This window comes from Acinetobacter sp. YH12249 (assembly GCF_013417475.1).
GTDB lineage: Bacteria > Pseudomonadota > Gammaproteobacteria > Pseudomonadales > Moraxellaceae > Acinetobacter.
In genome coordinates, this window is the sequence record NZ_VPDX01000003.1 from 1 (window position 1) to 57,671 (window position 57,671).

The 57,671-nt window shown below is 42.9% G+C and carries 46 protein-coding genes, 8 tRNA genes and 1 pseudogene (1 of these 55 running past the window's edge); 37 read left to right on the forward strand and 18 right to left on the reverse strand.

Going from position 1 to position 57,671, the window contains the following annotated elements:
* Positions 1–130 (forward strand): annotated as a pseudogene (locus FTV25_RS02280) (IS4 family transposase); the annotation flags it as partial.
* 68 nt (positions 131–198) lie between these two features.
* On the opposite strand, the gene FTV25_RS02285 reads toward FTV25_RS02280, so the two are convergent.
* The 3 genes from FTV25_RS02285 to FTV25_RS02295 are packed head-to-tail and all read right to left on the reverse strand — an operon-like array spanning position 199 to position 3,700.
* Positions 199–2,214, reverse strand: a complete 2,016-nt coding sequence (locus FTV25_RS02285) for a TRAP transporter permease (protein ID WP_180002154.1) — start codon at positions 2,212–2,214, stop codon at positions 199–201.
* Positions 2,211–2,696 carry a DUF1850 domain-containing protein gene (locus FTV25_RS02290; RefSeq protein ID WP_180002153.1) on the reverse strand — a complete coding sequence of 162 codons (486 nt, stop codon included), beginning with the start codon at positions 2,694–2,696 and terminating at the stop codon, positions 2,211–2,213. Before FTV25_RS02290 ends, FTV25_RS02285 begins: the two co-directional genes overlap by 4 nt.
* Positions 2,696–3,700 carry a TAXI family TRAP transporter solute-binding subunit gene (locus FTV25_RS02295; RefSeq protein WP_159124389.1) on the reverse strand — a complete coding sequence of 335 codons (1,005 nt, stop codon included), beginning with the start codon at positions 3,698–3,700 and terminating at the stop codon, positions 2,696–2,698. The genes FTV25_RS02290 and FTV25_RS02295 overlap by 1 nt, the downstream gene beginning before the upstream one ends.
* A 647-nt stretch (positions 3,701–4,347) precedes the next feature.
* Between FTV25_RS02295 and FTV25_RS02300 the strand changes: the two genes are divergently transcribed.
* The 6 genes from FTV25_RS02300 to FTV25_RS02325 all read left to right on the forward strand — a co-directional run bounded on the left by FTV25_RS02300 (position 4,348) and on the right by FTV25_RS02325 (position 12,242).
* The gene (locus FTV25_RS02300; protein WP_180002152.1) at positions 4,348–4,941 is read left to right on the forward strand and encodes a LysE family translocator; all 594 of its coding nucleotides are present in this window, start codon (positions 4,348–4,350) and stop codon (positions 4,939–4,941) included.
* Positions 4,942–5,063: 122 nt separating this feature from the next.
* Positions 5,064–5,633: a dCTP deaminase gene (gene dcd, locus FTV25_RS02305; RefSeq protein WP_004785008.1), complete on the forward strand. Its 570-nt coding sequence runs from the start codon at positions 5,064–5,066 to the stop codon at positions 5,631–5,633.
* Positions 5,634–5,867: 234 nt separating this feature from the next.
* Positions 5,868–7,877 carry a hypothetical protein gene (locus FTV25_RS02310; protein ID WP_180002151.1) on the forward strand — a complete coding sequence of 670 codons (2,010 nt, stop codon included), beginning with the start codon at positions 5,868–5,870 and terminating at the stop codon, positions 7,875–7,877.
* A 12-nt stretch (positions 7,878–7,889) separates the two neighbouring features.
* Positions 7,890–8,606, forward strand: coding sequence for a hypothetical protein (locus tag FTV25_RS02315; protein ID WP_159123364.1), 717 nt, complete (start codon positions 7,890–7,892; stop codon positions 8,604–8,606).
* 29 nt (positions 8,607–8,635) lie between these two features.
* On the forward strand, positions 8,636–10,810 hold the full coding sequence (locus FTV25_RS02320; protein ID WP_159123365.1) for a DUF6160 family protein: 2,175 nt from the start codon (positions 8,636–8,638) through the stop codon (positions 10,808–10,810).
* Between the two features lie 16 nt (positions 10,811–10,826).
* Positions 10,827–12,242: a hypothetical protein gene (locus FTV25_RS02325; protein WP_180002150.1), complete on the forward strand. Its 1,416-nt coding sequence runs from the start codon at positions 10,827–10,829 to the stop codon at positions 12,240–12,242.
* Between the two features lie 57 nt (positions 12,243–12,299).
* Here FTV25_RS02325 and FTV25_RS02330 read toward each other — a convergent pair whose 3' ends face one another.
* The 4 genes from FTV25_RS02330 to FTV25_RS02345 all read right to left on the reverse strand — a co-directional run bounded on the left by FTV25_RS02330 (position 12,300) and on the right by FTV25_RS02345 (position 19,065).
* Positions 12,300–14,018 carry a proline--tRNA ligase gene (locus tag FTV25_RS02330; protein WP_180002149.1) on the reverse strand — a complete coding sequence of 573 codons (1,719 nt, stop codon included), beginning with the start codon at positions 14,016–14,018 and terminating at the stop codon, positions 12,300–12,302.
* Between the two features lie 97 nt (positions 14,019–14,115).
* Positions 14,116–17,223 (reverse strand): efflux RND transporter permease subunit, encoded by a 3,108-nt coding sequence (locus FTV25_RS02335; protein ID WP_180002148.1) that lies wholly within the window; start codon positions 17,221–17,223, stop codon positions 14,116–14,118.
* Between the two features lie 18 nt (positions 17,224–17,241).
* Positions 17,242–18,369, reverse strand: coding sequence for an efflux RND transporter periplasmic adaptor subunit (locus FTV25_RS02340; RefSeq protein ID WP_180002147.1), 1,128 nt, complete (start codon positions 18,367–18,369; stop codon positions 17,242–17,244).
* A gap of 51 nt (positions 18,370–18,420) precedes the next feature.
* On the reverse strand, positions 18,421–19,065 hold the full coding sequence (locus FTV25_RS02345; protein ID WP_159123370.1) for a hypothetical protein: 645 nt from the start codon (positions 19,063–19,065) through the stop codon (positions 18,421–18,423).
* A gap of 283 nt (positions 19,066–19,348) precedes the next feature.
* Between FTV25_RS02345 and pilG the strand changes: the two genes are divergently transcribed.
* The 6 genes from pilG (at position 19,349) to FTV25_RS02375 (ending at position 27,928) form a co-directional block, all read left to right on the forward strand.
* Entirely contained in the window at positions 19,349–19,732 is a 384-nt protein-coding gene (gene pilG, locus FTV25_RS02350) for a twitching motility response regulator PilG (RefSeq protein ID WP_004784987.1), read from the forward strand.
* Positions 19,733–19,757: 25 nt separating this feature from the next.
* Entirely contained in the window at positions 19,758–20,126 is a 369-nt protein-coding gene (locus FTV25_RS02355; protein ID WP_004784985.1) for a response regulator, read from the forward strand.
* A 5-nt stretch (positions 20,127–20,131) separates the two neighbouring features.
* A complete protein-coding gene (locus tag FTV25_RS02360) occupies positions 20,132–20,668 on the forward strand; it encodes a chemotaxis protein CheW (protein WP_159123371.1) in 537 nt (178 codons plus the stop codon).
* Positions 20,669–20,714: 46 nt separating this feature from the next.
* Positions 20,715–22,784, forward strand: a complete 2,070-nt coding sequence (locus tag FTV25_RS02365) for a methyl-accepting chemotaxis protein (protein ID WP_159123372.1) — start codon at positions 20,715–20,717, stop codon at positions 22,782–22,784.
* Positions 22,785–22,951: 167 nt separating this feature from the next.
* Positions 22,952–27,469 carry an Hpt domain-containing protein gene (locus tag FTV25_RS02370; RefSeq protein ID WP_180002146.1) on the forward strand — a complete coding sequence of 1,506 codons (4,518 nt, stop codon included), beginning with the start codon at positions 22,952–22,954 and terminating at the stop codon, positions 27,467–27,469.
* The gene (locus tag FTV25_RS02375; protein WP_004784978.1) at positions 27,470–27,928 is read left to right on the forward strand and encodes a hypothetical protein; all 459 of its coding nucleotides are present in this window, start codon (positions 27,470–27,472) and stop codon (positions 27,926–27,928) included.
* 60 nt (positions 27,929–27,988) lie between these two features.
* Here the strand turns inward: FTV25_RS02375 and dapE are convergent, their stop codons facing one another.
* The 3 genes from dapE to FTV25_RS02390 all read right to left on the reverse strand — a co-directional run bounded on the left by dapE (position 27,989) and on the right by FTV25_RS02390 (position 30,389).
* Positions 27,989–29,125, reverse strand: coding sequence for a succinyl-diaminopimelate desuccinylase (gene dapE / locus FTV25_RS02380; protein WP_004784977.1), 1,137 nt, complete (start codon positions 29,123–29,125; stop codon positions 27,989–27,991).
* 123 nt (positions 29,126–29,248) lie between these two features.
* Positions 29,249–29,398, reverse strand: coding sequence for an entericidin A/B family lipoprotein (locus FTV25_RS02385; RefSeq protein ID WP_004784975.1), 150 nt, complete (start codon positions 29,396–29,398; stop codon positions 29,249–29,251).
* A gap of 115 nt (positions 29,399–29,513) precedes the next feature.
* A complete protein-coding gene (locus FTV25_RS02390; protein ID WP_004784973.1) occupies positions 29,514–30,389 on the reverse strand; it encodes a DUF1853 family protein in 876 nt (291 codons plus the stop codon).
* Positions 30,390–30,477: 88 nt separating this feature from the next.
* Between FTV25_RS02390 and FTV25_RS02395 the strand changes: the two genes are divergently transcribed.
* From FTV25_RS02395 to FTV25_RS02445, 11 genes are all read left to right on the forward strand, one after another.
* Positions 30,478–30,915, forward strand: a complete 438-nt coding sequence (locus FTV25_RS02395; RefSeq protein WP_125278257.1) for a YbaN family protein — start codon at positions 30,478–30,480, stop codon at positions 30,913–30,915.
* Positions 30,912–31,424: a cell wall-recycling L,D-carboxypeptidase ElsL gene (gene elsL / locus FTV25_RS02400; RefSeq protein ID WP_180002145.1), complete on the forward strand. Its 513-nt coding sequence runs from the start codon at positions 30,912–30,914 to the stop codon at positions 31,422–31,424. Before FTV25_RS02395 ends, elsL begins: the two co-directional genes overlap by 4 nt.
* Before the next feature lie 510 nt (positions 31,425–31,934).
* A tRNA-Val gene (locus tag FTV25_RS02405) sits at positions 31,935–32,010 on the forward strand.
* A 30-nt stretch (positions 32,011–32,040) separates the two neighbouring features.
* Positions 32,041–32,117 (forward strand) — tRNA-Asp (locus FTV25_RS02410).
* A gap of 49 nt (positions 32,118–32,166) precedes the next feature.
* Positions 32,167–32,243, forward strand: a tRNA-Asp gene (locus FTV25_RS02415).
* A gap of 21 nt (positions 32,244–32,264) precedes the next feature.
* A tRNA-Val gene (locus FTV25_RS02420) sits at positions 32,265–32,340 on the forward strand.
* Between the two features lie 13 nt (positions 32,341–32,353).
* Positions 32,354–32,430: transfer RNA gene (locus FTV25_RS02425), tRNA-Asp, on the forward strand.
* A gap of 30 nt (positions 32,431–32,460) precedes the next feature.
* Positions 32,461–32,536 (forward strand) — tRNA-Val (locus FTV25_RS02430).
* Positions 32,537–32,559: 23 nt separating this feature from the next.
* Positions 32,560–32,636 (forward strand) — tRNA-Asp (locus FTV25_RS02435).
* A 97-nt stretch (positions 32,637–32,733) separates the two neighbouring features.
* Positions 32,734–32,809 (forward strand) — tRNA-Val (locus FTV25_RS02440).
* Positions 32,810–32,879: 70 nt separating this feature from the next.
* The gene (locus FTV25_RS02445) at positions 32,880–33,341 is read left to right on the forward strand and encodes a DUF2750 domain-containing protein (protein ID WP_004784968.1); all 462 of its coding nucleotides are present in this window, start codon (positions 32,880–32,882) and stop codon (positions 33,339–33,341) included.
* A 17-nt stretch (positions 33,342–33,358) separates the two neighbouring features.
* Here FTV25_RS02445 and FTV25_RS02450 read toward each other — a convergent pair whose 3' ends face one another.
* From FTV25_RS02450 to yccS, 4 genes are all read right to left on the reverse strand, one after another.
* Positions 33,359–34,153 carry a YdcF family protein gene (locus FTV25_RS02450; RefSeq protein WP_180002162.1) on the reverse strand — a complete coding sequence of 265 codons (795 nt, stop codon included), beginning with the start codon at positions 34,151–34,153 and terminating at the stop codon, positions 33,359–33,361.
* A 97-nt stretch (positions 34,154–34,250) separates the two neighbouring features.
* Complete coding sequence (locus tag FTV25_RS02455; protein ID WP_180002144.1) at positions 34,251–36,836, reverse strand: sulfite reductase flavoprotein subunit alpha; 2,586 nt, start codon at positions 36,834–36,836, stop codon at positions 34,251–34,253.
* A gap of 184 nt (positions 36,837–37,020) precedes the next feature.
* The gene (locus FTV25_RS02460) at positions 37,021–37,581 is read right to left on the reverse strand and encodes a YcxB family protein (RefSeq protein WP_004784963.1); all 561 of its coding nucleotides are present in this window, start codon (positions 37,579–37,581) and stop codon (positions 37,021–37,023) included.
* Between the two features lie 85 nt (positions 37,582–37,666).
* Positions 37,667–39,841 carry a YccS family putative transporter gene (gene yccS, locus FTV25_RS02465; protein WP_180002143.1) on the reverse strand — a complete coding sequence of 725 codons (2,175 nt, stop codon included), beginning with the start codon at positions 39,839–39,841 and terminating at the stop codon, positions 37,667–37,669.
* A 145-nt stretch (positions 39,842–39,986) separates the two neighbouring features.
* Here yccS and FTV25_RS02470 point away from each other — a divergent pair, with 145 nt between their 5' ends.
* A complete protein-coding gene (locus FTV25_RS02470; protein ID WP_180002142.1) occupies positions 39,987–41,198 on the forward strand; it encodes a multidrug effflux MFS transporter in 1,212 nt (403 codons plus the stop codon).
* A gap of 79 nt (positions 41,199–41,277) precedes the next feature.
* Here FTV25_RS02470 and FTV25_RS02475 read toward each other — a convergent pair whose 3' ends face one another.
* On the reverse strand, positions 41,278–41,985 hold the full coding sequence (locus FTV25_RS02475) for a nitroreductase (protein ID WP_159123381.1): 708 nt from the start codon (positions 41,983–41,985) through the stop codon (positions 41,278–41,280).
* Between the two features lie 926 nt (positions 41,986–42,911).
* On the opposite strand from FTV25_RS02475, the gene gltS reads away from it, so the two are divergent.
* Positions 42,912–44,150, forward strand: a complete 1,239-nt coding sequence (gene gltS / locus FTV25_RS02480; protein ID WP_004784955.1) for a sodium/glutamate symporter — start codon at positions 42,912–42,914, stop codon at positions 44,148–44,150.
* Between the two features lie 42 nt (positions 44,151–44,192).
* The gene (locus FTV25_RS02485) at positions 44,193–45,668 is read left to right on the forward strand and encodes a sodium:alanine symporter family protein (RefSeq protein WP_180002141.1); all 1,476 of its coding nucleotides are present in this window, start codon (positions 44,193–44,195) and stop codon (positions 45,666–45,668) included.
* Positions 45,669–45,720: 52 nt separating this feature from the next.
* On the opposite strand, the gene chrA is transcribed toward FTV25_RS02485, so the two are convergent.
* On the reverse strand, positions 45,721–46,935 hold the full coding sequence (gene chrA / locus FTV25_RS02490) for a chromate efflux transporter (protein WP_180002140.1): 1,215 nt from the start codon (positions 46,933–46,935) through the stop codon (positions 45,721–45,723).
* Positions 46,936–47,056: 121 nt separating this feature from the next.
* On the opposite strand from chrA, the gene FTV25_RS02495 reads away from it, so the two are divergent.
* The 7 genes from FTV25_RS02495 (at position 47,057) to FTV25_RS02525 (ending at position 52,986) form a co-directional block, all read left to right on the forward strand.
* Positions 47,057–48,052 carry a patatin-like phospholipase family protein gene (locus FTV25_RS02495; RefSeq protein WP_180002139.1) on the forward strand — a complete coding sequence of 332 codons (996 nt, stop codon included), beginning with the start codon at positions 47,057–47,059 and terminating at the stop codon, positions 48,050–48,052.
* A 333-nt stretch (positions 48,053–48,385) separates the two neighbouring features.
* Entirely contained in the window at positions 48,386–48,562 is a 177-nt protein-coding gene (locus FTV25_RS02500; protein ID WP_162835329.1) for a hypothetical protein, read from the forward strand.
* A gap of 316 nt (positions 48,563–48,878) precedes the next feature.
* Positions 48,879–49,400 carry an acyl-CoA thioesterase gene (locus FTV25_RS02505; RefSeq protein WP_004784949.1) on the forward strand — a complete coding sequence of 174 codons (522 nt, stop codon included), beginning with the start codon at positions 48,879–48,881 and terminating at the stop codon, positions 49,398–49,400.
* 142 nt (positions 49,401–49,542) lie between these two features.
* Positions 49,543–50,106: a TetR/AcrR family transcriptional regulator gene (locus FTV25_RS02510; RefSeq protein ID WP_166137661.1), complete on the forward strand. Its 564-nt coding sequence runs from the start codon at positions 49,543–49,545 to the stop codon at positions 50,104–50,106.
* A 41-nt stretch (positions 50,107–50,147) separates the two neighbouring features.
* Positions 50,148–51,350: an MFS transporter gene (locus FTV25_RS02515; protein WP_180002138.1), complete on the forward strand. Its 1,203-nt coding sequence runs from the start codon at positions 50,148–50,150 to the stop codon at positions 51,348–51,350.
* Position 51,351: 1 nt separating this feature from the next.
* On the forward strand, positions 51,352–52,248 hold the full coding sequence (locus FTV25_RS02520) for a LysR substrate-binding domain-containing protein (RefSeq protein ID WP_159123387.1): 897 nt from the start codon (positions 51,352–51,354) through the stop codon (positions 52,246–52,248).
* 123 nt (positions 52,249–52,371) lie between these two features.
* Positions 52,372–52,986 carry a glutathione S-transferase family protein gene (locus FTV25_RS02525; RefSeq protein WP_171505579.1) on the forward strand — a complete coding sequence of 205 codons (615 nt, stop codon included), beginning with the start codon at positions 52,372–52,374 and terminating at the stop codon, positions 52,984–52,986.
* Between the two features lie 61 nt (positions 52,987–53,047).
* Here FTV25_RS02525 and FTV25_RS02530 read toward each other — a convergent pair whose 3' ends face one another.
* Both FTV25_RS02530 and FTV25_RS02535 read right to left on the reverse strand, forming a co-directional pair.
* The gene (locus tag FTV25_RS02530) at positions 53,048–54,652 is read right to left on the reverse strand and encodes a bifunctional 3-(3-hydroxy-phenyl)propionate/3-hydroxycinnamic acid hydroxylase (RefSeq protein ID WP_180002137.1); all 1,605 of its coding nucleotides are present in this window, start codon (positions 54,650–54,652) and stop codon (positions 53,048–53,050) included.
* Positions 54,653–54,979: 327 nt separating this feature from the next.
* Positions 54,980–55,234, reverse strand: a complete 255-nt coding sequence (locus tag FTV25_RS02535; RefSeq protein ID WP_034170131.1) for a hypothetical protein — start codon at positions 55,232–55,234, stop codon at positions 54,980–54,982.
* A gap of 393 nt (positions 55,235–55,627) precedes the next feature.
* Between FTV25_RS02535 and FTV25_RS02540 the strand changes: the two genes are divergently transcribed.
* The 3 genes from FTV25_RS02540 to FTV25_RS02550 all read left to right on the forward strand — a co-directional run.
* Positions 55,628–56,632 carry a GTP-binding protein gene (locus FTV25_RS02540; protein WP_159123390.1) on the forward strand — a complete coding sequence of 335 codons (1,005 nt, stop codon included), beginning with the start codon at positions 55,628–55,630 and terminating at the stop codon, positions 56,630–56,632.
* Positions 56,633–56,732: 100 nt separating this feature from the next.
* On the forward strand, positions 56,733–57,263 hold the full coding sequence (locus FTV25_RS02545; protein ID WP_180002136.1) for a YaeQ family protein: 531 nt from the start codon (positions 56,733–56,735) through the stop codon (positions 57,261–57,263).
* 89 nt (positions 57,264–57,352) lie between these two features.
* Positions 57,353–57,671, forward strand: partial view of an MgtC/SapB family protein gene (locus FTV25_RS02550; protein WP_103799665.1) — the 5' portion only. The gene runs 305 nt beyond the window's last position; only the first 319 of its 624 coding nucleotides appear in the window; it begins with the start codon at positions 57,353–57,355; its stop codon lies beyond the right edge, outside the window.

Consider the following 57,671-nt stretch of genomic DNA (forward strand, 5'->3'; position numbering starts at 1 on the left):
GAGTTTCGCTCAACATTTAGGAAAAACAGGTTGGACAGTTCAACGTTTACTCAGAATAATTCAAGTGAATTTGTTTGAAAGAAAAACTTTAAAAGCTTTATTTTCACCCGATAAAATACCCATAAAATAAGAGGAAGCTCATTTGAGCTTCCTCTTGTGAAAAATTGTGGGACAGCAATGGCTTAAGCTCTCTTTTTTTTATGAGGTTTTAGTCGTAGCTGTATTTTCTTTTCTTGCCTGAATGATATTAAAGCCAATTGCAATAATCACCATGATGGTGCCGATAATATCGGTCATGGTCTCAGGCACAATCATCATGAGAGCGCCAACCCCTAGGAAGATGCGCCAGAACCAATTCATCGCGGTTTTAAAGTAGCCTTCTACTGCAGCGCCAAGTGCCAGAATGCCGACAATGGATGTTACGGTAATGCTTAAAATGACATTCCATGCCGGTAAGCCAAATTCTTTGGCATTCACGGCAATATCTGTTGTATCAATCATTAGCATCGCCGGGTTATAGACAAACAGGAAGGGCACAATAAATCCGGCTAGGGATAGGCGCAAGGCCAGGAATCCAGTCCGCATTGGGTCACCCCCGGCAATCCCCGCACCAGCAAAGGCGGCTAAGGCGACGGGAGGGGTAATATTGGCAAACAGGCCAAAATAGAATACGAACATATGCGCGACTAGGATTGGAATATCAAAGTTGGCCAAAGCCGGAGCAGCCATCGTCGCGGTAATGATATAGGCTGGAATCGATGGCAGGCCCATACCCAAAATCATCGATGCAATCATGGTGAAGAACAGGGTGAGGAACAGACTGCCAGCACCAATACTCATGATTGAAGAAGTCATGACAGAACCAAAGCTAGTCAAACTCACCACACCAATAATGATACCCACGACCGCACAGGCCGCCATCACGGAAAGTGACTGCTTGGCGCCATCAGCTAAAGCCTCCAGAATTTCCTTAGGTCCCATACGGGTGGATTTTCTGAATGCTGCCACCACAATGGTCAACAAAATTGTATAAACAGCGGCATAACTCACTGGAATCGACTGGAATAAAAAGAATACCAAAGCAACGATTGGAAATAATAAATGTCCTCGTTCTTTCAGGACTTCTTTGACTCGTGGTAGGTCAGCTTTGGGAACGCCTTTCAGGTGATCTCGGCCAGCTCTGAAATGGACTTGTGCCATCACACCGAGATAATACAGCAGGGCAGGTAATACCGCAGCTAAGGCAATCGTGCCATAACTGACACCCGTGGTTTCTGCCATGATGAAGGCACTGGCACCCATTACTGGCGGCAAGATCTGCCCGCCGACAGAAGCACTGGCTTCCACTGCACCGGCAAAGTTTTTGTGATAGCCAATTTTCTTCATTAAAGGAATGGTAAATGAACCTGTTCCTACGACATTGGCAACCGCCGTCCCGTTGATACTGCCCATAAAACCGCTGGAAATCACCGCGACCTTGGCTGGTCCACCTTGCTTATGTCCCGCAAGTGCCATGGCGAGATCATTAAATAATTTTCCCATTCCTGATTTCGCCAGAAAGGCACCAAACAGGATAAACAGGAAAATAAAGGTGACTGAAGCACCAATGGCTGAAGAATATAAACCTTCAGTCTTCAGATACATTTGTCCGAAAATATCACTGAATGTATAGGGGCGAGTGAGCAAGCGATCCGGCATCCATTCAAAATGACTGACAAATGGATAGCTTAAGAAAATCAGTCCTAAGATCGGCAACATCCAGCCCATTACCCTTCGAGCAGCCTCAACCACCAATACTACTGTCATAATCGAGAAGACAATGTCCAGCGTATTGGGAATGCCTCCCCGAGTGGTCATAATCGCTTGATACTCTTTAAACAAATAAAAGAAAGAAACAAAAGAGGCAATGACCCAAATCCAGTCCGTCCATGCTACCTTTTGCCGGCTACTGGCCTGACGTGCTGGATACAACAAGAAAATCAGCGCCAGACCAATGGATACATGGGCTGCACGTTGAATCAGTTCTGGCAAGGGATTAAAAGTAATATAAAGATGAAATAACGAATAGGATATTGCCAAGGCAGCAATAAACCAGCGAACCGATTTGTTGATCGGATTGCGAGTGACAGATTCACGGTCAAATTTTTCTAATAATTCTTGTTGCTGTTGATCATCCAGTGCTTCGGTCACATTTCTTGTTTCTTGTGGATTCATAGGCAATCATTTAAACCTCTTTTTTTCCATGGGCTGTCTTTTTTTATAGAAAGTTGTACCGTGCTGTAGTCGGGAAAATCCTGATAAATATTCCAGATCCGATCAGCACTCTCAATTTGTCCCTGCATTCTGCGTGAAATGACCCAGTTGAGTTCTTTCATCTCTCGGTTGATTTGCATATGGATGTTGCCATCATCCTGTCGAGTAATAGTACCTTGATCAGGTGTACCCGCACCAAATGAAATGAACTGAGTGTCTGTCAGAATGAAATGGTCCTTGTCTAGAAGATAACGTTCTTTCCACTGTGTTCTTTCTACCGAATGCATCCAGCTGAGCTGAAAAGATTTCTGGTCAATTTTGCACTGAAAATTTTGCTCTTTCACTTCCACAAAAATATACGGAAATGTCATCCAAACATAGGTAATAAAAAAAGCAGCCAAACTAAAAAGTGCAGCAATCGCTGCACCTTGTATCCATTTCATCAGTTCGCTTTATTCTCATCATAGAATTTTTGCGCGCCCGGATGCAGTTGAGCAACCAGACCTTTTTGTGCACCTTCTAAAGTGATTTCTTTAGCAGCCTGATGTGAATTGGCGAGTTGATCCAAGCTGGAGAAGAACGTCTTGGTTAGCTTATATACATCATCTGTAGAGAGATCAGAACGAACCACCAGCGCATTCATGATCGCAGCTGTAGGAATATCTTCAGCATTGCCATAGGTCCCTTTAGGAATGGTCATTGGCAGGAAATACGCCTGATCTTTGGCAATCGCTTTCACTTTATCTGGATTAATACTCACCAGTTGTAGATCAAAGCCCTGTTGCAGCTCCATCAGTGAAGAGTTTGGAAGACCACTGGTCAGGAAGGCTGCATCCAGTTTACCGCCTTTCAAGGCATCAGCTGCTTCGGCATAACCTAAGTAATCTACTTTGACATCCTTATAAGTGATACCAAAACCGTTCAATAGAGTACGGGCATTCACTTCTACACCTGAATTCTGGGCGCCCACTGCAATACGTTTGCCTTTGAGATCTTCAATATTTTTGATACCAGAACGTTTTGAAGTGACAATCTGTACATAGTTTGGATAAAGCGCAGCGATCTGCTGCACGTTGTCAATTTTAGAACTAAAACTGCCTTGACCATTAATTGCTTCAGTTAAGCTGTCGCTCATGACAAAGGCCATTTCAACTTTGTTCTGTTTTAATAAATTTAGATTTTCGACAGAAGCCCCTGTGGTCTGGGTTTTGGAACTTACGCCGTAGGTCTTGTTATAGATTTCAGCCAATCCTGTTCCGATGACATTATAAGGGCCTGAGGCACCGCCTGTCGCAATATTGACAAATCGGGTTTGCAGTTTATCTGCAGCTACGCTCTCGCCAGATGCAGCCTGATTATCTGATTTATTTTGTGCATTATCATTCGAGCAGGCAACTACGCCTGATAACGCTAAGCTCATGACTGAAAGTTTGATCCATTTATTCATATATGACTCCTGATATTATTCTGTAGTTCTTAAAATATAATTAAAACAACAATATACTAAACCGTCTGGATGTTAAAAAATGTGAATTATCAATTGTTGTCCTTGTACAATTTAACAGCAATTATTTTGTCTGAATACCTTTAATAACATTTTTTTCGAAATTTTGCTTTATCAATATGTTGAACAAATTGAGCAAGATAGACATCTTAAATGGAGAGTGAAAATTTAATCATTAGGAGTTAGGTAAAAGTTGCTCCCATCACCAAATCTTTCTCTAGAAGTGTCCAAAGTTCATACGTAAGAGCAGGGATTTTTAGTTGGCTAAAATTCAATCAAAGGTTACCAGAAATAATCATTTCAAAGTTTTGGATGATTTTTCTTTCATGTTGTAGAGACTAGTATTTCAGGAATTTTAAGTCCGAATACTCTATTGAAACTTCTACTTTTATAGCAATTTTATGATGAGCTTATAGCTTTATAAATTGACAAAATTGACTGAAATAAAATTTTCTTTTATTTTTATATAATTATATGAAAATAAATAAAAAAATAAAATATAATTTTTTTTAATATGTTCTCTTACAATTATTTTTTTGTAGATTTGACCGGATTATTTTATGCTTAATACCTAAGAGCGAGGTCAAACTATGATTTCATGGTTATTTATTGGTTTAGTGGCAGCCATTCTATTAACACCGGGCCCAACCAATACTTTATTGGCATCGTCAGGTATTCAAGTTGGATTTAGAAAAACTTTTCGCCTTATTCCTGCAGAAGCTTTCGGCTATCTCATCGCAATTACATTCTGGGGCTTTTTGATTGGTAAAATCTCGATCTATTTACCGGAATTACCTCATATTCTCAAACTCTGTAGTGCTGCTTATATTCTATTTTTAGCTTTAAAATTATGGCGTACTGCAGAACTTGGTGAAAATTTTCAATGTATTTCGATTCGGGCACGGGAACTATTTTTGGCGACTTTGCTGAATCCTAAGGCATTATTATTTGCTTCGGCTATTTTCCCGGTCATGGTGTGGAAAAGCAGTCAATATTATGTGACTTATATGCTGGCATTCTTGGCATTACTTATTCCTATCGCATTTTTCTGGACCTTTTTAGGTAGCTTATTGGCCAGAAAAAACAATCGCTGGCTGAATCAAAAGAACTTACAAAAGACCGCTTCCATTATTTTAATGAGCTTTTCTGTACCTTTATCCTATTCAGCACTCCTCAGTCTTTAAACCTGAAAAAGCAGCTAAATTTCCTGAAATTTAGCTGTCAGAATTTCGCTTATTTTCATTAGTGTCAATTTCAGTTAAAGTACGTCGCAATTACTTATTTTTAAGATTTTTGGATTATATCAATGGCAATTAAGTCTGATCGTTGGATTCGCGAAATGAGCGAAAAACACGGCATGATTGAACCGTATGCAGAAAACCAGATTCGTCTGGATGAAAATGGTCAAAAGCTGATTTCTTATGGTGTTTCAAGCTATGGCTATGACGTGCGATGTGCGCGTGAGTTTAAAGTATTCACCAATGTTCACTCTGCAATTGTCGATCCGAAAAACTTTGACGAAAAAAGCTTTATCGATATTGAATCGGATGTTTGTATCATTCCACCCAACTCATTTGCTTTAGCGCGTACAGTAGAATACTTCCGTATTCCACGAAATGTACTGACCGTTTGCTTGGGTAAATCGACTTATGCACGTTGCGGCATTATCGTGAATGTGACTCCACTTGAACCTGAGTGGGAAGGTCATGTCACGCTGGAGTTTTCAAATACAACTAACCTGCCTGCACGTATTTATGCGGGTGAGGGTGTGGCTCAAATGCTGTTCTTCGAATCAGACGAAGTTTGTGAAACCTCCTATAAAGATCGTGGTGGTAAATACCAAGGGCAGACAGGCGTTACTTTGCCTAAAGCTTAATAGTTTTAAAGCATTGAATAAGCGAGGCTAATGCCTCGCTTATTTTTTTTGCTGTTTCATTCATCGGAAACTCGGGGTTTTTGGTCTTTTGGCTTTGGTAATCCTGCTAAAAATAAGCATAATGAAGAATGAATATATAAAAAAGATGTGCCAAGCATCATAAAAATCAAAAATTGAAGGCTGGGAAGCTGAAGGATAAAGATGCGGAGCATCAGATAAGAAGGATAGGTCGAGATGGCTCAAATAAAAGCTAAATTTCAATTTCGTAAAAGCTTTTTGGCAATGATGATCGGTTTAGGATTATTGCCATCTGCACATGCAATGCAGGAATTAACTGATTCTTCTCTTTCTGATACTACCGGTGAAGGTGTTGCCCTGGTACTTGATGACTTTAAAATGGTTTTTCAGGCACCGAATGATGCTTCCAGTGGTTCAAGCTATGCACGAGGTATTGCCAATCCAGGTCAGGCAGACACTGGCTTTATTCGTATTATTCCGACTGGAGAGAACTATGCTCAGTTAGGTGAGCGTGCCTATAACAAAGTCTATGATCGAGTGTATGCAAGTAGCTATTTAAATGGTATCAGTGCAAATGCCAATCTTTATCAAACGACTTATGACAATAGTGTTAGTACCTATAAAACTCAAAACTATAATGCGACTTTAACTGCAATCCGTAATGAAATTGGTGCAAGTGCGCGTAGTGGTATTGTGGAAGAATATCGTAATTCGACATTAATGCAGCAATATTATCAGCAGCGTTATGAGGATTATTATGACGGTACAATTATTACAGGATTAAAAAGTGACGGAACAACATCTCATACTTTAACTGCATGGCAAAAAGATAAATCTGTCGAATATGCATTAAAAAATACCTATGAAATGATCGAATTGTTATATGGAAACAAGGTAACCACTCCATTAAATAATACTTGGACTCAACAAGCGGGTACCCGAACCAATGCTATTGATTCAAGAGTTACTACAGTTGTAGAGAATGCGACACAAGAAAAATTAGCAATTGAAGCTGATAGGTATGCACTGATTCAGGCAAAAAATGCAGTGACTGCTATGGAGCAGGCGGTTAAAGCGAGCGCAACAACAGCGGCCAAAGAAGCTGCAATGGGTGCCTCAGTCAGTACGCTACGTACGAAGGCTGATGTATTTATCTATGGTTTAGCTTTATCAAAAAGTGATAATTCACTCAGTAGCCGCTATAGCAATCAGGGGTTTAATTGGGGAACAGCCAGCAATCCTTGGTTATTTCATGCCGGAGCCGAAACAGTAAAACAGTTTACGGATACGGGAAAAGAAGTGGGCTATCTAGCTTTAGAAGCACCTCTTGCAACAGTTGCTGCAAATGAAGCAGATAATAATATTAAGCTTGGTTTCTGGACTGATATTTTCTCACGTTCTTTAAATTCAAGTAATACCGTAGATTATGCTACTGGAGCACCTACTTCAGGCTTAGATATTTCTGAACGTTTTCGTGCACAGTTTATTGCTAATGGCTTGAGCATGAACGGTTCGCAAGTCCGATTATTTCAAACCCTTACATCGCCTGATCTTGCATATAGTCAAACCTTGGGCCTGGCGAGTCTGATCCGACTCAATACTAATGATGATCCCTCTACTTTGACCAGTGATTCAAACAATTTGAACAGTAAAGGGATTCGTATTAGTAGTGCAGCAAAAGAGAATAATCTTGATGGAGATGGTCCGACTCCTGCTTTAAATGGCTCTGCAGCTCCTATATTTCATGATACCGAGGGATTGTATTTATATAGCCCGAATATCAATTTGGTACTAGGAAGTATGTATCAGCCTTTTGTTGTGGGTTCGGAAGGAAATAATATTATTTTGGAAGTGACACGTATTCCTAAAATTCCAGATATTTACAACCGGATTTATCAGCGTTATCCAGATGGAAAAGGTGGCTTTTTAGGATCAGAAGCACTTTTAGGCTCTACATGTAATGTATATACGTGTGGTACTGAAATTAAAGCTCAAGCTTCAGATAGCATTGCCTTGTATCAAGGACGCGATGCAACTCACAGTAGTATCGCCATTGGTTCTGTTGAACGTATTGCCAATACTAATATGCTGAAGGCAAAAGATGATAATAATGCTACTGGTGTGGTATTTAGGGGGGCTACTGATAACTCAATGAGGAATTTTGGTTCAGCAGTGATTGATGGTGTGTTGATTCAACATCTAAAAATAAAAACTACAGGTCTATAAAGGAATAGGGCAATGTTGAAAAAGTTAATGCTTGCTACAGTTCTTGGGATTTCTTTTGCGACACAAGCCGGCTTGGTCAGTCTTGATCCGCAGCAAATGACAGCGGAAACGGGTCAAGGCGGAGCAGATTTAAGCTGGACCTTGTCACTCAACCATCAATACGCTACTGATTTAACGAAATCTCAAATTTCTGAAACGGTCGCTAATAAGTTAGAGGTGTATTACAAGCCAACAACAGATTGTGGAATTAACACCTTGTTTTGTCGCTTGGCTATTTCTCCGAACAATCATGTTGATGCTCAAGGCAATAAAAAATGGCTGGTATTTAAAGGCATACAAGGCACCCTGCAAATTGATAAGTTTTCTATCGATGGCACTACAATTACTAATGTGGCAGGCGATCCTCAAACAGCCATGAAAATCACTTTTTATGATGATAAACCTTTAAAAATCAGAAACTTGGGTTTTAATACTTTGGCTATTGAAACCGGAACCGGTGAGGGCGATAAAGAAGGCTATGCCAATTCAGAGAAGTATACGACCTTCACCAATCGTGTTTATAAAGCGGACGGTACATATACCACTGCCTCAGCAGATGTTCCAGAATTTGACCGGGGGCGTGAGAAGGGGTTTATGGGTCTCAATATGCACGGCAACATGCACATGTCAGGAAACTTAAAAATATTTGGCTTTAACTGCTCAGCTGGGAGTGCACAAAGCCGTTGCTAACTGCATGGATGCAGTATAGGGATGAAAGAATGAAAAAAATAAAATCACAAATTAAATTATTAACGGCATGTGTCTGTTTAGCACAGCATAGTTATGCACTAGAGCTGATTGAAGAACAAGAATTGGGTCATATCACTGGTCAAGACGGTATTACGATTACACACGAGGTATCAAAAGTAGAAGTTGAACAGCTCAATTGGTATGACCCGAATGCTGATGTAAATACCAAGATGGGACTGGGATTGCATAAAGTAGAAATCTTAGGCAAAGATCAAAATGCGATTTTAAGCCAGCTTAAGTTTGATGTCGGTGCGACCGATGCTGGTGCAGGGATCCGCCTAGAAGCAAGCGTAGCTCCCTTTAGTGCCAATGCAGATTTTAAACTTGTGAGTAAGGATTGTGTTGGAACAAGCTGTGTCGAAAACAATCAAAATTTGGGCAAATTAGGTCTTGCGATTGATAGTCCATTTAAAATGGTGCTTCATACGACAGCAGGTTTATTCAATAAGAATGAAACAGCTACTATCGATTTCAATTTGCAAGATGCCACGATCAAACATACTTTAGGTACAAATAGCTTAGTTCTAGATAACTTTAATTTTAACTTCGCTGGTACGGGCTATATGTATATAGACCCGATACAAGGCGTCGTACTCGCCAGTAAAAGTGGCACACAAGACCATCTAATTAATTTAAAACCAGTGGCTGTAGGAACAACTGGTGCGCAAACAGCTGGATTAAACTTTGATTTACGCTATCAGAATGGAGATGGCGATTTAAAAAATATCATGCGCTATGGTATTTCGGGTGCAGTGAGTAATGCACGTTTGTCGTTAGGTGCTGATCAGTCAAAACTGAACTCTTTTGATATAAGTAATAAAGTTGGTGGTGTGCTGACGCGACAAGATCGCAGTGTTTCAAGCTATAACGCAGGTGAAGGCGGCTTGCATCTTGGTTTATCAGCTGATTTTACCAATCAGGAAGTGGCAGCAGCACAGGGTTTAAAACCAACGACTTTGGAAATTGGTCATACGGGTAAAGGAAGCTATGCAGTTCAGTTTAATGAATTACGTTCATTAACTGGAAAAAATAATGCATATATCGATTTTGGCGATATTTATATCAATACAATTCAGGCGCAGAGCCTAGAATTTTTAGTTAATGACAATATTAAGTCAACACTTAGACAAAGTAATCCGATTTTGCAGCAAACTTTAAGCAGTACGTCTGCTAATCAGGATTTTGCACTAATCGCCATACGGGGTATGGATTTCCAGTCGATTGCAGCCAAAGCAAATTTTATTTCTAATGATACTGGTATTATTTCCGGGAATAGTGGTTCTTGGGGAATTGGTATTCCAATTTACAACCTGAATGCCAATGTTGCTTTGTCGGGTACAAAATATGACGGTGACAAGAATGGTATTGCCTATAACGTGATGGCATCAACTGAAGGTTATGGAAAGGATGCCAAAACTGGAGCACCAAGTACAACTTCAATTCTTTTAATTGATGGTGGTGTAGAGAATGGCCATGCGCGAAACTATTATGCTGGCCTTCGAAATATTGATGCCTTTATTGAATCCAAAGGGGTGATTGGTTATGAAGATGAAGGCATCTATGTAAAAGCTGATAAATTGCTGATCGCAGCTAAAGCTGAAGTGGCAATTGGCCAATTACCGGGATCTAAATATAACTGTGTATCAGGCAATAAATGTGATCAGTTTGTTCCTGATGACAACTTTTCTAAACGCGATGATGTATTAACAACAATTGCCATGATGCTTGATGGTAGTGGTGAGTTAATGATTATTCCGGGACTGGATGTAGCAGGCGAAAATTATTTATCGCTGGATGCAAACTTTAAGTTCCGAACATTAACTTCTACAGAAAAAGGTGATGTTAATAATCTTGGTAGTTATTTTAGTCTGATTAATGAAGATGTAGATAGCACAGGTGCAGTTCATACTTCTGCGATTAACTTTAATCGTATGGAAGGGAATTTAGGATTAATCACCAAAATAGGCGTGAGTGAAGATACTGTTACTTTAGATAATCAAATTAAATTTAATAAAGATCAGAAGATTATCGAACCGTTTAGAACCAACATGGCCATGACCACAAATGGCAATATGCAGAATATAGCAACAATTGCACTCACAGGCGGAACCATGCGCAGTACGCTAGGCATTACACCGCGCTGAAATAAGGGATGATTTCATGAAAAAAATAATATTGAATAGCTTGATTGTCACTTTAATGGGCCTTACTCAACAGGCGATGGCAATGACAGCCTTAGACGATGAGGCTTTATCGGCAGTTGATGCACAGGCCTTATTAAATTTGGAAAATGCTTATGATTCATCACAAGGAATTAACTTCCATAAGCTAAGTATTGAAGCTTTAATGGAATTGAATATTAATATCAAAACTTTGCAGCTTGGTTGTGGTGGAACGAATAACAGTATTGGGAATACTAATGGTTGTGATATTGATATTTCTAACTTGGCTTTGAGTGGCTTAAATACCTCTCTTGATGATAAAGGTAACCCTGTCTTTTCAGGTGACCGTGCTAATACCAGCGCCAGTGTGAGTAATCCCTTTGTTGAGTTTGCAATTAAAAATGGCGGAAGTGCCTCTACCCGGGAAGTGGTCGGTTTCCGTCTAGGTGCAGATAAAATTGTCGGACTCTTAACCATGGGGACTGACAACGTCGAAAATCCAAATGATGGCCTCAAAAGTTTTAGTGGTTATATGAAAATGGCGCAAACCACTGGTGAGTCTGTTACAAAAGCGGGAACCTTTGGTATTGCAAATGATGAAAAAATCTCAGGGAATCTAAAGGCTTTAGGACAAACACGTACTTTTACCAGTAAGCCAGGTGCTGATGGCCATACCGGGATTACAGTGCCTTCCATGCGGGTAGACTTTACTATGCCAGAAACTGTCGTGACTGGGCAACGCTTAAAGTCAGCGACTGTAAGTAATATCCGTTCTACTATTGCTTCGATTCCATTAGCAAAGGCTTTAACGGGTTCAACTTTGCCAAGTGATGTGATTGGTACACCAGATTTTTCAAAAGATAAGCTGTATGTAGAGTTTGATCCATTAATTGGATTTCTTAATTTAGGAACACATTCTTTCTTTCAAATGGGTGCTGGTTCAAGTCTGGATAACCTGAATATGGACATCACCTTTGTTCAGGCTCTAAATATGATCCATAATATTCCATTAAATGGTACAGGCGGTTATTTGTCTTTACAGAGTCAGAATGTGCATTGGCAAGGTGCGGACGCGGCTGATATTGCCAAACCAGGTTGGTGGCTATCTTTTAAAGACCCGATTCAACTGGGTGTATTAAAAACTACAGATGAAGTTGATATTTCATTCGTGTTACCTCAGGTAGCAACTGCTATTTCTGAATTTCTTTTACGTCCTGAAAACTTGATTGATGTCAGTGTGGGCGAGGCTTTAGGGTCTCTGGCGAATGTCGCGGTGGTGCGTAAATTGAATATTGATGTGGGTAAATTTACTAATTATGTAGATGGTACTCCTGCAACTTTAACCTTAATGGACAAGCTGCTACAAAACCAGAATGTGACCTCAAACTGCTTTGGCGGGCATAAGTTCTGCTAAGTTAGAAACATAAAAAATCCCGCTCTAGGCGGGATTTTTTATTGATTCAGAAAAAAATTATTTCGCAATTTTTGCTAGTAGTTCTTCTTTTGAAAGATTTACTGATTCTGCATCACGGCGACCTTTATATTCAAAAGTACCTGCATCCAGACCTTTTTCACCAATCACAATGCGATGTGGAATACCAGTCAATTCAAGATCAGAGAATTTCACACCTGGACGCTCGTTACGGTCATCAAGCAATACGTCAAAACCAGCAGCTTGCAGTTCTGCATATAAGCTTTCAGCTGCTTCTAAAGTGCGAGGTGATTTATGCGCATTCATTGGCACAATTGCCACTTCAAATGGAGCGATCGCAGCCGGCCAGATGATGCCTTTTTCATCGTAATTCTGTTCAATTGCAGATGCTACGACACGTGTCACACCGATACCATAACAACCCATCGTTACAGTGAATGGTTTGCCATCTTCACCTAAGACTTTACAGCCTAAAGCTTCAGAGTATTTTTTGCCTAACTGGAAGATATGACCTACTTCGATACCACGTTTGATTTGAAGTGTACCTTTACCATCTGGAGAAGGATCGCCTTCAACCACATTACGCAGGTCATAAACTTCGCTAAACTGCGCATCACGTTCCCAGTTCACGCCAGTTGAGTGCTTGTCTGCTTCGTTTGCACCTGCAACAAAGTCAGACAGTACAGAAGCAGCACGGTCAACGATTACTGTTAGGCCTTTTTCTACTAAACCTTGCGGACCTACAAAACCAGCAGTCAAACCTAGTTCAGCAAGTTGAGCTTCAGTAGCAAAAGCCAAAGGCGCAGCAATTTTTGGATGCTTTTCGGCTTTAATTTCATTCAGTTCATGGTCACCACGAAGGAACAGGGCAACGACAGGAGCTGCTTTACCTTCTTCAGCTGCAACGCCTTGAACCAGTAATGCCTTTACTGAATGCGCAGGATCAGTACCAAGGAAATTTGATACATCAGCAATGGTTTTCTGATTTGGGGTATCAACCACTTTCAATTCTTGAGCCGGAGCAGCACGTTCGCCCACCAGAATCGCTTCAGCCATTTCGATGTTAGCCGCATAATCAGATTCAGTTGAGAAGGCGATATCATCTTCACCACTTGAAGCCAAGACGTGGAATTCGTGTGAACCTGAACCACCGATTGAACCGGTATCCGCTTGTACTGGACGGAAATCCAGACCTAAACGGGTAAAGATCTTGCAGTACGCTTCGTACATTTTGTCGTAAGTTTCTTGCAGAGATTCCTGATCCGCATGGAAAGAATAGGCATCTTTCATGATGAATTCACGTGAGCGCATTACGCCAAAACGAGGACGAATTTCGTCACGGAACTTGGTTTGAACCTGGTAGAAGTTTGCAGGCAGTTGTTTGTAACTTTTTAGCTCATTACGTGCCAGATCAGTGATCACTTCTTCATGTGTTGGGCCAAGCACAAAGTCATTGGTATGACGATCTTTAAAACGTAATAGTTCAGGACCGTATTGCACATAACGACCAGATTCTTCCCAAAGAGAAGCTGGTTGGGTCACAGGCATCAAGACTTCAAGTGAGCCTGCATTATTCATCTCTTCGCGAACGATCGCTGCAACTTTATTTAATACGCGAACGCCCATCGGCAGCCAGGTGTACAAACCTGAAGCCAACTTACGAATCATACCAGCACGAAGCATTAGCTGATGTGAAATAACTTCAGCATCGTTCGGGGTTTCTCTCAACGTTGCAAATAAAAAGCGACTCGCGCGCATGGAAACTGTCCTAAAAAAATTAAGCGTTAAAGCAGAGATTATACAATAAAAAATGAGGTGAACATTCTTGAATGTCACCTCATTGTGATGGTTTAAATTATGCCATGATTTTACGGGCTTGGCGCAGCATAAAATTCTTAAGGTCATCCAAGTAAGTGAAAATCACTGGAACAACCACCAAGGTCAGCAGGGTAGAAGTAATCACTCCACCGATCACGGCATGTGCCATAGGCGCACTTTGTTCACCACCTTCACCTAAGCCCAGAGCGAGCGGCACCATTCCCATGACCATGGCACTAGTGGTCATCAAAATTGGACGTAAACGGGTTTTGCCGGCATTCAGAATCGCATCATAACGGGCTTCACCCCGATCCATGGCTTTCTTGATGAAGTCGATAAGCAGAATCGCATTTTTGGTCACCAGGCCCATCAGCATAATAATACCGATAATTGAAAACAGGTTCATGGTCGAATTAAACAGGAATAGCGCCAGAAATACACCAATTAATGACAAGGGTAATGAAGCCATAATGGCAGCAGGGTGAATAAAGCTGTTGAACTGTGAACCCAATACGATATAAATAAATACAATCGACAGGGTAATCGCAGTGAGCGCATAACCTGCGGATTCTGCCATGTCTGCATTGGCGCCTTGGGTATCAAAACTATAACCCGGCGGCATGTCGAAACTATCCTGAAGTCTGCTAATGTCAGTACCGATGTCACCTGCAGGGCGTCCAGAGGTATTTGCTTCAACCAGCACCTCACGCGCCAGATCTCGACGATTAATCTGAGAAGCTCCCAGTTTTTCTTCAAAATTCGCGACGCTAGAAAGCGGGATCAAAATCGGCTGATTATTGCCATCCATTTTAGATGAAGTGATATACATATTTTGCAGATCACTTGGCAAGGTACGTCGGTCTTCGGTCAGGCGCAAATTGACATCATAGGTTTCACCTTTTTCATCCTGCCACGTGGTGACATCATCACCGGCAATCAGTGGGCGAACCACATTGGCAATTTGATTGACTGACAAACCAAGATCGCTGGCCAGAACGCGATTAATCTGTACACCTAAGGTCGGTTTTGGCTCTTTCAGTGAGGATTCAAGATCGACAATGCCATCAATTTTAGCCATCTCGACCATAAAGCGATCGGAAATCTTCTGTAGTTCATTCAAATCAGGGCCTTTGATTGAAATCATAATCGGCTTTTGGCCACCCGATACGGTTTCATCCGCGGAAGCGACTGAGGTAATGGTAATGCCGCCCACAGATTGTAAACGTTGACGGAATTCATTATTGAGATCATTCAAGCTTTTCTCGCGTTCAGTCCGCGGAGTCACAGTGACACGTAAGCTGACATGGTTTTTACCGCGATCGGTCACACCATTAATTACGCCGTAAGTTGCACGTACATCAGGATGCTGACGTACAATTTTATCGACCTGCTGCAGTTTGGCTTGTGAATATTCCAGTGAAGCATCGACTGGAGTTTCAAACTTGATCCGGATTTCACCCTTATCCGGGACAGGTACGAACTCGGTACCAATCAGTTTCGACAGGGCTAGAGCGCCAAACAAAGACGCCACTGCAATTACAATAGTAATGAATCTAAAGCGCAAAGCCAGTTTCAGCAGTTTTTCATAGACATGGCTTAAATTGTCTAATTTACCTGAAATCCAGTTAAAGAAACGTTTAATGCGCCCTGGCTTTTTATTGGGATCTTTTTTCTTTTCTGCCCAATGCGCAGATAGCATTGGATCTAGAGTGAAGCTAACAAACATGGAAATCAGAACGGCGGTACTCACCGTTACACCGAACTGATAGAAGAAACGGCCAATGATTCCGCCCATAAAGGCAACAGGCAAGAATACCGCGACAATGGTCAGTGTTGTTGCCAGAACGGCAAGGCCAATTTCTTTGGTGCCGTCCAGCGCGGCAGTGACATGGTCTTTACCCATATCGGTATGCCGTACGATATTTTCCCGTACTACAATTGCATCATCAATCAGCAAACCGATACTTAAAGACAGGGCCAATAAGGTCATCATATTGATGCTGAAACCAAAAGCCCAGATAAAGGTCAAAGTTCCGAGCAATGCAATCGGTAAAGTGAGGCCAGTAATGACCGTTGAGCGGAAAGAACCTAAAAATAATAGAACAATCAGCACAGCAAGAACCGCACCCTCAATAATGGTACGCGCAACATCACCAATGGTGCCGCGGATACTTTTTGAAGAATCCACCACAACTTTTAAGGTGGTTCCTTGTGGCAATTGGGCTTTAATGCTTTCAAGAGTTTTGTAGGTACTGTCTACTACTTCAATAACATTAGAATCAGAGCTACGCAGAATGTCGACAGCCACTGCAGCCTTGCCATCCAGAAATGCACCAGTTTCAAGTTCTGCCTGACTATCTTCAATTTCTGCGACCTGTTTCAGAAAGATCGGTGCACCATTTTTATTGGCAATGACCAGATCGCCAAAGGCGAGGGGATGCAGGACTTTGGAATTGATCTCAATCACCAGTTCCGAGTTGCCAGATTTTAATGTACCGCCCGGAACTTCGATATTTTCAGATTTCAGAGTATTAATGACGCTATCCACGCCAATGCCAAAAGCTTGTAGTTTCTGTGGTTCAACCTGAATGCGAATCTGGCGCTGTGCATCACCGAGCAGGTTGACTGTACCTACACCCGGAACAGTCCGTAGTTGTGGAACAATGCGCTGATCCAGATAGGAGCTTAGTGCTTTTAAACCCATATTGTCGGACTCAAATACGATCGACATGATTGCATTGGCAGTCGGATCATAACGCTCGACGACTGGCTCCTGAATTTCATCACGGAATTCAGCGGTGACTGAAGCAATTTTGTCACGGACATCCTGTGCTGCCGTGGTTGAAGGCACTTCCAGATTGAATTCAGCCGTGATCATCGACAGGCCTTCACTGGATTGTGAAATTACCTGTTTTAAACCGGAAATAGTATTGATCTGATCTTCGAGTTTTTTGGTAATTTCCGATTCAACAGTTTCTGGAGAAGCACCTGGATAATTCGTATAAATTACGACAAAGGGGAAATCGACATCCGGAAATTCTTCCACACCCATGCGCTGCCAGGAAGCCAGTCCAAGTACCATCAAACAGAACATCATCATAATAGTGAAGACGGGATACTTCACACTAATTCGGGTAAACCACATATTAATGATCCTGTCTGATTAGTTGGAACGCACTGTCACTGGCTTGTTGAGATCTGCCTCGGTAAATGGAATGCGACTGACCTGATCACCTGTTTCCAGACCCTGGATCACTGCAGTATTCTGGTTATAGCGCTGTTCCAGAACCTGAACATTCACTTTAATAATTTTGTTCTGGCGAATAACCCAGACATAAGGTTTATTCTGGATATCCTGAATGGTATCGAGGGGAATAATCTGACCAGAAACTTGTTGAGAACTCAGAATATTGCCTTCAACAAAAGAGCCAATACTTAAAGAGGGAATACTTTCATTTGGTCTGGCGAAGAATTCAATCTGGCGACTAGCCTGATCAGCAATTGGAGATACCCGGCTAATAGCAGCGGTAAATGTGTTTGGATTGCCCTGAATCTGGTATTCAATTTTGCTACCTAAACGCAGACTGGACTGCATCTCACTCGGGACACGGGCCTGAATTTCCAGTTGATTTGGATTTACGATTTCAAACAGGGTTTGTCCGATCGCCACGGTTTGACCGGGCTCAACCTGACGCTGGGTGATCACGCCACTAATCGGGCTGGTGATAATGCCATCACGATCGGCTTTTACGGCAATATCGACATTGGCTTGCTGTACGCGGACATTTTCAACCTGGGCCTGATAGTCAACCTGACTTTGCTCATATTCAACTTTAGAAATAAAGCCTTGGTCGAGCAGGCGCTTTTTGCGCTGCATCATGTTACGCGCCTGATTGGCCTGTGCCTGGGTAGATGCCAGATTGGCACGGGCCTGAGCCAGACGTGCGGCATTGTCCTGATTATTTAAGCGAACCAGTACCTGACCTTTAGCTACATTGTCACCGACCTGAGCATTAACACTGGTGGCAGTGGCCGAAACCTGCGCTTGAATACTGCTTTGGTTGACTGCGCGAATAGTACCGGTAAATGCGGATTTCTGGATTGAAGTACCTGTTTTTACAGCTGCCAGATCCTGAAGAATTAGTTCAATTGTTTTGGGACTTTCGGCTTGCGGTGTAGATTCATTTTTATTGCAGCCGCTTAGAAAAAGACTTAAGCAAAGTGCACTCACCATCAATACAGAGCGCGAAGAAGGGGTCTTTGAAATATGAAAATGCTGTGCAAATGGCATATTAATCCTTTTCACTTGTGGTCGTTTAAAGCAACAACAAGTTATTTGTGTTTATTCAAGTGCTTTTAAACGGGCAATAATTCTGTCGTATTCCGCTTCCATATTTCGATAGCGAGTTTGTAAAGATTGAATATTTTCTTTTTGAGAAATCAGGTTTTTCTGGTTGTTTTCAAGGTTGGCTTTCAAAGATGCCGGGGGATTATTGCCTTTACGTAAATATTCACGTTCTTGGCGTAAAAACATAACCCGGTCTTGCTGCAACTGTTTCATCTGCTCTTGCTGAAAGGCAATCTGTTTTTTAAGTTGGCTCAGACTTTCATTCTTTTTTTGTAGAGCAACATGGCTATTGGTATAGGCACGTTTCAGTTTCTGGTCTTCTGCAATGCGCTGAGCCTGCTGGGCACGTTGCGGCGCCTGTTTAATATCTTTATCGACATTATAAGGACGTGCACGTTTAATGACCTGCATATTCTGGTCAAGTGCCTCATATCCATAGCGGATATGGTTGGGGGTAACGTTAGTGCTGATATTGGCCACACCTTTATTATCATAATAGCGGTACCAGGTGGCTTTTGGTGGCTGGTTAGTTGAGGCATAAGAAATGGTGACCTGAAGAAAAAGTGTCACTGCAAATATGAATCGGCCAGTCATTTTATTTTTATCAATGAAAGCAAGTTTTTCTGAAAACTGACTCATCATTGGCTCCCCAATTGAAAGTTGACTAAATTACTTATTTTAAAGTAATAATAATGCTATATTAGACTCAAATTCACGAATTAAAAACTACCATCAGTCAAAAAAAAAGCAATGACAAAATAAAAATGTGAAATGGTTAATGAAAATCCGCCATTTATGCACACTTGTGTAGAAAATGTTCATTGATAATACAAGTGGATTTGTGTTAAAAATGTTTATCGATCGTAATAAAATAATCCTATGAGCCTTATGGCGCATCGTTTCTAAAATGGGAAGGGTCAAAATGGACGATAAATTCCAAAATCTAAAAGTTATGGTCATTGATGACTCAAAGACCATTCGTCGTACAGCAGAAACTCTTCTACAGCGCGAAGGATATGAAGTCGTGACTGCGGTAGATGGTTTTGAAGCTTTGTCAAAAATCGCAGAAGCCAATCCGGATATCGTATTTGTAGACATCATGATGCCTCGTCTAGATGGTTATCAAACTTGTGCATTGATTAAAAATTCTCAAAATTATCAGAATATTCCTGTGATTATGCTTTCGAGTAAAGATGGCTTATTTGATCAGGCCAAAGGTCGTGTTGTTGGTTCGGACGAATACTTGACTAAACCTTTCAGTAAAGATGAATTGCTTAACGCAATCCGTAACCATATTAGTGCTTAATAATTGATTTTTTAGGGGAATTGGCATGGCGCGTATCTTAATCGTAGATGACTCACCGACAGAAACATTCCGTTTTAGAGAGATTCTTTCTAAACATGGCTTTGAGGTGATTGAAGCATCCAATGGTGCAGATGGGGTAACCATGGCTCAGGCTGAGTTGCCAGATCTGGTATTGATGGATGTGGTCATGCCAGGCGTGAATGGCTTCCAGGCAACACGTCAAATTGCACGTGGTGCAACCACCAAGCATATTCCGATTGTGATTGTAAGTACCAAAGATCAGGCCACTGACCGCGTTTGGGGTAAACGTCAGGGCGCCGCAGATTATCTTACAAAACCGGTAGATGAAAAACAGTTGATTGAAGTGATTAAGCACCACCTCAACGCAGGATAAGCTCTATGGCAGCAAATGGATTTATCGAATTGCTTCGCATTGCGAAACGGGGAAATAAAAACTACGTTTCTAATGAAAATGAAGTCAACCGATGGTCAGGCATTGCTTTTGAGATGATGGGGCAATATTTTGTTGCCCCGTTGGGGGAAGTATCCGAAGTGATCTATCCTCCAAAATATACGCCAGTTCCTAATACTCAATCATGGGTTTTAGGGTTGGCCAATATTCGGGGAAGGTTATTATCAGTTTCTGATTTGACTCAATATGTATCAGGACAGAGTAGCCAGTTTTCACCGACTCAAAAAGTATTATGTATTCACCATAATGACCAATATGTCGGTTTGGTTGTTGATCAAGTTTTGGGTATACAACATTTTAATAAGAAAAGTTTTTTTTCTAAAACAACTGAATTGGATAATAACTTACAAGAATACTGTCAGGGATTTTTCCACCAGCATAACCAACAATGGCATGTGTTCTTATTCAGTCGTCTGTTGCAAAATCCAAAATTTATGAACGCATCTATAAAATTTATAAATTAAACGTCGCGCACGAAAGTAATAAAGACGTAAATCGGGGAGAGGCTGCATGGGCTTTAAACTTAAAAAGAAAAATACAGGTGAAGGTAGCCGCAAAAGTGGCAATACTTTTTTATCCAAGATTCAATCACAAACAGATCAGTTGTCACGTGTATTTGGTGATAGTGAAAAGTCTAAACCGTTTATTTATGGTGCAGCCGGCTGTCTGTTAGCAGCAACCATCACTTTATTGTATCTTTTCTACAGTGTGCCACGTGCCAACCAGCTGACACAAAGTCTGGGTGATTTACGTCTGCTTTCACAAACCATTTCTCGTCAGGCGACTGAAGCAACGGCTTCTGGTACACCTGAGGCGATGAAAAACCTGACAGATTCTCAAAAAGCTTTTGCTGAAAACCTTGAGACTGTAAAAAATATTCACTCCAATAATGAAGCGCTACAAGCAGTAGATAAACAATGGACAGAAGTGTCTTCTAGTATTGACCTGATTGCATCGCAACAAAAAATCATTAACCAGTTATATGACACCAACATCGCAATTGGTGAAGCCATCCCGGGGATTCAGGCCGAATATAACTTGATGGTCGACCAGATGGCGCGTCAAGACATGCCGTCAAACCAGGTGGTCATTGCGAAAAACCAGGTATTTATTGCGGAACGTATTTTACGTTCGATCAGCTTGGTATTGACCGGTAACGACGGTTCACGTGAATCAGCGGACGACTTCAGTGCCGATACCGAAACTTTCGGTTCATACTTAAATGCACAGTTAAACGGTTCTGCTGAACTGGGTGTACAACGTATTACTGATCCAAACCTGCGCGAGTCTCTTGAAGGCATTAAAGCAGAATATGATGATGTACTTGAATCAGCATCTGCGACAATCCTGAAAAACTCTGCGCAAATCGTAAAAGTACGTCAGGCATCTGCGTCAATTTTCTCGCAATCGGATGTCCTGCTCGATAACCTGAACAAACTATCTGGTAACTCTGGTCTGAAAACAATCGTTCCAGCAGTTCTGTTAATTCTGTTATTGATCGGCTTCCTGCTGTGTGTATTCCGTCTGTTAACCCTACGTGGTGCATCGGATAAACAGCGTGTAACCCGTCTTCAAGAAGAATATGACCGTAACCAGAATGCGATTTTACGTTTACTGGACGAGATTGCCGACCTTGCGGATGGTGACTTGCGTTCATATGCAACAGTATCGGAAGACTTTACTGGTGCGATTGCCGACTCGATTAACTTCGCGATCGACCAGTTACGTGACCTGGTATCTCGTATTACCGAAACTTCTCAGGAAGTTGCGCAATATACAGCGACAACTCAAAGCATTACCAACCAGTTAGCTGAAGCATCTGAACACCAGGCACAAGAAATTGCCGGTGCATCTGCTGCGATTAACGAAATGGCGATGTCCATTGACCAGGTATCTGCCAACGCGGAAGAATCTGCAGTCGTTGCGGAACGTTCAGTACAAATTGCTGCAAATGGTGCAGACGTTGTACACCGTTCAATTGAAGGTATGGATACGATTCGTGAACAGATTCAGGAAACGTCGAAACGTATTAAACGTCTGGGTGAATCTTCACAAGAAATTGGTAACATCGTCGCCCTGATTAACGATATTGCCGACCAAACGAACATCCTGGCTTTGAACGCAGCGATTCAGGCGTCGATGGCGGGTGAAGCTGGTCGTGGTTTCGCCGTGGTAGCGGATGAGGTCCAGCGTCTTGCGGAACGTTCTGCATCTGCAACTAAACAGATTGAAGGCCTGGTAAAAACCATTCAGACCGATACCAACGAAGCCGTAATTTCAATGGAACAAACCACAGCCGAAGTTGTACGTGGTGCGAACTTGTCTAAAGATGCCGGTGTGGCACTAGATGAGATTCAGAACGTATCGAATAACCTGGCAAAACTGATTGCAAACATTTCCGATGCTGCGAAACTTCAGTCAGCATCTGCAGGTCATATTGCGACCACGATGAATGTCGTACAGGAAATTACTTCACAAACTACGAGTGCAACCTTCGATACAGCACGTTCGGTATCTGAATTGGCGAACATGGCCGATGCATTACGTGAATCTGTATCTGACTTTAAACTACCCGAATAAAGTCAGAAAGTATGAGGGGAGTGTGCCTTAACCCAGGTTGAGGCACATTCAGAAATACAGATAAAGCCTCGACAAGATGGACCTAACTATTAAGGATAGGTCTCGCGTGACGGTCACAATTAAGTTTGAGCGCCCTTCTTGGCGGCACAACGTAAGAAGCATTAGCTATGAAAGAAATATTAAAAAATTTAGTTGAAACGACAACGCTTCCTGAAGACAGTTATCTTGATCAAGATGCAGAAATTCTTGAAATTTTTGTCGAGGAAATCGAAGAAATTTTCGTTGAGTTAAATGCTTTATTTCCAGAATGGTTGAGTGATCCGGCTCATCAGGAAAACCTGAAAACCATTCGCCGCCATTTTCATACCCTGAAAGGTTCAGGCCGTATGGTGGGGGCTAAATCTGCGGGTGAAATTGCATGGGCAGTGGAAGATACCTTAAACCGGGTACTTTCAGGTTCGATCCAGTTAACGCCTACGATTCAACAGTATGCCAAAGCTGTACTGAATATTTACCAGTTTACTTTATATCCAAAATTCAAACAGGTGCAGGAACTCGATGTTGACCTGCGCCCAGTCGTGCTTTTAGGTCAGCAATTACAACAACAAATGACACCTGAACCGGCTTTAGAAGAACTCTTGCAACTGGCAGACAGTCTGACTGCCGAAGGCCAGATCACAGGTCTTGAGCTAGGTGATTCGGCTGAAGATCAAGATACAACTGCAGCAATAGAAATAAGCACAACAGAATTTGAGCTTGAAGAAGCTGATAGTGAAGATGCTGCACGTAGTGATGTAGAAGAAACCGTGGCGATCTTTATCGAGGAAGCGGAAGAGCATCTCGAAACGATTGCCAAGTTCCTGCGTAGCGAAAATGAAAAAGTGCAGGATTATAATGCATTGATTCGTGCTATTCATACTTTGCGCGGCAGTTCGTCCATGGCACAGATCGAAGAAATCTTCGAGGCCAGCTCTAAAGTAGAACATCTGTTTAAAACACTGCTTCAGGATGAAATTGCATCCACCTCAAAAGAAACTGCTGTATTAATTCAGTATGCTGAATTTGTCAGCGACTATCTGCATTTGTTACGTCAGGGTGATAGCAGCAAACTGGCAGCAGTGTATGCGACTTTTGAGCGTGTCTGGAATGATTATGGCTTCGCAGCCACTGAAACGGAAACAGTTGAAACCCAAGGTCTGGTGACCAAGCTGGTTGAACTGGAGATTGACCTGTTACTGGATGCCGAGTTTGAATTCGATAAACGCGCTAAAGTCGATTATCCAGAATATATTGAGGCTTTAAGCGAGCAGGCTGCCGAGCTGCTTGCACATACAGATAACCGTGCCGCACTGGGTATTCATGAGTTTACGACAGATTTAAAATCTGCCTATGATGCCTTACTAGAAAAACCGGTACTGCTGAACAGCGATTATGCCTATGAGCTGTTTGCCCAGGCACATCAGGAATTCATTCATTTATTCGATACCCTGGCAGCAGGCCAGCGTGTCATTTTAAATGATGATACGCAAAAAACCTTGAGTGAACTTGCTGCATTCGTACAGCAGGATCTGGAAATCTTTGCCGAAGACAATGTCCCTGCTGAACAAGTATCAGAAGAAATTTCTATTCCTGAAGCTGCAACCACAGCCAGCATTGACTTTGCTGCTTTAAGCCAGCGTATTGCCTCTGACCGCCAGTACATCGACAGCGCAGAAACTCAGCGTGATTTCGATGAGGATCTACTGAATATCTTCCTGGAAGAAGCGGATGAATTACTGGTGGGTATTGATGAAGATCTAAATACCTGGAGTAAGAAGCAGGATGATACGACTTCACTTAACAATCTGATGCGTCATTTGCACACCTTAAAAGGTGGTGCAAACATGATTACCGCTTCTCATATCGGTTCGATCTCGCACGAACTGGAAAGTATTTATGAGCGAATCATCCGTCAGCAGATTGCAGTAACGCCTACTTTGATTCAAATCATTCGTCTGGTGCAAGATAACGTTTCTGACCGTATCCAGTCGATCCGTGATGAAGGTATCGATTATCCAGCGGTTGAAGCAATTTCGATTCTGCAAAATATTCAGGCATTGGTGGCTGGTCAAGCTGTTGCAGCTCCAGTAGAAGCATCAATTCCTGTTGTCGAATTTGAATATGCAGAAGCTACTACTGAATCTGTAGAGACAGTAGATGATGCACCGGAAGAGATTGCATTAGAAGATACAAGTTCAGATCTAGAACCGGCCCTAAACTTAGAAGATGAACAAGTTGAGCTGACTGAAACAGAAACTTTGACTGAGCCAGTTGAAATTGTAGCAGAAGAGCGCTCTGAAGAAGATGAACTGAAGTCAATTGTTGAAGAGACTTTCCTTGAAGAGTCAGAAGAGATTCTCGACAATACTGAAAAACTGCTGAACCAATGGTTTGATCAGCGTAGTGACCGTAGCTTATTGCTTCAATTACAACGTGCTGCCCACAGTATCAAGGGTGGTGCGCGCATGGTTGAAAACGAAAAGGTGGCCAGCATTGCGTATGAACTGGAAACCACATTCGAACAGTTTGCGGTATATCACTTTAACTCGAATGCTTATGATGGCCTGCTACAAAAAACGCTAGCTTGGTTAAGACAAGCCATCTTCCAGCGTAACTATAGCAATTTTGAACAGATTCAAAGCAGCTTGAAAAAGATTGCGTATGTGGATGTTACTGCGCAGTTGCCTGAACGTCTGGCTAAAACAGAAACGTTGGTCACTGAAAATAGCTTCGAGTTTGTTGAAGGTGATGGTACTGAGCCACCACGTATGATGGGTGAGTGGGTCGATACCGGTAATACCGATACCAGCCATGAGATGATCCGTATCTCTGCTGATCTGGTTGAGAAGATGATCGACCTGTCAGGCGAGAATGCAATTAACCGTTCGCGTATCGAGATGGACTTAGGCCAACTTGGCAATACCCTGAACGAAATGGAACTGGCAATCAAACGTCTGGCGGACCAGTTGCGCCGAATGGAAGGCGAGCTGGAATCTCAAATTATTGCCAAACATGGTTCAGAAAACTCGCGTTATGCAGACTTTGACCCGCTGGAAATGGACCAATATTCGTCCCTGAACCAGTTGTCCAAGTCGCTTGCGGAATCTGCTTCGGACTTGGTTGACTTCAAGAGCACTCTATCTGACAAGATTCGTGAAACTGAAGGTTTGTTATTGCAACAATCACGGATTCAGGCCGAGATTCAGGAAAGCCTGATGCGTACTCGTCTGGTACCGTTTGACCGGATGTTGCCACGTTTACAACGTATCGTACGTCAGACTTCTACGACTTTAAACCGTCCAGCTGAATTGATTGTTCAGAATAGTGAAGGTGAATTAGACCGTAATATTCTGGAACGTCTGGTAACGCCATTCGAGCATATGCTACGTAATGCGATTGACCATGGTCTGGAAGATACAGCAGATCGAATTGCCCTGAATAAACCAGAAGTCGGTTCAATCCTGTTGAATATTAGCCGTCAGGGTACAGATGTCATCGTCTCATTTAGTGATGATGGTAAAGGTATCGATGCTGAGAAGATTCGTGAGAAAGCACTTAGCCAAGGCCTGATCAAAGAAGATCAGACACTGGATTCGGAAGAGCTATTGCAATTCATTTTTCACCCGGGCTTCAGTACTGCTAAATCTGTAACCCAGATTTCAGGTCGTGGTGTAGGTCTGGATGTAGTACAAAGCGAGATCAAGTCTCTGGGCGGTCACGTATCTGTCAGCTCTGAAGTCGGCAAAGGCACAACCTTCACCATTCGCGTACCGACGACTGTAGCGGTCAGCGATGCCTTGATGGTAAAAGTGGGCGATCAGCAATACGCCGTTTCTCTGGCGCAAATCGACCGTATTGTACGTATTGCACCATCTACTCTGGAAACTTACTTCAACAGTAAAGACGATTTCTTCAAGATTGATGGCGTTAATTACAAATTGCGTTACCTGTCTGAGTTCGTATCGAATCAGCCAATTCCTCGTCTGAACAACGTAGCGCATTCACTGCCAGTATTGCTGATTAAAGGCAACAGTGGTCAAACCATTGCCTTACTTGTGGATCAGTTAGTAGGTTCACGTGCACAGATCGTGGTGAAACCAATCGGCCATCAGTTCGCCAATATTGGTGTAGTCACTGGTGCGACGATTCTTGGTGATGGTCAGGTTTGTCTGATTCTGGATGGTCAGAATATTGCCCGTCAGATCCATGGTACGCAGCGTGTGAAACACATGCAGGATCAACGCGATGGTTCACGTTCTGGCAATGCTCGCCGTCTGGTGATGATCGTGGATGACTCGGTGACTGTACGTAAGGTGACCTCGCGTCTGCTTGAGCGTCAGGGCTATGATATTGTCACCGCCAAAGATGGTGTAGATGCGATTGAGCAGCTTGAAAATGTCCGTCCGGATCTGATGCTGCTGGATATTGAAATGCCGCGTATGGATGGTTTTGAGGTCACGAACCTGGTTCGTCACCACGATATTCACCGTGACCTGCCAATCATCATGATTACTTCACGTACTGGTGAAAAACACCGTGAACGTGCCTTCAGTCTGGGCGTAACCCACTACATGGGCAAACCGTTCCAGGAAGCTGAATTACTGGCGAATATTCAACAGTTAATTGCTGAAAAACAGGGGTCATAAATGAGTCAGAATACGACTAATGCCAAAATGGCTGATCAGATAAGTCAGCAGGAACTTCAGCATTTAATTACGGTATCTACCGGATTTATTGATGCTTATATTATTGACTGTCACGGCAAAGATCCAATGCTGTTACCACAAAATATTGTCCTGTCTGCACTGGATAGTGATACCCAGGTTAAAGTGGTTGAGTGGCATGATGCGCAATTACCGGTTTATGCAGTTAATGATCCTACACGTAAAAGTGGTGTGGCGCTGGTGATTGAAGGAGATGAGGTGCATCAGCGTTTTGCCCTGATGTGTAATGAAATGCCGAAAACCATTCGTCTGCGTATTTCTGAAGTCGTCGATGCTGATCAGCAAGTGACTGACCCCGCAGTATTCCAGTATGTGCGTATGGGGGATCAGTTATTTCACATCCCGCAAATGGGTTATATTCAGTCTTCAATTGGCTTGTAATTCATTACAAAGCACATAAAAAAAGGAACTCTTCTGAGTTCCTTTTTTTACATCTGGTGATTAATTGGCTAACAGGTTCACCAGAATCTGCTCATAAATTTCAGCCAGTGGTTCAAGGTCTGCAATATCGACATGCTCATTAATTTGATGGATTGTGGCATTCAGTACACCGAGTTCTAGGACTTGTGCACCGGTAGGCGCAATAAAACGACCATCTGAGGTGCCGCCTGAAGTTGATAATTCAGTTTCAGTACCAGTCACAGTTAAAATGGCATCTTTAGCGGCATTCACCAGCTCACCTACTGGTGTCAGGAATGGCAGGCCAGATAAAGTCCATGAAATATCATAGTCCACACCATGACGATCCAGAATTTCAAGCATACGTGCTTTTAGTTCTTCAGCAGTCACTTCAGTTGAATAACGCCAGTTGCAGAGCAGGTTCATCGTACCTGGAACAACGTTGGTTGCACCGGTACCGGCATTGATATTTGAAATCTGGAAAGACGTCGCAGGGAAGTATTCATTGCCGTTATCCCAGACTGTTTCGCACAGTTCGGCAATGGCTTTAGACGCTGTATGGATTGGATTTACTGCTAAGTGGGGATAAGCCACATGACCTTGTTTGCCTTTCACGGTCAGGTTGGCATTCAATGAACCACGACGGCCATTTTTAACAATATCCCCCAGTTTATTGGTGCTCGAAGGTTCACCTACCAGACACCAAGTAATTTTCTCATTACGGGCTTCCAGCGTTTCAATCACTTTTACCGTGCCATTGATCGATGGACCTTCTTCATCTGAAGTGATCAGATAGGCAATCGAGCCTTTGTGGTTCGGATATTTTTCGACAAAACGTTCAGTGGCTACAACCATCGCAGCCAAGGCGGTTTTCATGTCGGCACTACCACGGCCATATAGCTTGCCGTCACGAATTTCTGGAGCAAATGGGTCAGAGTTCCAGGCATCCAGGTTGCCGGTTGGCACAACATCGGTATGGCCAGCAAAACAGAAAACCGGGCCTTCAGTACCTTTACGCGCCCAAATATTATCAACATCTTCAAAACGCATTGATTCAATATTGAAACCCACCTTCTTCAAACGTTCTGCCATGATATTCTGGCAGTCATGATCAATAGGGGTCACAGAAGGCTGACGTAATAATTGCAGGCTTAAATCAAGAGTCGCGGAAGATGTCATATGGTGAATTCATAAGTCGATAAATTTGTCGGCTCTATGATAGGCGAATATGGCCTGTAATGTGAATGTTCCGCATAAAAAAACCCTATCTGAGATAGGGTTTGTGGAGAAGCTAGAAAGAGTTTAGTTTTGACGGATTTCTTCAGAAGTTTTTTCTGCAGTGCCTGTTACAGCTTCGCCTGCTTTAGAAACGTCTTTACCCACACCTTTGACAGTGTTACAGCCAGTTAAAACAAAAGCCATTACCAATGAAGCAGCAAGAATTTTTTTCATCATCATCTCCGTATTATCGATAATAAAATTATTATGATGTGGAACTAAGATTAGAAAATATACGACATAAAAAATATGTGGTTTTCATAGTGCTTCGGTTAATAAATGTAATGTTTTAAAAGGGTTTATGCGCAGGAAAGGGTAGTAGAAGCGGGCTGCGATACATATAAAAATCCTCTTGATCAGCCTTTTTATAAAGTCCATTTGTCCACCAATAGGGACTTGAACTGCTGATCTGCGCATTAGGATAAATCCATTCATGACGTTGTAAACGATAGAAGTTAGCCGCTGGGTCGGGAATCTGCTGACCCCATAAGCCTATGCGACGTTGGGTATTGACCCAGTCAGGTAAGGTCTGATCTGCACGATGTACTGGAAGATAAAGCTGGCCTTTTAACATGCAGAAACGCTGCTCAATCTGCTGATCCAGAGCCTCATCAAACTGAAACTGTTTCTGGGTAAAATGCTTCATTTTACGGATTAAAGTATCGGTGCGGTTTAGGCCATACCAGTTTGGCAGGCTAAAATCGGCTTCTGCGAGGTAGTATTTCAGCGCCACTTCCCAATGTTCAGTCAGACCAGCCTCTGTATTGAATAACAGAAAATCCAGTTCACCCAGTGTTTTAGCGCCGTCAATTTTCTGAATGCTATGACCTAAAAGCTTATAAGGATGATAGGCATCATCCAGCAGCCAGAACCAGACCAGCATTTCAAAGCGCAAACCCAGCCGGGTGCTTTTAAGCTGCTGCACGAATTGCTCCAGCTCTTCTGGATGCCGGTCCAGATATTTCAGACGTGGATGATAATTTTGCAGGTGATGTTGCCAAGTCTCAGAATCATGTAAGTCAAAAGCATGGACGACTTCAAGTTCGTCTGGAATTTGAGACAGAAGGTTTGGACTACCGACAGCAAATGCCAGTTGCCGCACCAAAGGATGCTGATAATATTGCCATGCTTCTACAAGATGATGATTTAGACTGGAAAAGGGCATAGCACATCCTGTGAAAAGTGCACAAATACAACGGACAGATTTTAAAAACACTTTATACTACCCCTAATTTTGTGGGTAGGACCGATTTATGAAAATATTGTTTTGGCGAAGCCTGGTCGTACTATTTGTCGTACTGGGTTTTATCGGCGCAATCTTGCCCGGCATGCCAACTACAGTATTTTTAATTCTGGCGGCTTGGGCGGCATCCAAAGGCTGGCCACAGATGGATGCATGGCTGCTGAATCATCCAAAATATGGTCCGACTTTAAGAGCCTGGCGTGCCAATGGTACTGTGCCACGCAAGGCCAAATGGCTGGCCAGTATCATGATGTTTATTAGTGGTATTATCATGTTGTTTACGACAGCACCGCTGGCAGTCAAAATCTTTACTGATGTGACCATGCTGATTGTGGCGATCTGGTTATGGCGTCGGCCCGAACCAGTTCAGGACATAATCCATCCAGAACACATGGCCACAAAGAAAGTAGAACTAGAAACTATCAAGACAGAGAAAGAGAAGTCATGAGCCATTTGCAGCTGGATCAGGCAGAAATCCTGATTGATCTCGCCCAACAAAAACTATATTTGCCAAAATATAATAAGCAGTACCTGATTTCTACGGGTAAGAATGGCATAGGTGAAGCAGAAAATAGTGGCAAGACGCCTCGTGGATGGCATAAAGTCGCTGAAAAGTTTGGCCAGCAGGCACCTTTAAATAGTGTGTTTATTGCCCGTCAAGCGACAGGTGAAATTTATAATGCAGAACTGGCACAGCAATTCCCGCAGCGAGACTGGATTCTCAGCCGGATCTTATGGCTAAGTGGGCTTGAAGAAGGGTTTAACCAGGGCGAGGGTTGTGATACTTACCAACGTTATATCTATATTCATGGTACGCCTGATTCTGAGCCGATGGGTATTGCAATGTCACATGGCTGTATCCGCATGCGGAATACGGATGTGGCCGAGCTGTTTGAACTGGTGAATGAAGATGCACTGGTCTATATTTCAGAACAGCCGCTGAATCTGACTGTTTAAATGACTTAAATGACATAAGAAAATTTGTGGATGATTTAAAATTAATTGAAATATCTTCTATTTAAATAAGGGAAAGTAGATGAGGTCATCGATCATCTATGTACTCTACTTTTATAGACAAATAGACTTAGAAACAGGAGTTATAGCCCGCCAATAAAAGTCATCGATTTGTTTTTAGAGGGCTGCAAGCTTTTAAAATAAAGATTACAGGATCACAACGTTGCGGTGAGCTGGGCTTTGTATAATCTTTCAGCAATACTGAAGTCTGTTGCATGTTCTGGTCTCAATTTTCATGAGTAAAACCGTAAAAATTCGGCTTTTAGTTTCAGAGAGTGTCCTTAGAAAATCGGTATAGACTTAAAAAATAAACAAAAAGTGTTGTTTTTTTTAACAATCAACCTATTTTTTAATCACTCACACCGAAAAAGCAGAAAACAGTCAGAAAAGCGTTTGACAGTCTGTGAAGATTCTCTATAATGCACCTCATCAAGCGATGAAGTCGATTTGAAAGGGCGCTTAGCTCAGTTGGTAGAGCGTCTGCCTTACAAGCAGAATGTCGGCGGTTCGATCCCGTCAGCGCCCACCAAGCTTCTTTCAAAGTTGAGACACTTATAGTGCAGCGGTAGTTCAGTTGGTTAGAATACCGGCCTGTCACGCCGGGGGTCGCGGGTTCGAGTCCCGTCCGCTGCGCCACTTTAAGTTCTTGATAAATCGTTTGCCACAATAGCGACATTGTGTAAGTGCAGCGGTAGTTCAGTTGGTTAGAATACCGGCCTGTCACGCCGGGGGTCGCGGGTTCGAGTCCCGTCCGCTGCGCCATTTACATGATAGACCTTTTGAGGGCGCTTAGCTCAGTTGGTAGAGCGTCTGCCTTACAAGCAGAATGTCGGCGGTTCGATCCCGTCAGCGCCCACCAGATTTTTTGTGATGCAGCGGTAGTTCAGTTGGTTAGAATACCGGCCTGTCACGCCGGGGGTCGCGGGTTCGAGTCCCGTCCGCTGCGCCATCCTAAGAATCAAACAGTTTGACCCTTTAAGGGCGCTTAGCTCAGTTGGTAGAGCGTCTGCCTTACAAGCAGAATGTCGGCGGTTCGATCCCGTCAGCGCCCACCATATCTTCTAAAGATATACGCGATGCAGCGGTAGTTCAGTTGGTTAGAATACCGGCCTGTCACGCCGGGGGTCGCGGGTTCGAGTCCCGTCCGCTGCGCCATTTTTCATTCCCTGATGTGGAAAATGTGTTTCAAAATTCAAGACTACGCGCTTCGCTTGTCTTGCATCATAAAATAGCAGTGCTATTTTATTCTTCAGGGCGCTTAGCTCAGTTGGTAGAGCGTCTGCCTTACAAGCAGAATGTCGGCGGTTCGATCCCGTCAGCGCCCACCATATCTTTCTTGCCTAAATCCTGAATATTTCATAGAATTCGAAGTCTATAATAATTTGAAGATTTCAGACTATGAGAAATCCATATCAGCGCAAGGCAGCGATCAAATCGCAAAATACCGCCTACGATCCGCTACAAGTTTATAAAAATTTTATTGAAGCTATTGTTGCCCAAGGTGGCATTTTTGCACTTTACCAAGAGGGCTGGGCTTTATGTGCCACGCCGACAGGACAGCGTGCTTTCGCGACCTGGCAAAGCAAAGGTCTGGCCAGACTACTCATTAAAGATAACTGGGCCAATTACCAGATTCAGGAAATTACCCTCAAAGATTTTGTTGAAAAGGTCATTCCTTTCTTACGTCAGGAAAGCACTATTGTGTCATTGGATCTGACACCGGAAGGGCAGAATATTCTGGTTGCGCCTGAAAAACTTTTGCTGGATCTTAAAAACTACCTGTATCAGGTCTATGTACAGAAACCTGAACTATTCAAAAATCCAGCGATTCCTTCGCCAAGGCATATCCGTTTAAATTAATTTAATGCTTAAGTCACTTATTCAGATAGTGAATATTCATTGAGCAACCAGCCACTCAAAAAGGCAAAATATTCTCTTAACCAGGAGTTATAGCGCAGATAAAGAGGAGTACTGGCACTCAAACTAATCACTTGCTGATAACCTTGGTGTCTGGCAATGGCACGAGCACGAGGACTATGAAAATCACTGGTTGCAATCGCAATCGGATCATTTTGACTTATATTTTGTTGTTCCAATATCACTTGAGAATACATCAGGTTTTGAGCAGTACTTCTGCTTCGATCTTCAAGTTGGATAGGATTGATGAGTTCTGGGTAGGTGGTGTGGATATAGTGTTGCATGACTTCAGCCTCACTTTGCCTTTCCCGATAATTACGCCCACCTGTCATAATCATTAAAGCATCTGGATAGTGTGCTGCATATTTAGCTGCAGTATCCAGACGGCTTTTTAAGATGGGTGAGGGCTGTCCATTCGTAATCCCGCTGCCTAAAACCAGAATAGCGGCAGGAGGCTGTGTAGATTCATTTGAATGAATGGACATCTGGATATAAGCGAAGAAGATTGCGACACTGATTATCCAGAGTAGAAATCCGGCCCAGAGGCTATTCCAGAACCAGATTCTAAATCTGGAATACTGTTTCCAGCGTTGAATGCCTGAAAAGAGCAGAGCATACAGGATCAGTGCTACGCTAATGAAAATTGGCAAAAGAACACCGAAATGTCTTTGTCCCTGACTTATTAACCAGAGGCTGTTTATGCCAAGGATCAAACCAAAGATCAGGCTGAGACTTCGTTTAAGTTGGCTGGATATTTGGATACTCATATTTTTATTAATCTTTTTATCTTTTCTTCTATCTTATTAATAAAAAACCGGGCATGAAGCCCGGTCTTTTATAGATCAGCTGATCTTAATATACATCACGACGATAACGACCATCCAGACGTAATTGATCCACTGTGCTTTCACCGAGAATTTCAATCAGAGCCTGATCGACATCGCTGGCCATGCCATTAATGCTACCACACACATAAATCACGGCGCCTTGAGCGACCCAGAGTTTCAATTCTTCAGCTTGCTCACGCAATTTATGATGCACATAAACTTTTTCCTGCTGGTCACGAGAGAAAGCAAGGTCCAGTCGTTTTAATGTACCCATTTGCAGCCAGGCCTGAATGGTTTCTTCAAAGAAGAAATCATGGGCACGCTGACGTTCACCAAAGATGAGCCAGTTCTGAGTATAGTCCTGACGGTTACGCGCACTCAGCAAGCTCATCAAACCTGCGATCCCCGTACCATTACCAATACAGATAATCGGACGGTTATCTGCAATCAGATGGAAAGATTCATTCTTGCGAATACGCAGGGCAATCGGTGAATTTAGGGCAGTATGCTGTGTTAACCAGCCTGAGCCCAGACCTAACTGGCCTTGTGCATCAGATTGCTGACGCACGACCAGACGTAGCACTTGCTGACTTGGAATACTGGCGATTGAATATTCACGTGTAGCAAGAGTTGGTAATTGCTGTAACAGCTCATCTACTGAATCAAAAGGATCAACCTGAGTCAAATCACGATTCCAAAGTGCCTGTTCGATACTTTGCTTCAGAGAAGGCACTTGTGTACCCGCGGCAATACGGTATTTCTCCATAAATGCACGGATACGTTCAGGGCTGTTTCCTGGCTGGATTTCGGCAATATCACCTGCCTGCCAGACGGCTTCATGCTGTGGAACCAGTTCAATATTGAACGCAGGCGCACCAAGACTGTCTGGATTCAGCAATTCACGTTTGCTCAAAGTCCATTGATCAAAGGTTTTATCGATACCCATATCCTGCAATTCAAATTGAGTCACATGGGCAAGGGCATTGGTCCATTGCTGGATATGCTCATTATTTGCATTATCCACTTCGATAGTCTTGAAGAGCTGCTTGGCACCATTCTGCTGTAACCACTGGTCAATACGATGACCGAAGCTGCAATAGGTGTCCGGGTATTCCTGAGAGCCTAGAGCCAAAACTGCATAATTGAGATGATTAAGATCCGCTTTGGCAGACAAAATTTTCTTTTCAAAAGAGGAGGCTAGGTCAGGTGCTTCACCTGTGCCATAAGTACTGGCTACAAATAGAACCTGTTCTGCCTGTTGCAGATCTTCAAGGCTTAGTTGCTGTACTGCTTTAACGCTGACAGGTTGACGTGCTTCCTGTAAGGCAGTAGCTGTGCGCCATGCCAGTTGTTCAGAGACACCCGTTTGTGAAGCATACGCAATCAGCCAAGGCTTGGCATTTGGATCCAGAGGCAGGGCAGTTGCCCCTTGGCGTGCAGCCAGAGTAAGTTTTTTCTGCTTACGACGTTTCAGATAGAGCATCCAGCCGGTCACGAAGAACAATGGCATTAATAATGCAGCAATCATGACCAGGAACTGGTAAATAGGACCAAAAAAGCTGCCACGGTGCACAGGTAACATACTGCTCATGATTTTTTCATTGAGCTTTTTATCTTCATAGAGCTGGACTTCGGTAAACTCAGCACTGCGATAATTATAAGTCGCATTGTTGCGGGCACGTTCATGCTGTGCCACAGGGTCAACAAAACTCAACTGCATTTCACCATCCGGTTTTTTCGGCAGGTTAAATGTCACAGTTGAATATTTGCCTGCAAATTGAGTACTGAAGCCAGCCCAGCTTTGATCCAGTGCACGTGAAATACTTTCTGGACTCATGCCAGCTTCTTCACGGCCTTCACCACGTTGTCCGCGTTCACCACGAGGACCACGTTCACCACCTTCGCCGCGACCGCCATTGGCCTGCATTTCTGGTTGTGGACGTTCTACGCCCAGAACTTTATACATACCATCACGCCACCAGCCATAAGACCAGGTAAGACCGGTACAAGCCAGAATTAGGTAGAAAATTACCACCCAGGTACCCACCACTGCATGCAGATCCCAGATAAAGTTACGGCCTTTCAGTTGTGGCTTCACTGCCAACCATTGCTTGATCGAATGACGTTTTGGCCAGCGTAAATACAGGCCAGACAAAACGAAAAAGATCAGCATCAGGGTACACGCACCGGTAATCTGTTTACCGACGGGTCCTACCGTTAAATTACGATGTAGTTGCTGTACAAACTGGAAGAATTCACGACCTTTAATTTCAGGCAATACTTCAGCCGTGTAGGGGTTGACCATCATGTTATAACCACGACGTGCTCCCTCTTTCGCAATATTGACCGTACTGGAGGCACTTGGATCCTGTGCGACGGTAATACTGTTAATTTTCATTTCAGGGTTTTGGTTCTGGAAATGCTGATACAGCTGGGCAGGGCTAAGCTTGTCTCGCTCTTGAACCTGTACAGTATAACTGTCGCTATTCATCCATTTTAAGATTTGCGGCTCATAAGAATAAATAGCACCCGTGACTCCCATAATTGAGAGAATCAAACCTGCAGTAATCCCCAGAAACCAGTGGATTTGGAAAAATGTCTTTTTAAACATGATGGTCAGATTTATGGTGGTATGTGTAAAAGTAGGCAAATTATAACTGAAGAATCAGAATAAATTATAGATTATGATGATAATATTTATTCTCATTATCATTTGTGTCGATGAGTTGGATAAAAGATAGACGTAAAAAAACCTCCATGTCGAAACAGGAGGTCTTTCAAAACCGGGATATATCTTAGATTTCTTTTGGTGCGCCCACTTCTTCTTGCAGATGCTTGCGAATGGTCGCGAAAGAGAAGTTTTTACTGTCTAAACGTTTAGGCAGGATATAAGCACCTTGCTGACCTTTGACTTTAAAATTGATCAGCATGAATTCCGGCGTGTTATACCATTCATAAATGTCTTTCCAGCCAATAGCACCCACGCCTTCCTGCATGCCCATTTTCTGGCGCATCACGATACCATGTGGCTGTACGCCCAGACGGATACCTTTAATTTCCTGTACCGGAAATTCATTCATCTTGCGTTTAACATACCATTCCAGACCGAAAGTACGGATCAGGTAATACAGGACTACACAGACAATCGCTACCCAGCAGATGACTGTTGAGTAGTTCTTGATCAGGATAATTCCCAGAATAGACAAGGCAACAATAGCACCCATGATCAGCCAGGCTTTCATGCCAATTTTATTGGTACTACGCCAGATCATCAGCTGAGCATGACGCTGCTCAGCTTCTGAAATTTCATAGTTCACAGGCTGTAGGGTATAAGCGTATAAATTTTTCGCGGTCATAATGAAATTAACAGATTTAAAACTGTAAAAAGTTTAGCATTAATTATGCTGATTCAGTGAGTATATTGTTCCAAAATCGGCCAAATTATAATGAAGCCAATTCAGTGGCCTGTTCGTCACGTTCGTGACTTAAACTTTGCTTTAACTGACTCAATTGCTTCAAGATACTAAACATTAAAGACAACTGTTGCAAAATGATCAGTGGTTTCTGGTCTTCTTCCTGCTGTTGTGACAGACGCTGACGGATATTCTGGATCATATTCTGGGTACTTAGGTCAGGGACTTCATCATAAAGCAGGGCACCACTAATATTTTCTAGGGCTTGGTCTAGCAAGTCCAGCACATCCTGATCCTGAATTTTTTCACGATGCGCACCCAGCGCGGCAATATAACTGATAAAAGTATGATTCAGGCACAGGAACTCAAAAGCCTGTGATTTTTGCACCGGATCAAAATCAGGTTCAGTGGCCAAAGTCGAAATCAGGGAAGCCACTTCAGCATCCGTATTATGAGCTGCACGACGTACCACGCGGTAGGTCAGACCATTATTTCGTCCAGACTTATACTGTTCAATCACTTCACTCAAGTAGTCACATTCTGCCTGCAGACTACGGCTAATGCTGCGCGGCAAGCGACGGAATTTCCAATCCGGGAAGATAAAGCTCACGCCAAACCAGGCAATCGCACAGCCAATCAGGGTATCAATCATACGGGGGATAGCTGCGGCAAAGCCCATACCGTCCAAGTTAAAGTTGATCAGGGCCAGAATGGTAATGAAGGCAGTGGCCTGTGCATACTGTTTACTACGTAATTCAAAGAACAGAATTCCACTCAAAATTAACAGTAATAATTGCCCTTCAACGGAAGGAATGAAGTACAAAATGGCATATCCCAAAAGAATACCTGCCAATGTTCCTACGATGCGTAAACGTAAGCGGCGTTTGGTGGCATTGAAGTTAGGTTGGCTGACAAAAAGCGCAGTTAGTAGAATCCAGTAGCCATATTGAATATCGGTCAGCTGGACAATGATATAACTGATCAGCAGCACAATCGACAGGCGAATAGCATGACGGAACAACACGGATTCAGGCGTCAAATGCTGCTTGACCCGAATCTTGATATCTTCCCAGCCTTTCAGGTCGTCATCTTTGAGCTGGTTTTCAATATGTTTAGCACGATCAAATTTGATATTACGTTCAGTTTCCAGGTTGCGTAACTGCGCATCAATGGATTTCAGATTCTGGAATAAAGCAAATAGGGCATTGATCCAGACCTGATCATACTGCTGTTCTGTACGCAATTTTTCCAGGGACAATCTCAGGTTTTCAAAGGCATGTTTGAAGCGTTTATTATGTTTATAGGTTTTGCGCTGCTGAATGCTTTCACTCAGGTCTTTACAGGCTTTGCCCTGAATCGACAGGATGCGCTGAAAACGGAACAAAACGTCGCTGTGTTCAAAAATCTTGGCCAGTTTCTGATAATCAATATGCGCAGAATCGGCACGCTCGTGAATATCTTGCGCTACAAAATAGTATTGCAGGCTACGACGAGTATCTTTCTGACCCCGGTCACCTTTCAGGCGGGTCAGAAGGACAGTCTTCATTTCATTAAAAATTGAAATCAGTTTGCCATTTTCCAGTGACAGCTCGATCATACTTTGCTGATAACTTTTTGCCGTCATGTCGACATCGAACAGATTCGATTTGGCATAGAGGAAATCACCCAGTGAAGCATAGCACTTGGCTAAGTTATCCTGTGCACGTCGCGCAGGAAACAGTAGAAAGCTGAGGGTCGACAAAAAGCCATACCAGACCGCACCAATCAGCAGCAAGCTTGCCTGCTGATACCATCCATCAAAAAGTTCAACCCCCAGCATGGAATAGACAGAAATCACCAGACAGCCATAGGAAATCGTGGCATAACGTCGACCAAGCGAGCCAAGCAGAATCAGGACAATACAAGAAACAATGAGGGCAGAAGCAAACAGCAGCGGATAAGGAAATAACAGATAGACTGCCACTGCGGTAATGAAGAAGCCTAAATAGGTATAGAACAGATTCAGGATACGTACGGAAAAGCGGTCATCAATATCGCTTAAACCTGCGGCCACCACTCCAAGGGTGAGTGGAATAGTCATTAACTGCTGTCCCATGAAATAGGGAACAAAGGCAGTGCCTGCAAAAGCGATCAGCATACGCAGGTTATACATCAGGGTCGTATTATAAGTCGCGTGCTTAAGACGATTGAGCCAAGATTTCAACGGTGATCCTTTCTCTTGCAGTCTTTGCTGCAAAGCTGAATATACATATGAGAAAAAGTATATTTATAACTTTTAATTTCCATGTAAATCATACTATGCGCTATGTTAATTTGTCTGCCTACTGCGCATTAAAATCTTTAATTACATGAACTCCAATACGACAGCACCACGACCTTATGCCATGTCCTGGATTATTTTGCTGGCTTCACTGACTGCACTTGGTCCTTTATCCATTGATATGTATCTCTCTGCCTTGCCAGAAATGGCAGCGGATTTTGGTGTCAGTACCCAGATGGTCTCCAATAGTCTGCCAGCTTATTTCCTTGGACTGGCGGTTGGGCAGTTGCTATATGGCCCGATCAGTGACCGGATTGGACGTAAGCCACCGCTTTATTTTGGATTGAGTCTGTATATTCTGGCCAGCCTGTTATGTATGTTTGCACAGAATGAATGGAGCCTGATTGCAGCACGGGTATTACAAGCCTTAGGAGGATGTGTAGGAGTCGTGGTTGCCCGAGCAACCATTCGTGATCGGCTGGATATGCAGGCGGCTGCCCAGGCCTTTGCCAGCATGATGATTGTAACGACCATTGCACCGATTATTGCGCCAAGTCTCGGCGCATGGGTACTGATGTTCTTTGAGTGGAATATTATTTTCTTGGTGCTGATGGGCTGTGGCTTGTTTAGTCTGGTCTGTGTGCATTTTTTCTTTCAGGAAACCTTGCCCCCGGAACGCCGTCTTAAACTGAATTTACAGCAGGTATTGAGTTTATACCGAACCATTTTTCAGGATGAAAGTTTCAGACGACCGATGCTGGTGGGCTGTTTTTCTGGGGCGGTGATGTTCTGCTATATCAGCGCTTCTTCAGCCATTCTGATGGATCATTATCATCTCACTGAACAGCAGTTTGCTTATGCTTTCGGGGGGAATGCTGTGGGAATCATGCTGTTTTCGACCATGAATAAGCATCTGGCTCAATATCTTTCAGTATTAAGTCGTTTAAAACTAGGTGCCTCTTTACAGGGAATCGGTGTCCTGGCTTTACTGGTTTTAGGCTATCTGAATATTGAATCTGTTGTTCTGGTCATGGCGGCCTTATTTGTCGTTGTGGCCTCGATTGGTTTTGTGGGACCGAATGCGATGGCGCTGGCCATGGCAGAGCAGGGCGCGCGTGCGGGAACCGCCAGTGCGATCATGGGCAGTATGCAATTTGCCTGCGGTTTGTTGGGTGGGGTTTTGCTGAACTTTATGCTGTGGGATGCTTTATTCAATATGGCCTTGGTAATGGCGATCTTTGTAGTTATAGCCTTTAGATCTGTATTGAAATTAGAACTGCCTAGAGTTAAACAGAAATAAGGAGCTGCAAGAACTCTATATCTCTGTCAGACAATCCAAGCAGCTCAAAGTTGATGCTTGGATCATGGCTTATCAAATCTTATTCATCTACAAAAACGGCAAATTCCTCTACCGGGACACGTGGGGTGATAAAGGTATTTACGATATGGTCTGGATCTGCATAGCCTAGTGACATGCCACAGACCAGCTCTTCATCTTCACCTGCTCCCAGTACATCTAGCACAATGCTATGAAAATGATTCCAGGCAGCCTGCGGACAGGTATCCAGACCACGTGCCTTGGCAGCCAGCATCACGTTTTGAATCATCATGGAAATATCCATTTTTGAACCTACGCCCAAATCTTTATGTAAGGTGAAGAATAGCCCCACTGGTGCATCAAACAGTTCAAAATTACGCAGGTTCTGGCGCGCCATTTTTTCTTTTTCGCCTTTCTGGATATTCAGCAAACCATATAAGCCCCAGCCATTTTCACGGCGTCGGTCGATATAAGGAGAGAACCATTGTTCGGGATAATAGGCAAAGGTTTCTTTATATTGCTCGGCCAGTGCCGGATTCTGGTAAAGCTCCATTTGCGCCTGACAGACACGCTGCACCAGCTCATCACGCTTTTTCCCTGTCAGCACATATACTTTCCATGGCTGGGTATTGGTCCCTGAAGGGGCGCGGCTGGCCACAGTCAAAATGTCTTTGAGCATGTCGGTACTGACCGGCGTATCCAGAAAAGCACGAACTGAATGACGGGAAGTAATGGTTTGATCTACAGCATGAACGAGGTTTTGATCCATTCTAATTTCCAATCTCATATCCTTAATGATGGTGAACTGACTATAAACCAAACAAACTCTGTCGGGCAGGGGGAATTTTAGTTTCACAGTGAATTATGATGATTAATAAAAATCACATGAATGAGAATGCACTTAAGAGATATAGAAGTTATATAAATAGCCTAAGAAATTTATTGAATGCTTAAACAAAACTCCTTCTAAAAATGCAACAGATATTTTAGATGCTGATATCTTGAGCAATTAACATCGATGGCTGGAACTAAAAGGAAAGTTAAGAACAAAATAGAATGAATAAAATTCAATCTTAAAAATAAAATTAAATATCCGTTTTTACGTTCAATTAATATTTTATTTCGATTAAAATTTGGGGGTAGTAAACTATAAAAAATAAGAAGTTATAATTATTTTTTATATATTCACTAACTATAGTTAATAAAAAACAATAAAACTTTATACAAAGAAACAGCATAATGTGCGACTTTTCAGTTGAATACATGCATTTTGAAGAAATAATGAAGATTGCATGGTCAAGCTCTATTTGAAATATCTTATTGCAAATGACTTGATGAACTCAGTTAGGTTAAAAGCACTCATGCAGCAATTCATGCTGGTTGAGAAGTAAAAAATATAGGCTGGATGTTATCGCTATGAGTTGCACGTTTAGATGAATTTACGCATCTGACGTAGCTTATGCAATCAGCATAAGGCCGTTTTTCGCTTTTATAAATCTCTCACTGAATATGATCATCACGATGATATTCATAAGTTTGAAACAGATGCGGAATGCTTTGTTGATTCTAAAGGCGATGGATGAATGAAGTAGATGACAATTACATGGGGTAATGTAAGGTTTTCTTCTGTGGAAATGAATCGCAACACGACTTTTAGAATGACAAAAATTCAGAACCATCTTGGACAAAAAAATTATGGATTTTACTTTTAACGCATTTTATACCCTGATCGCTGCAGTAATTGTGCTATTACTGGGCCGGTTTCTGGTAGATAAAATCGATTTTCTAAAACGTTACAACATTCCTGAACCTGTCGCAGGTGGTCTGGTTGCAGCGGTTATCTCTCTGCTGGTTCATTCGTTCTGGGGCTATAGCATTACCACGAGCGCGGAACTGCAAACCAGTTTTATGCTGATTTTCTTTGCTTCGATCGGTCTGAGCGCGAACTTCGCCAAATTGCGTGAAGGTGGGATTGGACTGGTGATCTTCCTGGTTGCCATCTCAACATTTATTGCCCTACAAAATGCAGTGGGTATGGGCTTGGCAAGTTTACTGGGTATTGATCCTCTGATCGGTCTGATTGCCGGCTCGATTACGCTGACTGGTGGACATGGTACTGCTGGCGCCTGGGGTGAAATTATGGAGGTTGAGCATGGTATTCAGGGGGCTTTGGCGCTCGGTATGGCAAGTGCGACCTTCGGTCTGATTATTGGGGGAATTATCGGCGGGCCTTTGGCGAAACTGTTGATTAACCGTCATAATCTTGCTGTGGCACGTACCGATCAGCAGATCGAAAAACGTGACAACACGCCAATGGACAGCACGACAGATGAATATGTGCAATTTGAATATCCACATCGTGTCCGTCTGATCACTGCCGATAATGCCATTACCACACTTGGTCTGTTTGCAGGCTGTCTGGCATTTGCGGAGCTGATGACTGGCTTCAGTAAAGATACAGTATTTGAACTGCCAACATTTGTATGGGCACTGGCAGGTGGCGTGATTCTGCGTAACGTGCTGGAAGGCATCCTGAAAATCCAGATCTTCGACCGTGCGATTGATGTGTTTGGTAATGCTTCATTGTCGCTTTATCTGGCCATGGCGCTGCTGTCATTAAAATTATGGCAACTGGCGGATCTGGCAGGACCATTGATGGTGATTCTCGGTGCACAGACCTTGACTATGGCTTTATATGCAGCATTTGTCACTTTCCGGGTGATGGGCAAAAACTACGATGCCGCAGTACTTGCTGCAGGTCACTGTGGTTTCGGGATGGGTGCAACCCCAACGGCTGTTGCCAATATGCAGGCGATTACCAATATGTATGGCGCTTCGCATAAAGCCTTTCTGATCGTTCCATTATGTGGTGCTTTCTTCGTTGACTTGATTAATGCCACGATCATCCAGATGATCTTGAAATTTTTCGTCTAATTTTAAGCTTGATAATGAGTCATAAGCTCATAAGGATATGACATGAATGATCAGCTAAATGAAACCTTACTGGGCTGGGTCGATGCCTTAAATGGTCCACTCTGGGACTTTTTGGTGGTATTCCTGGTCGCAGTCGGTATTTTGTATACGATCATGACCGGTGCCGTACAAATCCGTTTGTTCTGGCACAGTATGAAAGTCATGAAACGTAGTCGTGGCAAGGTCGAAGACGATCATGGTATTACGCCGTTTCAGGCTTTTGTTACAGGTCTGGCTAGCCGGGTTGGTGTGGGTAATGTCGCTGGTGTCGCCATTGCGATTGCTGTCGGTGGTCCAGGTGCTGTGTTCTGGATGTGGTTTACTGCATTTCTGGGAATGAGCTCTGCTTTTGTAGAATCGTCATTAGCCCAGTTATTTAAAGTTCGGGATAACAAGAACCAGCAATTCCGCGGTGGACCAGCGTATTACATTACTCAGGGTCTTAAGCAAAAATGGCTGGGAATTGTATTTGCGATTGCGCTGATTACGACCTACGGTTTTGTGTTTAATGCCGTGCAGGCCAATGCGATTACTGGTGCAACCTCACATGCCTGGGGCTGGAATGAAGCCAATCTGATGTTGCCATTAGGCGGCTTCGATCTGGAAGTTTCCTGGGTCGGTCTGGTCTTGGTCTTGATTACGGCCATGATTATTTTTGGCGGGATCAAGCGGATTGCCAAAGTTGCTGAAGGGGTAGTGCCTTTCATGGCAGTTCTTTACCTGGCTGTTGCTTTATACATTGCTGTCATCAATTACGATGTGTTGCCGTCTATTTTCCAGCTGATCTTTAGCAAAGCATTTGAGTTTGAAGCAGCTGCAGGCGGTTTCTTTGGCGCCATGATCTCGATGGCAATGATGATGGGGATTAAGCGCGGTTTATTCTCGAACGAAGCGGGGATGGGTTCAGCACCGAATGCGGCGGCTGCCTCCGATGTGAAACATCCGGTAAATCAAGGTCTGGTTCAAATGCTTGGCGTATTTGTAGATACCTTCGTCGTATGTTCATGTACCGCTATCATTATTTTAGTCTCTGGTCTGTATGAAAATGCCGGTTTTGAAGGCGTGACCTTGACCCAGATGGCACTTGAAAGCCAGATTGGTGCTTGGGGTGATGACTTCCTGGCCTTGATTCTGTTCCTGTTTGCCTATTCTTCTATCATTGGTAACTATGCCTATGCAGAGGGAAATATCCAGTTCATCAATAATAACAGCAAGGTCATGTTTATTTTCCGGTTGCTGGTATTGTTTATGGTGTATTTCGGCTCGATTGCCAGTGTACCGTTGATCTGGAATATGGCGGACCTGTTCATGGGCGTCATGGCCAGTATTAACCTGATTGCGATTGTACTGCTGATGCCATTTATTTTGATGCTGCTCAAGGACTATACCGGTCAGCTGAAACGTGGCATCGAGCAACCAGAGTTTAAGCTCGATGATCATCCGAAATTTAAAGATAAAGTTAAATCAGATATCTGGTAAGACTTGAGCAAAAGCCCCGACTGGTTCGGGGCTTTTTTATGGGTTTAAATGGTTAGAATGACACAACATTAAGATAGCTTTGATATAGGATAAATCCGGCAATCAGGCTGAACCAGACTGGTAATTTCAAGCGTAACAGTAGAATCATCACGATGACAAAAACCAGATCAGACCAGAAACGAAAATATGCCTGAGAGAGATCAATCAGCAAATATAAAAGTAGTCCGACCACTGCCGCATTAATCCCGCTTACCGCCTGAAAAATAATACGTTGCTGCATTAACCATGACCAATAAGGCAAAGTAGCAAAAATCAGAAAAAACGAAGGCAGGAAAATGGCACAGGTTGCTAACAGTGCATTAATCCAGGATGAACCTGTCCAAGGCAACAGAGCACCGACATAGCTGGAAAAACTAAATAATGGACCCGGCATCAATTGGGCAAATGCATAACCTAGATCGAAAGATTGGGGCGAAAGTAAATTGGTCGCCACAAAGTCCTGATGCAGCAAAGGCAGAATGACATGCCCGCCACCAAAGACCAATGAGCCAGTTTGATAGAAATCAGCAAAAAATGCGAGTTCAGGCCAAGAACCAGATTTGACTAGTATAGGAATCAGAAAAAATGGTAATAAAAATGCGATGAACCAGTAAGGTGCATGACGTGGCCGAATATAGCTTGAGTGAATGGTAGATGAATTTGAAGCAGGCTTATTTTCCTGAGGAGAATTGGAAAATTTTGCCATTACGAGACCAAAAACTGCCCCTAAAATAATGACCAGTAGCTGGTTCAAACTGATACTAATGAAGCTCAGAATCAGGACGGAAATGAAGACCAGTACATATTGCCAGATGCTCTTGCAGAAGCTGTTAAGCATTTGCCAGAATGCCCAGACGATTACAGAAAAAACGATCAATTGAATGCTATGAAAGCTGTTTGAGTTTAGAATATGGAAATAGTACTGACCAAGTACGGCGATCAAGCTCATCAAAAGCGCTGAAGGTAAGGTAAACCCAAGCCAGGCCATGAATGCTCCAGCATAACCCCTTTGCAGATAGCCAATTGAAAGGCCTACCTGGCTGCTGCTTGGGCCGGGCAAAAGCTGCGCTAATGCAACCAGCTGACCATATTGTGTCGCATTTAACCACTGTAACTGGTCGACAAATTTACGGTGAAAAAACACCAGATGTGCTGCCGGTCCACCAAATGCCATACAGCCCAGTTGCAGGAAGGTAAGAAAGATCCGGTACAGTGAAGGTGTATTCATACAGTGGCTGAAAATTGAAAGACATTAGTGCAACTGTATGACAGTTTTACGAAATTCTACAGATTATTTAAGCATGTGTTTATACACTATGCTGCTTTAACAAAATGAGGACGTGCTCTGCATGCAGAAATATGTACTGAGTATATTGGCGATGACAATGGTAGGTCTGAGCGGCTGCCAAACGACATCCGGTTTTAATCCATCTAACTCTAGTCATATCAAATCTGCCAGTTCAGTAGCAGAAGCCCAGGCACGTCCAAACCAGATCAATTTCCGCAAGATCAAGCAAACAGAAAACCGTCCGGTGATTGCACTCATTCTTGGCAGTGGCGGTGCGCGTGGCTATGCGCATATCGGTGCAATTGAAGTATTGGAGCAGGCAGGCATACAACCTGACTTTATTGTGGGAACCAGTGCTGGCAGTATCGTAGGTTCCATTTATGCTAGTGGTAAACCAGCGATTGAACTGCGTAATATTGCATTAAGCATGAAAGCAACTGACGTCCGCGACATCAAGCTGGACCGTAAAGGCTTTTTTGATGGCAAAAAAGTTGAAAATTATGTGAATTTACAGGTCGATCAGACACCTCTGCAAGCCATGAAAATCCCGATGTTTGTGGTAGCCACAGCTTTGAAAGAGGGTAAGCGGGTAGTCTTCAATTATGGTAATACCGGTCAGGCAGTACGTGCATCCGTTTCTATTCCAAGCATGTTTATTCCCACTGTCATCCAGAAAAAAGAATATGTGGATGGAGGGCTGGTCAGTCCGGTACCGGTCAAAGTGGCTCGTGAGTTGGGCGCTGATATTGTGATTGCTGTCGATATTCTGGCGCAGCCCATCCATACTGAAACCACCAATGTCTGGGGCTTATTCAACCAGAATATTAATATCATGCAGCAACGTCTAGCTTCTGAGGAACTGCAATACGCCGATGTAGTGATTCAACCAGACTTACGCGAAAAAGGTCATATCTTTGACGTGCGTGGCAGGGAGTTGACCATGGATGCTGGGATTGAGGCGGCTAAACTCAAGCTACCAGAAATTGCTCAGGTCTATCAGAAGCATAATTATAGTCAAGGTCATCAGATTCCATTGCTCTTGGCTCAGCAACAATAGTTTGTTCTAAGATTTTGAATAAAGTATTTATTTTTCAAATAGATGTATAAAGATATTCACCACTTTCCTCATATAGGTGAAAAGCAGTTCATTTTTGCTCATCGTTTTTAGAGATGAGCTCATGTTTTCTACCTATTTAAAGCCATTTAAAGCCCAAGTTTCAATGGGAAATAAATATTTGAATTATAAAGCTATAATGATTTTATGAGATTCTTTTAAGGCTATTTTTTGATTTTAACAAAATTATTCACAGACTTAAGTTAAACAACTGTTCAAAAGCTTAGAAGATCATGACAGAATAAAAATCGACAGATTAATAAATGTAAAAGCCATATGAATCACATCGAAATTGGCCAGCAAGTCACATTAGCTCAGTTTGAAAATACGATTTTTACTGTAACTAAAGTTCATCCCGATGGTTCTTTTACCGTTGAAACGATATTGCATGGCCAGCAGACTTTAAGTTATGAGAATGTGGCGCGAGAAATGTTGAGACAAGTGCCTGCTTAATTCGAGGTTATTTTTTGTTAATGCATGCAGTTTTCTTAAACCGAGTTCTGCATGCTTAATGGAAAATTTCTTCATTGCAGTGCATTGATTCAAGAAAATACTTTAGTGGATAAATTCCTGTTTATTTTATAGTTACTGAAAATAACTTTCTGATGATTTCTATGGATCCTCAGAGGAATATCTTTTTTTTTGTATGGAGAAAAATTTCATATCAAGAATTATGATGTTTTATTTGCCGAATTGAACATTTTATTTAGGCCAAAAACGCTATAATAATGGTCTATATCATTGTCATTCAAAGAGTTCAGAGAAAACGATGGCCCCTTTAGATCAAATTGCAACAGCATCGGATGACCAGTCAGAGTTAACGATGTCGGTCCTTATGACGCCAGATATGGCGAACTTTTCAGGAAATGTACATGGTGGAACAATTCTGAAATTATTGGACCAGGTTGCTTATGCTTGTGCGAGTCGCTATTCGGGTAGTTATGTCGTAACCCTGTCTGTAGACAAAGTAAATTTCAAAGAACCGATTCATGTGGGTGAGCTGGTGACTTTCCTGGCAAGTGTGAACCATGTAGGTCGTACTTCAATGGAAATTGGCATTCGTGTAGAAGCGCAAAATATTCAGAAACGTACTGTACGCCATACCAATAGTTGCTACTTCACGATGGTCGCTGTTGATGAAAATGGTAAGCCTAAACAGATTCCACCGCTGAATCTGGACAATGACTGGAAACGTTGCCGTTTTGAAGCAGCTGAACAACGTAAAGTTGCCCGTCTGCAGGAAAATCATCATCCTTCATGCAGTATCTATAAAAAATCAGCGCATAGCTAAGAACTAAACTTAATTTGCTTATTAAAAAGACCTTCAATGAGAGGTCTTTTTTTTGCCTATAAAATTCATTTAACTCTGGCTTAAGCTTCTTTTTTAATCTAATATGAAACGATACGTATCGTTTTGTTTTTTGGTTTTAAGCATGAGTGAAGAAGAAAAATGTTCACGGCGTCAGCACAGTATTCTGCAGGCGGTTTCGGATGCACTGGCAGAAGGTGAATATCATCAGCTAACCATTGAAGATGTGGCTGCACGGGCAGGGGTTGGCAAATCTACGATTTACCGCTGGTGGAAACATAAATCTGAACTGGTACTAGATGCTTTCAAGCAGCGCACAGCAGGGGTATTTGAACTGGATGCTTCACAAAGCTTGCGCAGCAATCTGGTTCAACAGCTAACTCTGCTGGTTCAGGCGCTTAATCATCCGGTAGGCCGAGCTTTGCTGGTCGTTATGGCCAATCATCGGGAGCTGGCTGCAGACTTTTTTCAGCAGTATCTATTACCACGTCGAAAACAAACCCACCAATTGATTCAACAGGCCATCGAGCGTGGGGAATTACGTGCGGATTATCCTTTTGATCTGATGCTGGACACCTTATACGGGCCGATTCATTACCAGATCATTTTCTTCAACCGCATGCCGGATGATCAATATATCCAGAATCTGGTAGATCTGGCCTTAAGCCCAGCTTTGATTTCTCCCTGAGTTTAGTCAGTTCTTAAATTTGTTTTTAAAAGTTGCGTGTTATGTCTGCTAGTCCTGAGCGCTTATGGAATCGCTCCTTTATTCTGTGTTTATTGAACAATCTGTTCCTGTTTGTCTATTACTTTGCCTTACTGACCATTCTGCCGGTTTATATCATGAAAGATCTGGGCGGATCAGTCAAAGAAGCAGGTTTGGCTTTGACCCTGTTCTTAGTTTCCTCCATCGCCATTCGACCTTTTTCTGGCATGATCATCGAGAAACTCGGCAAGAAATTGGCAATGCGCGGAGCCGGAGTTATTTTTGCCTTATTTTCCTTTAGTTATCTGCTGGTCGATAGCATGTGGTCATTATTGGCAGTGCGTTTCTTACATGGGATCTGGTTCAGCATACTGACGACGGTCACCGTTCCCGTTGCAAATGAGTTTATTCCGGAATCTCGTAAGGGTGAGGGCATGGGCTATTTTGTCATGTCGACTAATCTGGGTGTGGTATTTGGTCCATTACTGGCCTTAACCGTAGTTCAGTTCACCAGCTTTAAAGTGCTGTTTGGCTTGCTTGCCGTGATTATCTCTATCGGCTTGATCTTTTCCTTCATGCTGAAAATTACCGAATTAGTAAAACCTCAAGCTACAGTGGTCGAAAAATCAAAATTCAGCCTGCATGACATTATTGAAGTCAAAGTGCTGGCGGTGAGTTTTGTGGCACTGCTCACGGCTTTTGCTTACTCCAGTATCATGAGTTTTATCACGCCCTTTAGTGAAACCAAGCAACTACTGGCTTATACCGGCATCTTCTTTATTGTTTTTGCGGCCTCAATGTTGTTGGTACGGCCTTGGGTGGGCAAAATTTACGACCGTAAAGGACCAAGTGCAGTTATCTATCCTTCCTTTATTTTCTTTGCGATTGGCATGATGATTGTCAGTGTCATGTCCAGCCAATGGACTATGTGGTTGTCTGCGGTATTTATCGGAATTGGTTACGGTTCATTATTTCCATGTTTACAAACTCTAGCGATTCAATCTGTCGAAAAACAGCGTATGGGCCATGCAATTTCTACCTTTTTTACCCTGTTTGATATTGGACTGGCAGTGGGTTCAGTAGTGATGGGTATGATCATTGCGCAATACGGTTTTGAAAAGACCTATATGTTCTGTGCAGTGATGGTGATTTTCACTTTATTGATCTACCGTCAATATGTGGCCAGGAAGCGACCTTCGATTTCAGCATCCTTACCGGAAGAATAAAATGGAATTAAGACATTTACGCTATTTTGTTACAGTGGCTGAAGAGCTGAATTTCACTCGGGCAGCTGAAAAACTGAATACTGTTCAGCCTTCACTCAGTCAGCAGATTAAGGATCTGGAGCGTGAAGTAGATGCGCAATTGCTGGAGCGGAATAACCGCAAGGTTGAGCTGACCGAGGCTGGACAGGCTTTTCTAAAGGAAGCTCTGTTGAGCTTAGAACATGCGGAACGTGCCGTGCAGGCAGCCCGTCAGATCGCCCATGCACATAAGGGTCAGCTGAATATCGGCTTCGTACCGGTCGCGGAAATGAAAATTTTTCCTTATATCATGCCGAATATCCGTGCACATTTTCCTGAACTGAAAGCACTGTTTCATAGCCTGACCGATGCAGAACAGTTTAGCGCGCTGAGACAGGGCAGTATTGATATTGCCTTTACCCGCTACCGAGATCAGTCGGATGAGTTTGAGTCCGTTCAGATTTTTGATGAGCCACTGACGCTGATTGTGCCGAAAAATTCTCCGGTCGCAGAAATGCCCTATGTCAGCATCAAGAAGTTTGAAAATCAGGACTTTGTGATTAGTGATGAACAAGCCTCACCACAGCTGCATAAGATTATTGATGATTTCTTTAGGCAGTCGAAACTGAACGTGAATGTGGTGCAGTATTCCACCAATATTCTGCTGAATGTCAATCTGGTCGGCATGGGGGTTGGCTGGAGTCTGGTACCAGCCTATGTGATTCCTTTACTCGGCGATAATATTGTGGTGAAGAAAACGCTGGAACCTTTACCGATGATTGCTCTCTATGTCAGTTACCGTAAAAATAACCAGCATCCTGCGATTGAACTGATTCTGAAAGTGCTTAAAGAAAAGTTTTGTGTAGACCTTTTTAAGTAAATTATTGATCTTCCATAAATGAAATGTGCTACAGAAATGATCTGTAGCACATGCTTTTTAATCGCAGAGGAAAATCGCTTTATACTGAAATTCAAAAAATAAGAAATCGGTTGAAGCAGAATGATGAAGCTCTATAACAACCCTCAGTCACGCGGCATGACCTTGCTGCCTATCCTTAAAGAACTACAGATTGAAGACCAGCTTGAGCAGGTGGAAGTTCCTTTTAAAGATATGCATCAACCTGAATATCTTCAGATCAATCCGATGGGTAAAGTTCCCTGTCTGGTTGATCAAGGCGTCGTAATTTCAGAAATGGCGGCTATTATCATCTATCTGGCAGATAAGTATCAGGACAAAGGATTGGCACCCGCTTTAGATGATCCCAAGCGTGGTACTTATTTAAAATGGATTTTCTTCTGTCATGGGCCACTGACTGAATATATTGATGTAAAAAATTTACAAGTATCTCAAGAACAGATTGAAAAGGTCCGAACCAGTTTAAGTTTTGGTAACGAAGCCGCGGTATTTGATTTTTTTAAACGAGGTTTGTCGCAGGCTAAGCCTTATCTTTTAGGTGAAAAAGTTTCTGCTGCAGATCTATATGTGGCCTATTGTCTGATCTTCGCAATTAGTACCAAAATTTTGCCGCCGTTGGAAGAATTTAAACCTTTCCTACAGCAAATGGCACGTCGTGATTCTCTCAAAGATATTTCATGGTTTGAGCAATACCGAACTTAGCTTCTATGTTCATCTATAAATAAAAACCACGCCGTAGCGTGGTTTTTTTGACTGAGGTCAATTATTTGACATGGAGCTTGTTAAATAGCGCCTGACTTGTGCTTTCTATAGATTGAGGAATCGCTAAGGCTGCCACGAAGCGGTCTGGACGCAGGATGACGATAGAGTCCTTGGTCTTGCCGAACCAGGTACGAATGTCCGTACCGATATCACCAATGGTGATCACATCTTCGTATTGCTTACGATGTTGATTAGACAATTGAACTGTAGGAATAACCTGGATAAATTTTACGCCAAGTTTTTTCCACTGTTGTATCGTTTGCTTGCTTAAGCCCCATTTCGGATCCACCCCCCAGGCAATGATGGCAAAGTCATTGCCAATCACTTCATCCAGCAATACAGTTTCATCAGACTCCAGTTTCACCTGCGGCTGAATGAACATCTTGCCGACTGGAGAGTCTTTCTGAGTATTGGCCAGCAGGGCACCATCATGATACTTCGGCATAGGCTTAAAGCGCATTTCCAGCAGGTACTGTTTGATTGGCTTGATATAGTTCAATGCGTAAGCAATACCGTCACGAACAAAGCCTTGCCATTTTTTTGGTGGAGCAAGGACGTGGCCTGCCATGACTGAAAGATCGATCATCGCCTTGGCATGATCCTTACGTTCTACTTGGTAAGAGTCCAGTAATTCATGGCTTGCTTTACCCTGGATCACCAATGCAACTTTCCAGGCCAGGTTAAAGGCATCACGCATACCGCTGTTATAGCCTTGGCCTTGCCATACCGGCATGATGTGTGCAGCATCACCAGCAAGCAGAATACGGTCAGCACGGAACTTATCTGCAATACGTGCATTGTGGGTATAGACACGTTGACGAATCACTTCGATTCCATCGGTATTCGGTAAAACTTTAGATAGTAGTTTGGCAATATTTTCTGGTTTGCTGAGTTCTTCCTGAGTTTCGCCTGGCATGACCATGAATTCGAAGCGGCGAATGCCATGCGGCAGGGCAGCTGATACATAAGGACGCACCGGGTCACAGCATAGATAAATATGTGGGGTTGCCAATGGGTCATTATCGATATCAATCACGATCCACTGGTTTGGCGCAGTTTCACCTTCGAATGGAATGTTGAGGGTACGGCGTACATAAGAGTTTCCACCATCACAGGCAATCAGGTATTGCGCACGAATGGTTTCTAAGCTGCCATTTTTAGTCTGAACATTTAAAGTTACACCCTCAGCATCCTGGCTGAAATGTGTCAGATGGCGAGAGAAAAGTACTTCAGTTTTTTTATATTGTTTGAGGCCTTCTAGCAGAACGTTATCTACTTGTGGCTGAATGAAAGCATTACGGCGGGAGAAACCAAATTCACGAGTCAGTGGCTGAATGTCTGCGAAGCAACGGCCTTTGGGTGTCAGGAAGCGCATGGCATGATTCGGGGTAGTATGCGGCAAGACCTGATCAACCAGTCCCAAAGATTGAATGGTACGCAAGGATTCATCATCAATGCCGATGGCACGCGGATAATCGATCAGACTATCTAGCTGTTCAACTACGGTGACTTGTATACCCTGTTTGCTTAAATAGTTGGCAATCGTTAAGCCTACTGGGCCAGCCCCCAAAATCGCCACTTCAGTGGTGTAATCTGTATTGCTCATCGCGAATGTCCATTCCATCAATTCAGAATTGAGACTATTAAGGAACAATCAATAGCGCTAAACAAGCTAGTCCATAGTAGGTCATGTCTATCAAAAAGATTTGGTTGAAAAGATTTTTATTTTAATAAATTATTGATAATAAATAATAATGTTTAAATTTATTCATAAGATGAATGAATCCTATGATCATTTCTGGCTATAGTGAATAGCCTATAACGGATAAAAAAGCTGAATCACGCAGTTGCATGATTCAGCCTTAGTCTACATCCGGCAGCATAGGTCAAACCTACTGGAGATTTACTGCACGAGATGTTGCTTTAAACCTGATTAACGAGTCGATGTCGACTTAGTCGTTTTTTTACCATCTTTGTCTTCTGTAGCAGCTTCAGACGCAGCAGGCTGGTCAGCAGGTCCAGCTGTGGTTACATTTGGATTTGGGTTATTCGTTGCAGGAAGTTCCTGAGTTGTCACAGTGACTTTCTGTTCCTCAGTGGTCTTCGTGTCAGTGGTGTTGTTTGCTGCAAAACTGGTAGCTGCGGCTGCAGTAAGCGTTGTTGCAAGTAAGATTTGTGCATATTTCATGTTGAGCATCCTTTTTATTACATTTATAAACTGCCGAATGACCATCACATCAATCCGGCAGGAATTCATCCTAAGCATGAAAATTTTATGGAGCAAAGCAATTAACAAAAGCCGCACGAAGCTGTTAACCAAGCAAATACAATCATTGGAAATTTGTTTTCTTCTGTTAAATGTATAGGAAATTGTTAGCTGGAAATGTGTGTAAATATTTCAAATATAGCGTTTAAGTGAACTAGTTAACGGTTAAAAAGTACTTACTACAGACTGTTATTTTTATTTGAACCGAGATAAATAGAATCTAATCATCCAAGAATGAACATTTTTGCAAGAGTCCAGTGTTCTATAATAGTCAGGTTTACTCATTCTAATTCTATCTTTGAGAGAGAATCAATTTTGAAAGTTCTTGCCGCTCAGCAGCCTATTCCTGTACACATCATTTCCGGATTCTTGGGTGCTGGTAAAACCACTTTATTAAAATATTTACTGAGCCAGAAACCGGAGCAAGAAGTCTGGGCTGTGCTGATGAATGAGTTTGGTCAGATTGGCGTCGACCAGCAATTACTGCCTCAGGATCAGGGCTATGCAGTGAAAGAATTGCTGGGCGGCTGTTTATGTTGTAGCAGTCAGTTGCCAATGCAGATTGCTTTATCCCGGCTATTGTCAGAAACCAAACCGGACCGGCTATTTATTGAACCTACAGGACTCGGACATCCCGGGCAACTGCTGGAACAGCTCACCGAACCGCATTGGCAGAGTCATTTGAAAATGCAGGCTCTGGTCACGGTAGTCGATGGTTCACGTTTACATGATCGGGACTGGACGCATCAGAACCTGTATGCGGATCAGCTGAAAGTTGCCAATATCGTGGTTATTTCCCATGCTGATTTGATGACTGAAACTGATCATGCTGCTTTAACTGAACTCAAGTCTGAGTATCAGCCATATGCCCAGCACTGGCTGATGATAGAAAACGGACAGCTGGATATTGAGCAAATCAAACAGGATTATCAGGGTGCTTCACGTCAGATTCAGCCACTGCTCAAGCAACAGCGCCAAGTGTTGGGAGAGGTGCCGGCTGTCGTACATCAGTTGCCTTATCATTATGTTGAAAGTGCACAAGGCTATCAGGTGGCAGGTTGGAAATTGCCAAAACGCTGGCAGTTTGATTTTTATGATCTGCTGGATCTGCTTTGTGAGCAGCAGGATTGGCTCAGAATCAAAGGGATTTTTAATACCAATCAGGGCTGGAAAAGCTTTAATTTCAATCCTGATCAGTTTAATTATCAGTCTGCCGAAGAAGGCATTGATAACCGGGTAGAAGTGATTTACCAGACCTCACGTGACTGGCTGGAATTTGAAACCGCCTTAATGCAATGCCGGATTGTTCAGGAAAAATAACTTCGAATCTGCGTGTTGAAAATAGCTGGATAAGATGAAATCTGTTCAGCAAAAATGCAATAAATCTTATATGCTAGGCGCCAAATTTGAGGATTGTATTATGGCGTTAAAAGCGACAATTTATAAGGCAGATTTGAACGTTGCCGATATGGATACCCATCGTTATGAAGACTATCAGTTGACGATGGCGCTGCATCCTTCGGAAACCATTGAACGTCTGATGGTACGTGTTTTGGCTTATGCACGTTTTGCTGGCGAGGCGCTTGAATTTACCAAGGATCTGTTTGAGACTGATGAGCCAGCGCTGTGGGAAAAAGACCTGACTGGCCAATTATTGAAATGGATCGAAGTGGGTTGTCCTGACGAAGATAAAGTCAAAAAAGCCAGCGCACGTTGCAAACAGGTCGCAGTAGTTGTTTATGGTTCTTCAGTTGATGAATGGTATAAACGTAATTCCAAACTGAAAACGCTGTCGAATGTTGAGGTCTGGAAAATCTCGACCGCCAGCACTGAAGCGGTACAACAGTTATGTGAACGTACCATGCAGCTGCAACTGAATGTCATGGATGGCGAATGGACCTTGATCGGTGATCAGGCCCAAGCTGTAATTGAATGGGAACAGTTACAATAACAGCCAATAAGGATGCAAGTCTCGGCTTGTATCCTGATTCAGAAATTGCGTATACCTGACAATAATAAAAATGAAACAGGGATAAATATATGCATCCGGATCTTTATCGTTTGCTCATTGCCCTCGGTATTGGTGCAATTATTGGTGCAGAACGCGAATATCGCAGTAAGTCTGCCGGTTTGCGGACTATGATCATGGTCAGTCTGAGTTCCTGCTTGTTCACGATTATGTCAATCAAAATTGGTCTGGATAGTCAGGATAGGATTGCAGCCAATATCCTTACTGGCTTGGGCTTTGTTGGTGCGGGAGTTATCTTTAAAGATGAAAACCGGATTTCAGGCATTACGACAGCGACAACCATCTGGATGACAGCAGCACTGGGCATGGCAGCTGGCGCGGGTTATGAAT

Coding starts and splice junctions, on each gene's coding strand:
- FTV25_RS02325 (WP_180002150.1), top strand. CDS start 10,827: ATGAAAAAAATAATATTGAATAGCTTGATTGTCACTTTAATGGGCCTT.
- FTV25_RS02345 (WP_159123370.1), bottom strand. CDS start 19,065: ATGAGTCAGTTTTCAGAAAAACTTGCTTTCATTGATAAAAATAAAATG.
- FTV25_RS02510 (WP_166137661.1), top strand. CDS start 49,543: ATGAGTGAAGAAGAAAAATGTTCACGGCGTCAGCACAGTATTCTGCAG.
- FTV25_RS02535 (WP_034170131.1), bottom strand. CDS start 55,234: ATGAAATATGCACAAATCTTACTTGCAACAACGCTTACTGCAGCCGCA.
- FTV25_RS02455 (WP_180002144.1), bottom strand. CDS start 36,836: ATGTTTAAAAAGACATTTTTCCAAATCCACTGGTTTCTGGGGATTACT.
- FTV25_RS02295 (WP_159124389.1), bottom strand. CDS start 3,700: ATGAATAAATGGATCAAACTTTCAGTCATGAGCTTAGCGTTATCAGGC.
- FTV25_RS02340 (WP_180002147.1), bottom strand. CDS start 18,369: ATGCCATTTGCACAGCATTTTCATATTTCAAAGACCCCTTCTTCGCGC.
- FTV25_RS02460 (WP_004784963.1), bottom strand. CDS start 37,581: ATGACCGCGAAAAATTTATACGCTTATACCCTACAGCCTGTGAACTAT.
- FTV25_RS02445 (WP_004784968.1), top strand. CDS start 32,880: ATGAGAAATCCATATCAGCGCAAGGCAGCGATCAAATCGCAAAATACC.
- FTV25_RS02355 (WP_004784985.1), top strand. CDS start 19,758: ATGGCGCGTATCTTAATCGTAGATGACTCACCGACAGAAACATTCCGT.
- FTV25_RS02320 (WP_159123365.1), top strand. CDS start 8,636: ATGAAAAAAATAAAATCACAAATTAAATTATTAACGGCATGTGTCTGT.
- FTV25_RS02545 (WP_180002136.1), top strand. CDS start 56,733: ATGGCGTTAAAAGCGACAATTTATAAGGCAGATTTGAACGTTGCCGAT.
- FTV25_RS02485 (WP_180002141.1), top strand. CDS start 44,193: ATGAATGATCAGCTAAATGAAACCTTACTGGGCTGGGTCGATGCCTTA.
- gltS (WP_004784955.1), top strand. CDS start 42,912: ATGGATTTTACTTTTAACGCATTTTATACCCTGATCGCTGCAGTAATT.
- elsL (WP_180002145.1), top strand. CDS start 30,912: ATGAGCCATTTGCAGCTGGATCAGGCAGAAATCCTGATTGATCTCGCC.
- FTV25_RS02370 (WP_180002146.1), top strand. CDS start 22,952: ATGAAAGAAATATTAAAAAATTTAGTTGAAACGACAACGCTTCCTGAA.
- FTV25_RS02470 (WP_180002142.1), top strand. CDS start 39,987: ATGAACTCCAATACGACAGCACCACGACCTTATGCCATGTCCTGGATT.
- dapE (WP_004784977.1), bottom strand. CDS start 29,125: ATGACATCTTCCGCGACTCTTGATTTAAGCCTGCAATTATTACGTCAG.
- pilG (WP_004784987.1), top strand. CDS start 19,349: ATGGACGATAAATTCCAAAATCTAAAAGTTATGGTCATTGATGACTCA.
- FTV25_RS02520 (WP_159123387.1), top strand. CDS start 51,352: ATGGAATTAAGACATTTACGCTATTTTGTTACAGTGGCTGAAGAGCTG.
- FTV25_RS02525 (WP_171505579.1), top strand. CDS start 52,372: ATGAAGCTCTATAACAACCCTCAGTCACGCGGCATGACCTTGCTGCCT.
- FTV25_RS02360 (WP_159123371.1), top strand. CDS start 20,132: ATGGCAGCAAATGGATTTATCGAATTGCTTCGCATTGCGAAACGGGGA.
- FTV25_RS02530 (WP_180002137.1), bottom strand. CDS start 54,652: ATGAGCAATACAGATTACACCACTGAAGTGGCGATTTTGGGGGCTGGC.
- FTV25_RS02315 (WP_159123364.1), top strand. CDS start 7,890: ATGTTGAAAAAGTTAATGCTTGCTACAGTTCTTGGGATTTCTTTTGCG.
- FTV25_RS02330 (WP_180002149.1), bottom strand. CDS start 14,018: ATGCGCGCGAGTCGCTTTTTATTTGCAACGTTGAGAGAAACCCCGAAC.
- FTV25_RS02365 (WP_159123372.1), top strand. CDS start 20,715: ATGGGCTTTAAACTTAAAAAGAAAAATACAGGTGAAGGTAGCCGCAAA.
- FTV25_RS02290 (WP_180002153.1), bottom strand. CDS start 2,696: ATGAAATGGATACAAGGTGCAGCGATTGCTGCACTTTTTAGTTTGGCT.
- FTV25_RS02375 (WP_004784978.1), top strand. CDS start 27,470: ATGAGTCAGAATACGACTAATGCCAAAATGGCTGATCAGATAAGTCAG.
- FTV25_RS02515 (WP_180002138.1), top strand. CDS start 50,148: ATGTCTGCTAGTCCTGAGCGCTTATGGAATCGCTCCTTTATTCTGTGT.
- FTV25_RS02395 (WP_125278257.1), top strand. CDS start 30,478: ATGAAAATATTGTTTTGGCGAAGCCTGGTCGTACTATTTGTCGTACTG.
- FTV25_RS02500 (WP_162835329.1), top strand. CDS start 48,386: ATGAATCACATCGAAATTGGCCAGCAAGTCACATTAGCTCAGTTTGAA.
- FTV25_RS02495 (WP_180002139.1), top strand. CDS start 47,057: ATGCAGAAATATGTACTGAGTATATTGGCGATGACAATGGTAGGTCTG.
- dcd (WP_004785008.1), top strand. CDS start 5,064: ATGGCAATTAAGTCTGATCGTTGGATTCGCGAAATGAGCGAAAAACAC.
- chrA (WP_180002140.1), bottom strand. CDS start 46,935: ATGAATACACCTTCACTGTACCGGATCTTTCTTACCTTCCTGCAACTG.
- FTV25_RS02505 (WP_004784949.1), top strand. CDS start 48,879: ATGGCCCCTTTAGATCAAATTGCAACAGCATCGGATGACCAGTCAGAG.
- FTV25_RS02390 (WP_004784973.1), bottom strand. CDS start 30,389: ATGCCCTTTTCCAGTCTAAATCATCATCTTGTAGAAGCATGGCAATAT.
- FTV25_RS02300 (WP_180002152.1), top strand. CDS start 4,348: ATGATTTCATGGTTATTTATTGGTTTAGTGGCAGCCATTCTATTAACA.
- FTV25_RS02310 (WP_180002151.1), top strand. CDS start 5,868: ATGGCTCAAATAAAAGCTAAATTTCAATTTCGTAAAAGCTTTTTGGCA.
- FTV25_RS02285 (WP_180002154.1), bottom strand. CDS start 2,214: ATGAATCCACAAGAAACAAGAAATGTGACCGAAGCACTGGATGATCAA.
- FTV25_RS02335 (WP_180002148.1), bottom strand. CDS start 17,223: ATGTGGTTTACCCGAATTAGTGTGAAGTATCCCGTCTTCACTATTATG.
- FTV25_RS02475 (WP_159123381.1), bottom strand. CDS start 41,985: ATGGATCAAAACCTCGTTCATGCTGTAGATCAAACCATTACTTCCCGT.
- FTV25_RS02385 (WP_004784975.1), bottom strand. CDS start 29,398: ATGAAAAAAATTCTTGCTGCTTCATTGGTAATGGCTTTTGTTTTAACT.